This is a genomic window from Burkholderia sp. Bp9012, from assembly GCF_003853825.1.
Classification (GTDB): Bacteria; Pseudomonadota; Gammaproteobacteria; order Burkholderiales; family Burkholderiaceae; genus Burkholderia; species Burkholderia diffusa.
Window position 1 is genome coordinate 1 of record NZ_QTQA01000009.1, and the last position, 57,671, is coordinate 57,671.

Here is a 57,671-nt window from a genome sequence, read left to right on the forward strand (position 1 = left end):
TCAGGTGTGTAAGCGCAGTAATGCGTTCAGCTAACTGATACTAATTGCCCGTAAGGCTTGATCCTATAACAAGTCTGTCTCGCGCTGATGACAGCGCGTCGGACTGGTTGATTCTCGTGTGTGATACACACAACCTAAATTACTGCTTCTTCCAAGATTGGTTGTGCTGCGAAGCAGCGCAACAACCCTCTTTGCCTGATGACCATAGCGAGTCGGTCCCACCCCTTCCCATCCCGAACAGGACCGTGAAACGACTCTACGCCGATGATAGTGCGGATTCCCGTGTGAAAGTAGGTAATCGTCAGGCTCCCTAAGCCAGAAACCCCCGCCCAAAAGGCGGGGGTTTTTGCATTTGGGCGGCGGAAAGCACGAGTGCAGGCAATCGAACCTCTCCGGTTGTTGCTCAAGCGCGTAACCCGACCCCGCCGCTCTCCATCATCCCGGACCGATCACCCGCTTATTGGCTGCAATCTCCGGCCAGGTAGGTGACTCGTGTCCGCTCGGCGAAGCCGCCGTCAAGGTACTTTTCACACCCGCCCCCGCGTCCGTATCGTCGCATCGGCAGTTCGGAGCCGGTCCAGCGTCGACATTTTTCATCCGTTATTCCAGTCTTTTCGCTGAACAGGCGAGAAATTCGTGCGAAATGAGGTCTTAGTCGGTCCGTCCTCGTAAAATTTGCGAACCTCCACCCCAGTCGCATCCAGAATGATGAACGTCGCCACTCAGATAGCTCGGGCCGTTTGCCCGCACGATTGTCCGGACACATGCGCGATGCGCGTGACCGTCGAAAACGGCCGTGCGATCAAGGTCACGGGTGATCCCGACCATCCGCCCACGCAGGGCGTGTTGTGTACGAAAGTCAGCCGATATGCCGACCGCGTCCATCATCCCGACCGGCTCACCGTGCCCCTCAAGCGCATCGGCGCGAAGGGGGAAGGGCGCTTCGTGCCGATCAGCTGGAGTGAAGCACTTGACGAGATCGGTCGTCGTCTCGGGGAAATAGCTGCGCGTGCGCCGGAGGCGATTATGCCGTACAGCTACGCGGGAACGATGGGACTCGTGCAGGGCGAAGGCATTGCGCAGCGGTTCTTCCATAAACTCGGTGCGTCCCGGCTTGAGCGGACCATCTGCGCCGCGGCCGGTGCAGCAGGCCTGCGCTATACGTATGGCGGAAGCATCGGTATGCATCTCGAGCATTTCGAGGAAAGCGAGCTGATCCTGATCTGGGGCGCCAACCCGATCGCATCCAGCCTGCATTTCTGGACCCGAGCGCAGGAAGCCAAGCGTCGAGGCGCCCGTCTGGTCGCAATCGATCCCTACCGTTCGCTGACGGCGGAGAAATGCCATCAGCACTTCGCGCTGAAGCCGGGTACCGACGGCGCGTTCGCGCTCGGCATGATGCATGTGCTGATTACCGAAGATCTGCTCGATCACGACTACATCGCGCGTCATACGCTCGGCTTCGATGCGCTCAAGGCGCGAGCCCTGTCCTATCCGCCGGAGCGTGTCGCCCAGATCTGCGGCATCGAAGTGTCGGAACTGATCGAACTCGCACGTCGTTACGGCGCGACCCGCAAGGCGTCGATTCGCCTCAATTACGGCATGCAGCGTGTGCGCGGTGGCGGCAATGCCGTGCGTGCGATTGCGAGTTTGCCTGCGCTGACAGGCGCGTGGCGCGACCGGGCCGGCGGGCTTCTGCTGTCGTCGTCGGAATTCGCTCCGGTCAATCAGTCGGCGCTGCTGCGTCCGGATCTGATGCCAGGCTGGCCACACAGACTGCCGCGCATCATCAACATGAATGCGATCGGCGATGCACTGCTGCATCCGGGCGACGCCACCTTCGGGCCGAAGGTCGAAGCGGTGATTGTCTACAATTCGAATCCGGTCGCGGTCGCGCCCGACTCGTCGAAAGTCGCCGCCGGGTTCGCGCGCGAAGATCTATTCACGGTCGTTCTCGAGCACTTCAAGACAGATACGGTCGATTTCGCCGACATTGTGTTGCCTGCCACGACGCAACTCGAGCATCTCGACGTCCACAAGTCATACGGCCACACCTATGTGATGGCGAATCTACCGGCGATTCCGCCAGTCGGCGACGCACGGCCGAACACGGAAATCTTTCGCGGCATCGCACGCAGTATGGGGCTCGACGAGCCCGCGCTTTATCACAGCGACGAAGAGGTCGCGCAGACGGCGCTCCGTTGGGACGATTCGACGCTCGACAGCGATTGGGAGACGTTGAAGCGGGCCGGCTGGCTGAAGCTCAAGGTGGCGGACGCGCCTTTCGCGAATGGCGGCTTCCGCACACCGTCCGGCAAATGCGAGTTCTACAGTGCGCGACTCGAGCAGATGGGCATGGACCCGGTGCCCGATTATCTGCCGCCGTTCGAATCGGCGGAGGCCGCCCCTGAACTCGCCGCTCGTTATCCACTGGCGATGATTTCCCCGCCGGCCCGCCACTTCCTGAACAGCACGTTCGTGAACGTGGACAGCCTGCGCAGTACGGAAGGCCAGCCGCACCTCGATATACACCCGGCCGACGCCGACGCGCGCGGCATCGGGGAGGGCGACATCGTGCGCATCTTCAACGACCGCGGATCGATGCAGGCGGTCGCGAGAGTGACCGATCGGGCGCGGGCAGGGCTCGTCGTCGGACTGTCGATCTGGTGGAAGAAATTGTCGGCGGATGGACGGAACGCGAACGAGGTGACGAGCCAGGCGCTGACCGATCTCGGCAACTCGGCGACGTTTTACGATTGTCTGGTGGAAGTTGAGCGGATTTGACCGAACTTCTTGATATGATCAGACGAATATATTCGAAAGTTCGAAGTGGGCATCTAACCCGGTTGTCTCGGCAAGGACGAGCCGCTACGATGCGTTTTAGCACGACCATTCGAAAATCTGTGAGGAGACGCGCAGTATGAACAAAATTTGGCTGAAATCGTACCCACCCGGCGTTCCAGCCGAAATTGACGCGTCCCCGTATCCTTCCATCCCGGATCTCCTCGACGAAAGCTTCAAGCAATATCGTGACCGCAAGGCGTTCGTCTGCATGGGCAAGAGCATCACGTACGGCGAACTCGATGCGCTGTCGCGCCAGTTCGGCGCGTGGCTGCAGTCGCGCGGCCTGAAGCGCGGCGCGCGCGTTGCGCTCATGATGCCGAACGTACTGCAGTACCCGGTAGCGATCGTCGCGGTGCTCCGCGCGGGCTTCACCGTCGTCAACGTCAACCCGCTCTATACGCCGCGCGAGCTCGAACATCAGCTGAAGGACAGCGGGGCGGAGGCGATCGTCATCCTCGAGAATTTCGCGTCGACACTGCAGGCCGTCATCGCCAACACCGCGGTCAAGCATGTGGTGGTCGCGTCGATGGGCGATCTGCTGGGCATCAAGGGCTGGCTCGTCAATTACGTCGTGCGCAACGTGAAGAAGATGGTGCCGGCCTGGCATCTTCCGTCGTACACGCGCTTCAAGGCCGCGCTGTCGGAAGGTGCGCGGCAAACCTTCAAGCCGCAGAAGCTCGGCCCCGACGACGTCGCGTTCCTCCAGTACACGGGCGGTACGACGGGTGTCGCGAAGGGGGCGACGCTGTTGCATCGGAACATCGTGTCGAACGTGCTGCAGGCCGGCGCATGGCACCATCCCGCGCACGAGAAGTACCCCGAGGTGAAGCAGTTCGTGACGGTCGTCGCGCTGCCGCTCTATCACGTGTTCGCGCTGACGGTCTGCGGCTTTCTGACGATGCGCACGGGCGGCATGGGCATCCTGATCCCGAATCCGCGCGACATCGGCGGGATGATCAAGGAGTTGAAGGGTTACCAGATCTCGACGATTCCGGCCGTCAACACGTTGTACAACGCGCTGCTGAACCATCCCGAATTCAACCAGCTTGACCTGTCGAAGCTCGTGATCGCCAACGGCGGCGGCATGGCGATCCAGGAAGGCGTCGCGAAGCGCTGGTATGAGAAGACCCATACGGCGATCGTCGAGGGCTACGGCCTGTCGGAGACCTCGCCGGTCGCGACCTGCAACCCGGTAACCGCGACCGAATATAGCGGGACGATCGGCCTGCCGCTGCCGTCGACAGAAGTGGCCATCCGCGATGACGCAGGCAACGACGTCGCGCTCGGCGAGCCGGGCGAGATCTGCATCCGCGGGCCGCAGGTCATGGCCGGCTACTGGAACCGTCCGGACGAAACCGCGAAGGTCATGTTCCCGGACGGTTTCTTCAAGACCGGCGACGTCGGCGTGATGGACGCGCGCGGTTACGTGAAGATCGTCGACCGGAAGAAGGACATGATCCTGGTATCCGGTTTTAACGTGTATCCGAACGAGGTCGAGGACGTGGTGGCGTCGCACCCGGGCGTGTTCGAGGTGGCGGCGGTCGGCGTGCCGGACGAGCACTCGGGCGAAGCCGTGAAGCTGTTCGTCGTGAAGAAGGACCCGGCGCTTACCGACAAGGACATCCTCGCGTACTGCAAGGAGCGGCTCACTGGCTACAAGCGGCCGAAACTCGTCGAGTTCCGCACGGAACTGCCGAAGACGAATGTCGGCAAGATCCTGCGGCGCGAACTGCGCGACGGACGCGCATAACATCGAAGTCGAACGAACGAGCCCGGCCAATGCCGGGCTTTTTATTCGTGGTGTCGGCACCGAGGTTGCCGCGCCGAGGTCCGACGGTCGCAGGAACGGCACGCGTTCTACCGGGATGCGCCGTGGCTGACGGAGCGGCTCGACCGGATCGCCGGCGGCGGCCGCGATCCGCGATTCGCGACTCGCATGGCGCGATACCACGACGCATGCTGCCCGCCGGCAGCGGTGGCATTCCCGTCGATGAGCCGTAGGGGCCGGTTCGCCGCCGTGAACGGGCCGCCCGGCGATCGTCCTGTTCGCCGCTCACCGCTTCGCAGCCGCAAAAGAAAAAGGCGCCCGAAGGCGCCTTCAATATGCTGCGGCTTGTCAGACAAGCTGATTAGAACTTATGACGGATGCCGACGCGCGCTGCGACCTGGTTGCTGGTGCTCGACGGGTCGAGACCGTTGATCGACGCATGTGCCTGAACGACGTTGCCTGCCGAATCGAGCGTGTTGCCCGACGCATGCTGGTACACACCGATCACGTAGACGTCCGTGCGCTTGGACAGGAAGTAGTCGACGCCCAGCGAGCCTTGGTGGTACTTGGCTGCCGAGTTGCCGTCGATCTTGCTGCCTTGCGTGTAGTCGTACGCCGCGCCGACGATCAGCGCCGGGGTCAGCTGATACTTGAAGTTGATTTCGCCGTTGTTGAACGTCGCGGTCTGGTTCACGAACGGACCGACCGAGAAGCCCTTGAACTTCGTGTTCGAGTACGTCGCGCCGATCGTCGCTGCGCCGAACGTGTACGCACCGCCCGCACCGATGACCTGGTACGTGTTCGCGCTGTTCGCATATGCGCCGTAGACCGGCGACGACACGGCCGTCGCCGCAGCCGACGCGCCGGTATTGAACATGCCGCCGAAGTTCGCCGGCGTGCGTGCGTTCAAGTAGCCGACACCCAATACCAGCGGGCCGTTGTTGTAACCCGCGCCGAGCGACCAGACCTGGTTCTTCGAGAACTGGCCGGCTTGACCGCCGAAGCTGTACAGGCCGCCGAACGAGAAGCCGCCGTAGGTCGGGCTCGTGTACTTGACCGCGTTGTTCACACGGTATGCGTTGTTGAAGTTGTCGAGGTCGCCCGGGTGAGCAGCGATGTAGCCGCCCCACTGGTCGCCTGCCTCGAGCGGGCCGACGAAGTCGACGACGGAGTCGTACTGGCGACCCAGCGTGACCGTACCGTACTGGCTCGACAGGCCGACGTAAGCCTGGCGGCCGAACATCAGGCCGCCCTGGCCCAGCTTGCCGGAGTTGACGTCAAAACCGTTTTCGAGCACGAAGATCGCCTTCAGGCCGCTGCCCAGATCTTCGGTGCCGCGCAGGCCGAAGCGGCTGCCTTGCATCACGCCGCTTGCCAGACCGTACAGGTGGCCGCCCTTGGCGTTGTTGTTGAAGATGAAGCCTTCATCGATGATGCCGTAGAGCGTCACGCTGCTTTGCGCATGAGCTGCGCCAGCAAACGCGCCCAGCGCGACGAGCGCGAGAAGCGACTTTTTCATTAACGGATCTCCAAGAATCACTGAATTTTTTTGGCGGGGCGGATAGTTATGTTGTGTTGACGGGCCCCATCAACTTCGCAAGAAGTCGCACGTAATGTAACAAAGCCGATTTTTCCGACAAAGCGAAATGCCTTGGCGCAAGGCTGCCATGTTTCCTTTATGCAACAATGGTTAAAATCACGGGTTAACCGCAATTTCCGCTGAATAATCAAGTCGGTTACGCAGCGGAGCACGTGCCTTTGCCGCCCGCGGCAGCACACGCAGCCAGGAGAACAGGATGGTGTTGGATGAACTGATCAGCGAATTCGATCGCGGCCTGCGATCGCTGACCGGCATTAGCCGGATGAGCCGCCCGGTGCCTGCGCCGGCGGAGCCGCCGGCCGGCGAACTGACGCCCGCGGAGCGTACGCATGCCGCCGGGCTGATGCGCGTGAACCACGTCGGCGAGGTCTGCGCGCAGGCGCTTTATCAGGCGCAGAAGCTGACCGCGCGCTCGTCGTCGTCGAAGGCGATGTTCGAGGAAGCCGCGCGCGAGGAGGAGGATCATCTCGCGTGGACCGCGCATCGGCTGAAGGAACTCGATTCGCGTCCGAGCCTGCTCAACCCGCTGTGGTACGCTGGCGCGCTCGCGATCGGCGTCGTCGCCGGAACGCTGGGCGACAAGGTCAGCCTCGGCTTCATGGCGGAGACGGAGCGCCAGGTCGAGAGCCATCTCGACGGGCACCTGTCCGAGCTGCCGGCGACCGACACGGCGTCGCGTGCGATCGTCGAGCAGATGCGGCTCGACGAGGTGAAGCACGGCAAGGCCGCGACCGATGCCGGCGGGATCGAGCTGCCGCTGCCCGCGCGGATGCTGATGCGCGCCGCATCGAAAGTCATGACGAGCACTGCATACTATCTCTGACATTCGGGCCGGGGCGGCGTGTGACGTCGCCCTGGTCCGCCGTTCCCGATACCGCCCGTTTTTTCCGCGTTTTCCCGCCCCCGAAAGCCCCGTCCGCACGCCAGTCTGGCCCGCCTTTCTCACGTATCACCTTCACAAGTTGCACTAGCTCATTCATTTATAACGATTTTTAGCATGAAGGGCCGCATGAGCATGCGCGCGTAAGTCCTTGTTCTAACTAACAAAATTCGTCAAAAAACCGGGCCGCTCCCTTGACCGTGCCAAACCCTTCCACTAAAGTGGGAGACAGTGTGAGAAAGTGTATTTTTGTGTGATTTGGCGGGCTATTCCGGCTAAATTCTTGAGCATTGAGCGGGTGCTTCGGTGCCCTGAACGGGAGAGCGGAAAGTGTTCCAAGGGGCGTCGGCGCTGACGCTCGATGCGAAAGGGCGGATGTCGGTGCCGGCTCGCTATCGCGAAGCGCTGCAAGGACAGGCAGAAGGACGGGTGACTGTGACCAAGCACCCGGACGGCTGCCTGTTGCTGTTTCCGCGCCCCGAATGGGAAGTGTTCCGCGCCAAGATCGCCGCGCTGCCGATGGACGCTCATTGGTGGCGGCGAATTTTTCTCGGCAATGCGATGGATGTCGATCTCGACAGCGCAGGCCGGATTCTCGTATCGCCCGAGCTGCGGATGGCGGCCGGACTGGAAAAGGAAGTCATGTTGTTGGGAATGGGTAGTCACTTCGAGCTGTGGGATTCGCAGACCTACATCGCGAAGGAGCAGGCAGCGATGGCGCAGGGCATGCCCGACGCGCTGAAGAACTTCACGTTCTGATTGCGGTGACGGAGACGCCCGCGATGGGAAACGAATTGCAGCATCGGACCGTACTGTTGGACGAAGCGGTCGATTCGCTCGTGACGCGGCCGGACGGCATTTATGTCGACGGCACGTTCGGGCGCGGCGGTCATAGCCGCGCGGTGCTCGCGCGGCTGGCGCCGGCCGGCCGGCTGATCGCGTTCGACAAGGATCCGAGGGCGATCGAGACGGCGCAGCGCATCGAGGATGGGCGCTTCTCGATCGTACATGACAGCTTTGCATCGATGCGCGACGCGCTTGCGGCGCGCGGTGTCGAGAAGGTGTCGGGTGTGTTGCTGGACCTGGGCGTGTCCTCGCCGCAGGTGGACGATCCGGCGCGCGGCTTCAGCTTTCGCGCGGATGGCCCGCTGGACATGCGAATGGATCCGACGCGCGGCGAGTCGGCGGCCGAATGGCTCGCGCGCGCTTCGGTGCAGGAATTGACGGAGGTGATACGGGATTATGGGGAAGAACGGTTTGCTTTTCAGATTGCAAAGGCGCTTGTTGCTCGCCGGGCAGAGTCCGACCGTCTTGGGCCTCTCGACACCACGGGCGAGCTTGCCCAAATCGTGGGTAACGTCGTCAAAACCCGTGAGAAGGGCAAGGATCCGTCAACCCGCACCTTTCAGGCTATACGGATTCACGTCAATCAAGAGCTTGCGGACCTGCAAGTCGTACTAGACGCGGCATTGTCTTTGCTGGAGCAAGGGGGGCGGCTGGTGGTCATCAGCTTTCATTCACTCGAGGACCGGATCGTCAAGCGATTCATGCAGGCGCACGCGAGTGCGCCTGCCGTCGATCGTCGCCTGCCGATCCGTGCCGTCGACCTCCCGAGCCCGCCGCTCAAGATTATCAGCCGTCAATTCCCGAGCGAGGCGGAAGTCGCCGCGAATCCGCGCGCCCGGTCGGCCGTGATGCGCATCGCGGAGCGCGTCACGCCATGAGCCGCTTCAACATCTTCCTGCTGATCATCGTGATGGGCTGTGCGCTGTCGGTCGTCAACTCGACGAACCAGCAGCGCCAGATCTTCATCCAGCTGCAGCGCGCGCAGTCGCAGGAGCGTCAGCTCCAGCAGGACTACGCGCAGCTTCAATATCAGCAGAGCGCGCTGTCCAAGACGTCCCGCATCGAGCAGCTCGCGAACGATTCGCTGAAGATGCAGCCGATCACGACGGGCCGCACCCAGTACCTGACGCTGCCGCCGGGCGCCGCGAAGGCGATCGACGCGCCGATTCCCGCGTCGGCCGATACGGCCAGCAAGGGCAACGGAGGCGCGCGATGAAGCCGTCGCAAAAGCGCCAGGACGTGAAGTTCTCGTCGAGCCCCGTGCTCGGCGTGCACCTGCCGATGTGGCGCTCGAAACTCGTCGTGTTCCTGCTGTTCATGGCGTTCGTCGCGCTCGCTGCGCGGGCGTTCTGGATCCAGGGGCCCGGCAACGCGTTCTACCAGAAGCAGGGCGAGAGCCGCTACCAGCGCACGATCGAGCTGCCGGCAACGCGCGGCAAGATCCTCGACCGTAACGGGCTCGTGCTCGCGACGAGCCTGCCCGTGCGCGCGATCTGGGCGATTCCGGACGCCGTGCCGGACGATCTCGACGCCGGCAAGGTCAACCAGCTCGGCAAGCTCCTCGGCATGACGCCGAAGGAACTGCGCGTGAAGCTGTCGCAAGACAAGGGTTTCGTCTACGTAAAGCGCCAGGTGCCGATCGACGTCGCGGACAAGGTCGCCGCGCTCGACATTCCCGGTATCTATCAGCGCAATGAATACAAGCGCTTCTATCCGGAAGGCGAGATTACCGCTCACCTGATCGGCTTCACGAACGTCGAGGACGAAGGGCAGGAGGGCGTCGAACTCGGCGACCAGAAGATGCTGTCCGGCACGTCCGGCGTGCGCCGCGTGATCAAGGACCGGATGGGGCACATCGTCGAGGACGTCGCCGAACAGATTCCGCCGCACAACGGGACGGACGTCGACCTGTCGATCGACAGCAAGATCCAGTACATCGCGTATGCGAACCTGAAGGCCGCCGTCGAGAAGTTCAAGGCGAAGGCCGGCGCTGCGATGGTCGTCGACGTGCGCACCGGCGAGGTGCTGGCGCTCGTCAACTACCCGACGTACAACCCGAACGACCGCTCGCGCATGACGGGCGAGCAGTTGCGCAACCGGATCATGACCGACGTGTTCGAGCCGGGGTCGATCATGAAGCCGTTTACGGTGTCGCTCGCGCTCGACCTGCACCGCGTGACGCCGAACACGCTCGTCGAGACGGGCAACGGGCATTTCGTGCTCGACGGCGCACCGATCACCGACGACGCGGGTTTCGGCACGCTGACGGTCGGCGGCGTGATCCAGAAGTCGAGCAACATCGGCGCGACGAAGATCGCGATGACGATGCGGCCCGAGGAAATGTGGAATATGTATACGAGCATCGGCCTCGGCCAGGCGCCGAAGGTCGGGTTCCCGGGCGCGGTGGCTGGCCGCCTGCGTCCGTGGAAGAGCTGGCGTCGCATCGAGCAGGCGACGATGTCGTACGGCTACGGCCTGTCGGTGTCGCTGTTCCAGCTCGCGCGCGCATACACGGCGATCGCGCATGACGGCGAGCTGATGCCCGTGACCATTTTCAAGACCGACCCCAACCAGCCGGTCGTGGGTACGCAGGTGTTCAACCCGACCACCGCGCGCGAGGTGCGTGCGATGCTCGAAACGGTGGTGGCGCCGGGCGGCACGTCGCCCGATGCGGCCGTGCCGGGTTATCGCGTCGGCGGCAAGAGCGGTACCGCTTACAAGCACGAAGGCCACGGCTACACGCGCAAGTACCGCGCGTCGTTCGTCGGCATGGCGCCGATGCCGAACCCGCGCATCGTCGTCGCCGTGTCGGTCGACGAACCGACCGCCGGCAGCCACTTCGGCGGCCAGGTGTCCGGCCCCGTATTCTCGGCGATCGCGGGCGATACGATGCGCGCGCTGAACGTGCCGCCGAACATGCCGATCAAGCAGCTCGTCGTGTCCGACGACGCGCCCGGCGCGCCCGCCGCGACGGGCCCGCAAAAGCTCGCCGCGGGCGGCGGTGCGAAGCATATGATCGTATCCAGCACGACACGTAATTCACCAGGAGTTGTTCGATGAGCGCCGCTCGCAGTTCCCATCCGGCGCATCAGCAGATCGCGGCCGCGCTTGCGTGGCTGCGCCAGCATGTGGCCCCCGCGGCGCAACTGCATGCCGACACGCGCAGCCTGCAGGCTGGCGACGTGTTCCTCGGCTATGCGGTCGACGGGGCGGACAATCGCGCCTTCATTTCCGATGCCGTCGCGCGCGGCGCGGCCGCCGTGCTGTATCAGCCGGAAGGTCTCGAAGCCGCACCGGCCGTACCGGTCGCACTCGCGGTGCCGGCGCTCGACCAACTGGCCGGCGAGATCGCCAGCGGCTGGTACGGCGACCCGAGCGACAGCCTGCTCGCCATCGGCGTGACCGGCACCAACGGCAAGACGTCCTGCACCCAATGGATCGCGGCCGCGCTGACGGCGCTGCACCAGCCGTGCGCGCTGATCGGCACGCTCGGCAGCGGCATGCCGGGGCAACTGGTGCCGACCGGCTTCACGACGCCGGACGCGCCGCAGCTGCAGCGGAGCCTCGCGCAACTGCACGACGCGGGCGCGAAAGCCGTCGCGATGGAAGTGTCGTCGCACGCATTGCATCAGGGGCGCGTGAACGGCACGGCATTCGACATCGCCGTCTTCACGAACCTCACGCAGGATCACCTCGACTATCACGTCACGTTCGACGCGTACGAAGCCGCGAAGTCGAAGCTGTTCGCGTGGCGCGGTCTGCGCGCAGCGGTCATCAATCGCGACGACGAAGCCGGCCGCCGCCTGCTTGACAAGCTGGCCGGCCGCGTGCGCACGATCGCATACGGGATCGGCGACGCGCAGGCGGCCGACGCCGATCGCGAACTGGTCGCGCTCGACGTGCGCGCGACCACGACGGGCACGGCCTTCCGTCTGCGCTCGTCGTGGGGCGACGCGGACGTCGAGGTCGGCACGCTCGGCACGTTCAACGTCAGCAACCTGCTCGCGGTGCTCGGCTCGCTGCTTGCGGCCGACCTGCCGTTCGACGCGGCCGTCGCGGAGATTGCGCGGCTCGAGTCCGTCAACGGGCGCATGCAGCGCCTTGGCGGCCGGCTGCAGAACGACGAACCGCTGGTCGTGATCGACTACGCGCATACGCCCGATGCGCTCGACAAGACGCTCGACGCGTTGCGCCCGATCGCGGCGGCGCGCGGTGGGCGGCTCGTCTGCATGTTCGGCTGCGGCGGCGATCGGGATGCGACGAAGCGCCCGCTGATGGGCGCGATCGCCGAGCGGCTCGCCGACGAAGTCGTCGTCACGAGCGACAATCCGCGCAGCGAGGATCCGCAGCGCATCATCGATCAGGTCATCGCGGGGATGACCGCGCCCGATCGCGCTCGCCGCATCGAGGATCGCGCGAGCGCGATCCTGCAGGCCGTGCGCGGCGCGGCCCGCGAGGATGTCGTCGTGCTGGCCGGCAAGGGGCACGAGGCGACGCAGGAAATCATGGGCAAGAAGCGCACGTTCTCCGATCAGGATCACGCGCGGCTCGCGCTTGCGGCACGCGCGACGCACGGCAAGGGAGGCGGCGAATGACGATGCTCAGTCTCGGCGAAGCCGCGCGCCTGATTCCCGGCGCCACCGTCCGCGGCGATTCGGATACCACGTTCGAGCGCGTGTCGACGGACAGCCGCACGGTCGGTCCGGGCGACCTGTTCGTCGCGTTGAAGGGCGAGCGCTTCGACGCGCACGACTTCCTCGGCGACGTGGCCGCGCGCGGCGCAGCCGCGGCGCTCGTCGCGCACGCGCCGGCGGGCCTCGCGATGCCGGTCATCGAGGGCGGTGAAACGCGTGCCGCGCTCGGCGCACTCGCGCACGGCTGGCGCAAGCGCTTCGCGGTGCCGCTCGTCGCGGTGACGGGCAGCAACGGCAAGACGACCGTCAAGGAAATGATCGCGTCGATCTTCGCGGCTGCAGTCGGCACCGACGCGCGGCTGGCGACGGCCGGCAACCTGAACAACGACATCGGCGTGCCGCTGACGCTGCTGCGCCTGTCGGGCGCACATCGCGTCGCGGTGATCGAGCTCGGGATGAATCACCCGGGCGAGACCGAAGTTCTCGCGCGCCTCGCGGCGCCGACCGTTGCGCTCGTCAACAATGCGCAGCGCGAACACCAGGAATTCATGGCGACGGTCGAGGCGGTCGCGCTCGAACACGCGGCCGTGATCCACGCGCTGACGCCGGACGGCGTCGCGGTGTTTCCGGCCGACGATGCGTACGCCGGTATCTGGCGTGTCGCGGCGACCGGCAACCGGATTCTCGATTTCGCGCTGCACGACGCCGAACGACAGGTCGAAGCGCAGGTCACGGGCCGTTTGCACGGCGGCGAGCTTGCAATCGACACGCCGTCCGGCCCGGTGACGGTGCGGCTGCGCGCGCTCGGCGAGCACAACGCACGCAACGCATTGGCGGCAACGGCCGCGGCACTCGCGGCCGGTATCGAGCTGGCCGCGATCAAGCAGGGCCTCGAATCGTTCGAGCCGGTCAAGGGCCGCTTGCAGGTCCGGCGAGCGGTCGTCGGCAGCCTCGCGGGCGCGACGGTCGTCGACGACACCTACAACGCGAACCCCGATTCGATGCGCGCGGCGATCGACGTGCTGGCCGCGCAACCTGAGCCGCGCGTGCTGGTGATCGGCGACATGGGCGAGGTGGGCGACGAAGGCCCGGCATTTCACCGGGAGATCGGCGCGTATGCGCGCGAGCGCGGCATCGACGCGCTGTTCGCACTCGGCGATGCGTCGCGCGATGCATGTACCGCGTACGGCGACACGGCCCGCCATTTCGATGACGTCGGCGCGCTGGTGACGGCACTGCTCGCTGCGGGCTACGGCGCGCAGGCGACGGTGCTCGTGAAGGGCTCGCGGTACATGAAGATGGAGCGCGTGGTCGACGCGCTGACGAAACAACCCGCGGCGGGCACGGTGCCCGCTGCACACTGAGTAGAAGGAAGGAAGCATGCTGCTGGCGCTGGCGCAATGGCTGCAAGGAGACGCAAGCTTTTTGCGCTTGTTCACGTACCTCACGTTCCGTGCGGTGATGGCCACCATCACCGCGCTGGGGATCGGGCTCGTGTGCGGACCGTGGGTGATCCGCAAGCTGACGCAAATGAAGGTTGGTCAGGCCGTGAGAAAGGACGGGCCGCAGACGCACCTGGTCAAGTCCGGCACGCCGACGATGGGCGGCGTGCTGATCCTGATCGGCATCGCGGTCGCGACGCTGCTGTGGGGCGACCTGACGAACCGTTTCATCTGGATCGTGATGCTCGTCACGTTCGGTTTCGGCGTGATCGGCTGGGTCGACGATTACCGCAAGGTCGTCCACAAGGACCCGCGCGGGATGTCGTCGCGCGAGAAGTATTTCTGGCAATCGGTGATCGGGCTGTTCGCAGCCGTCTACCTCGCCTTCAGCGTGTCCGAAGCGAACAACGTGCGCGTGTTCGACCTGTTCATGGCATGGGTGAGGAGCGGCCTGTCGATGGGGCTGCCGGCGCGCGCCGACCTGATGCTGCCGTTCCTGAAGTCGATCAGCTACCCGCTGGGCGTGTGGGGCTTCATCGTGCTGACCTACTTCGTCATCGTCGGTGCGAGCAACGCGGTGAACCTGACCGACGGGCTCGACGGCCTCGTGATCATGCCGGTCGTGCTGGTCGGCGGGGCGCTCGGCGTGTTCGCGTACGTGATGGGCAGCTCGGTCTATTCGAAATATCTGCTGTTCCCGCACATCCCGGGCGCCGGTGAATTGCTGATCTTCTGTTCCGCGATGGGCGGGGCAGGGCTCGCGTTCCTCTGGTACAACACGCACCCCGCGCAGGTGTTCATGGGCGACGTCGGCGCGCTGGCGCTTGGCGGCGCGCTCGGCACGGTCGCGGTGATCGTGCGCCAGGAAATCGTGCTGTTCATCATGGGTGGCATCTTCGTCGCGGAAACACTGTCGGTGATGCTGCAGGTGTCGTGGTTCAAGTACACGAAGAAGCGTTACGGCGAAGGGCGGCGCCTGCTGAAGATGGCACCGCTGCATCACCATTTCGAATTGTCCGGCTGGAAGGAAACGCAGGTGGTGGTGCGTTTCTGGATCATCACGCTGATGCTGTGCCTGTTCGGTCTGTCCACCCTCAAGCTGCGGTAAAGGAAAGGTAACAAGGATGTCTGGCGAGATGTTTGGAGATCGGCAGCGGCCGATGGTGCTCGTACTGGGGTTCGGGGAATCGGGTCTCGCGATCGCGCGATGGTGCGCGAGGCACGGGTGCCGGCTGCGTATTGCCGATACCCGCGAGGCGCCGCCGAACCTTGCCGCGCTGCAGGCCGAAGGCATCGATGCGGAGTTCGTCGGCGGCCCGTTCACGCCTGCGCTGCTCGACGGCGGCGTCGAGATCGTCGGGCTGAGCCCCGGCCTGTCGCCGCTCGAACCGGCACTGGCGGCGCTGATCGCGGCCGCGAACGAGCGCGCGATCGCGGTGTGGGGCGAACTCGAATTCTTCGCGCAGGCGCTGCGCGCGCTCGGCACGAGCGGCTATCAGCCGAAGGTGCTCGCGATCACCGGCACCAACGGCAAGACCACGACGACGAGCCTCACGGGCCTGCTGTGCCAGCGTTCGGGCAAGAAGGTCGCCGTCGCCGGCAACATCAGCCCGGCGATGCTCGACCGGCTCGCGGGTGCGATCGACGATACGGCGCTGCCCGACGTCTGGGTGCTCGAACTGTCGAGCTTCCAACTCGAGACGGCCCGCACGTTCGCGCCGGATGCGGCCGCGATCCTCAACATCACGCAGGATCACCTCGACTGGCACGGCAGCTTCGACGCCTATGCGGCCGCGAAGGGCCGGATCTTCGGCGCGACGACCACGCGCGTGCTCAATCGCGACGATGCGGCCGTGATGAAGTTCGCACCGGCCGCCGGCGCGGCCGATGCGGCGCGCACGGTCACGTTCGGCCTGAACGAACCGACGCAGGACGGCGACTACGGCCTGTCGCGCGACAACGGCATTGCGTGGCTGGTCGAAGCGGTCGACCGCGACGCGCCGGACGAGACGACGAGCCGTCGCCGCAAGCGCGACGCCGCGCATACGCCCGACATCGCGCAGAAGCGCCTGATGCCGGCTGACGCGCTGCGCATCCGCGGGCTGCACAACGCGGCGAACGCGCTGGCCGCGTTCGCGCTTGCACGCGCGATCGACCTGCCGGCCGCGCCGCTGCTGCACGCGCTGCGCGAGTATCGCGGCGAGGCGCATCGCGTCGAAGTGATCGCGACGATCGACGACGTGGACTACGTCGACGACAGCAAGGGAACGAACGTCGGCGCGACGGTGGCCGCGCTCGACGGGCTCGCGCAGAAGATCGTGCTGATCGCCGGTGGCGACGGCAAGGGCCAGGATTTCGCGCCGCTGGTTGCGCCGGTCGCGCGCTGGTGCCGTGCCGTGATGCTGATCGGCCGCGACGCGCCGGCGATTCGCGACACGCTCGCCGAAACCGGTGTGCCGCTCGCCGACCACGCGACGCTCGAAGGCGCGGTGCGTGCCGCCGCCGATCTCGCCGAGCCGGGCGATGCGGTGCTGCTGTCGCCCGCGTGCGCGAGCCTCGACATGTTCAGGAACTACGCCCATCGCGCGGACGTGTTCCGCGCGGCGGTGGATGAAATCGCCATCGACAAAGGAGCGACGCCATGAGCTGGTCCGATCGCCTCGTGTCCCGTTTCAACGACCGGCGCGACGCCGGCGGCAATGCCGCCGGCGGCCGCGTCGCGTCGGCCACGCGCGCCGCGACCGGCGGCCTCGCGAGCGTCGTGAACGGCGTTCGGCCGAGCCGCTCGCGCATGCTCGACTTCGACTACTCGCTGCTGTGGGTCGCGATCGCGCTGCTCGGGCTCGGCGTCGTGATGGTGTATTCGGCGTCGATCGCGATGCCCGATTCGCCGAAATACGCGTCGTATCACGACTACGCGTTCCTGATGCGCCACTGCGTGTCGCTCGTCGTCGCGTTCATCGCGGCGGTGATCGCGTTCCGCGTGCCCGTGTCGACCTGGGACAAATACGCGCCGCATCTCTTCCTGATCGCACTGGTCGGCCTCGTGATCGTGCTGATCCCGCACGTAGGCAAGGGTGTGAACGGTGCGCGCCGCTGGATTCCGCTCGGCATCACGAACATGCAGCCATCGGAAATCATGAAGCTCGCGGTGACGATCTACGCGGCGAACTACACGGTGCGCAAGCAGGAGTACATGCAGAGCTTCGCGAAGGGCTTCCTGCCGATGGCGTTCGCGGTCGGTCTCGTCGGCGCGCTGCTGCTGCTCGAGCCGGACATGGGCGCGTTCATGGTGGTCGCCGCGATCGCGATGGGCGTGCTGTTTCTCGGCGGCGTGAACGGCAAGCTGTTCGGCGGCCTGGTGGCGACGGCGGTCGGCACCTTCACGATGCTCGTATGGCTGTCGCCGTGGCGTCGCGAGCGGATCTTCGCCTACCTCGATCCGTGGGACGAGCGCTATGCGCAGGGCAAGGCATACCAGCTCACGCACTCGCTGATCGCATTCGGCCGCGGCGAGTGGTTCGGCGTCGGCCTCGGCGGCAGCGTCGAGAAGCTGAACTACCTGCCCGAAGCGCATACCGACTTCATCCTCGCGGTGATCGGCGAGGAACTCGGCTTCGTTGGCGTGCTGGTCGTGATCCTGCTGTTTTACTGGATCGTGCGCCGCGCGTTCGAGATCGGCCGTCAGGCGCTCGCGCTCGACCGCACGTTCGCGGGCCTGATGGCGAAGGGCATCGGCATCTGGTTCGGCGCGCAGACGTTCATCAACATGGGCGTGAACCTCGGCCTGCTGCCGACCAAGGGCCTGACGCTGCCGCTCGTGAGCTACGGCGGCTCGGGCATCCTGCTGAATTGTGTCGCGCTTGCGGTGCTGTTGCGGGTCGACTATGAAAATCGCGTACTGATGCGGGGAGGGAAGGTATGACCGCGTCGCGACGCACGCTGATGGTGATGGCAGGCGGCACCGGGGGCCACGTGTTCCCGGGGCTCGCCGTCGCGCACCGGATGGAAGCGGCGGGCTGGCGCGTCGTATGGCTCGGCAATCCGGCCGGGATGGAAGCGACGCTCGTGCCGAAGCACGGCATTCCGATGGAATACGTGCGCTTCGGCGGACTGCGCGGCAAGGGCCTGAAGACCAAGCTGACGCTGCCGTTCAACCTGCTGCGCGCATGCTGGCAGAGTCTCGGCGCGCTGCGCCGCGTGCGGCCGGACGTCGTGCTCGGGATGGGCGGCTACATCACGTTCCCGGCGGGCGTGATGACCGCGCTGTCGGGCCGCCCGCTCGTGCTGCACGAACAGAATTCGATCGCCGGTCTCGCGAACAAGGTGCTCGCGAAATTCGCGAAACGCGTGCTCGTCGCGTTCCCCGGCGCACTGCCGCACGCGGAATGGACCGGCAACCCGATTCGCGCGGAACTTGCGCGCACGGAAACGCCCAAAGCACGCTATGCGTCGCGCAGCGGTCCGCTGAACGTGCTGGTCGTCGGCGGCAGTCTCGGCGCCGCCGCACTGAACGAAGTCGTGCCGCGCGCGCTGGCGCTGCTGGCGCCGGGCGAGCGCCCGCGCATCGTGCACCAGGCCGGCGCGAAGCACATCGAGGCGCTGAAGGCGAATTACGAAGCGGCCGGATTCGCCGGCGGCGACGACGTGCGGCTCGTGCCGTTCATCGACGACATGGCGACCGCGTACGCGGCGGCGGATCTCGTGATCTGCCGCTCCGGCGCGATGACGGTATCGGAAATCGCGGCGGTGGGCGTGGCGGCGCTGTTCGTGCCGTTCCCGTACGCGGTCGACGACCACCAGACGACCAACGCCGCGTTCCTCGCCGATGCGGGCGCGGCGGTGCTGGTGCAACAACGCGACCTGTCGGCGGAACTGCTTGCCGACTGGCTGCGCGGCCAGTCGCGGGCGTCGCTCGCGGACATGGCGGAGCGTTCGCGCTCGCTGGCGAAGCCCGAGGCCACCGACGAAGTCGCGCGCGTCTGCGCGAAGGTGGCCGGCGCGAACCTGGAACAACTGCAATGAAACACATCGTCAAACACATTCATTTCGTCGGGATCGGCGGCGCAGGCATGAGCGGCATCGCCGAAGTGCTCGTCAACCTCGGCTACGAGGTCAGCGGCTCCGACCTGTCGCGCAACGCGGTGACCGACCGTCTCGCGGCGCTCGGCGCGCGGATCGCGATCGGGCACGACGCGGCGAACATCGAGGGCGCGAACGCGGTCGTCGTGTCGACGGCCGTGCGCTCGGACAACCCCGAAGTGCTGGCCGCGCGCCACCAGGGCGTGCCGATCGTGCAGCGCGCGGTGATGCTCGCGGAGCTGATGCGCCTGAAGCAGGGGATCGCGATCGCCGGCACGCACGGCAAGACCACGACGACGAGCCTCGTCGCGAGCGTGCTCGCGGCGGGCGGGCTGGACCCGACTTTCGTGATCGGCGGCCGGCTGATCAGCGCCGGCGCGAACGCGCGGCTCGGCACGGGCGACTTCATCGTCGCCGAGGCTGACGAGTCGGACGCGTCGTTCCTGAACCTGTATCCGGTGATCGAAGTCATCACGAACATCGACGCCGATCACATGGACACCTACGGCCACGATTTCGCGCGGCTCAAGCAGGCGTTCATCGAATTCACGCAGCGCCTGCCGTTCTACGGCAGCGCGGTGGTGTGCGTCGACGATCCGAACGTGCGGCAGATCATCCCGTTCATCTCGAAGCCGGTCGTGCGCTACGGGCTGTCGCCGGACGCGCAGGTGCGCGCGGAAGACATCGATGCGCGCGACGGCCGGATGCATTTCACGGTGATTCGCGAAGGGCGCGCGCCGCTCGCGGTGGTGCTGAACATGCCGGGCCTGCACAACGTGCAGAACGCGCTCGCGGCGATCGCGATCGCGACCGATCTCGGCGTGGCGGACGACGCGATCCAGCTGGCGCTGGAGGAATTCAACGGCGTCGGCCGACGCTTCCAGCGCTACGGCGAGGTGCCGAGCGCGGACGGCGGCCATTACACGCTGATCGACGACTACGGCCACCACCCCGTCGAGATGGCCGCGACGATCGCGGCCGCGCGCGGCGCCTTCCCGGGCCGCCGCCTCGTGCTGGCGTTCCAGCCGCACCGCTACACGCGCACGCGCGACTGTTTCGATGACTTCGTCAATGTGCTGTCGACGGTCGACGCGCTGGTGCTGACGGAAGTCTATGCCGCGGGCGAAGCGGCGATCGCGACGGCCAACGGCGACGCGCTGTCGCGTGCGCTGCGCGCGGTGGGCAAGGTTGACCCGGTGTTCGTCGCGACGGTCGACGACGTGCCGGACGCACTGGCCAGGGTCGCGCAGAACGGCGACGTGGTGATCACGATGGGCGCGGGTTCGATCGGCGGCGTGCCGGCGAAGCTCGTGCAACACACACAACAGAAGGCATGACATGAGCGGGATCGATCCGAAACGTTTCGGCAAGGTGGCGGTGTTGTTCGGTGGCGAATCCGCCGAGCGCGAGGTGTCGCTCACCTCGGGCCGTCTCGTGCTGCAGGGCCTGCGTGACGCGGGCGTCGACGCGCATCCGTTCGACCCGGCCGAGCGGCCGCTGTCGGCGCTGAAGGACGAAGGCTTCGTGCGCGCGTTCAACGCGCTGCATGGTGGCTACGGCGAGAACGGCCAGATCCAGGGCGCGCTCGATTTCTACGGTATCCGCTACACGGGCAGTGGCGTGCTCGGCTCGGCGCTCGGCCTCGACAAGTTTCGCACGAAGCTCGTGTGGCAACAGACGGGCGTGCCGACGCCGCCGTTCGAGACGGTGATGCGCGGCGACGACTACGCGGCCCGTGCGGCGGACATCGTCGCGAAGCTCGGCCTGCCGCTGTTCGTGAAGCCGGCGAGCGAAGGCTCGAGCGTCGCGGTGCTGAAGGTGAAGACGGCCGACGCGTTGCCCGCCGCACTGTCGGAAGCCGCGGCGCACGACAAGATCGTGATCGTCGAGAAGAGCATCGAAGGCGGCGGCGAGTACACCGCGTGCATCGCCGGCGATCTCGACTTGCCGCTGATCAAGATCGTGCCGGCCGGCGAGTTCTACGACTACCACGCGAAGTATGTCGCCGACGATACGCAGTACCTGATTCCGTGCGGGCTGCCGGCGGAACAGGAAGCGGAACTGAAGCGCATCGCGCGCCGCGCGTTCGACGTGCTCGGCTGCACCGACTGGGGGCGGGCTGACTTCATGCTCGATGCCGCCGGCAACGCGTATTTCCTGGAAGTGAACACGGCCCCCGGGATGACCGACCACTCGCTGCCGCCGAAGGCCGCGCGGTCGATCGGCATCAGCTATTCGGAGCTGGTCGTGAAGGTGCTGTCGCTTACGCTCAACGACTGACGCAGGAACGGAACGACGTATGTGGAACAACGTTCGCCAACTCAACCTTGCCGCCAGCGCGCTGTACGCGCTGTTGCTGCTCGTGTTGGCGGCGGCCGGCTGCTACTGGCTGATCCAGCGTCCGACGTTCGCGCTGCGCGAAATCCGGATCGACGGCGACACCGAGCACATCAACACGCCGACGGTGCGTGCGGGCGTGGTCGGCCGGCTGAAGGGCAATTTCTTCACGGTCGATCTCGATACGGCGCGTGCCGCGTTCGAGCAGATGCCGTGGGTGCGCCACGCGAGCGTGCGCCGGGTGTGGCCGAATGCGCTGGCTGTCACGCTCGAGGAGTACAAACCGCTCGGGACCTGGGGCAGCGCGCAGCTCGTGAGCGTCGACGGCGAGCTGTTCACCGCGAACCAGGGCGAACTGGACCAGGAACTGCCGGCGTTCGACGGCCCGGAGGGTAGTGCGAAGGAAGTCGTCACGCGGTATCGCGACTTCACGAACTGGTTTGCGCCGCTGAAGGCGGCGCCGGAAGAAGTGACGCTGTCGGCGCGCTACGCGTGGACGGTGAAGCTGTCGAACGGCATGCAGGTCGAACTGGGCAAGGAGCGCACCAGCGAGACCCTGCGTGACCGGAGCCAGCGCCTCGTCGCCGCGTGGCCGGCCGTCACGGAGCGTTGGGGCAACGACATCGAGTATGCGGACCTGCGTTATCCGAACGGATTCGCGATTCGTGCGGCAGGCATGCGGTTCCTGACCGATACCGACAAGCGCAAGAAGTAACGAGAGATCACACGCAAGAGCACTTTATGAGCAAAGACTACAAGGATCTGCTGGTTTCCCTCGACATCGGCACGTCGAAGGTGGTGGCCATCGTCGCCGAGCTGAAGGGCGAAGGCCATTACGAGGTGATCGGCCTCGGCCAGAGCGAATCGAAGGGTCTGAAGAAGGGCGTGGTGGTCAATATCGAGGCCACCGTGCAGTCGATCCAGCGCGCGCTCGAGGAAGCCGAGCTGATGGCCGATTGCAAGATCACCAACGTGTTCACGGGGATTGCCGGCAGCCACATCCGCAGCTTCAACTCGAGCGGGATGGTCGCGATCAAGGACAAGGAAGTCACGCAGACCGACGTCGCGCGCGTGATCGAGACCGCGAAGGCGATCAACATCCCGACCGACCAGCAGGTGCTGCACATCCTCACGCAGGAATTCATCATCGACGGTCAGGAAGACGTGCGCGAGCCGATCGGGATGAGCGGCATCCGCCTCGAGGTGAAGGTGCACATCGTGACGGGCGCGGTCAGTGCCGCGCAGAACATCGTCAAGTGCGTGCGCCGCTGCGGGCTCGAAGTGAACGACCTGATCCTGCAGCCGCTCGCGTCGTCGCTGGCCGTGCTGACGGAAGACGAGAAGGATCTCGGCGTGGTGCTGGTCGACATCGGCGGCGGCACGACCGACATCGCGATCTTCGCCGAAGGCGCGATCCGCCATACCGCGGTGATTCCGATCGCCGGCGACCAGATCACGAGCGACATCGCGATGGCGCTGCGCACGCCGACGCCGGACGCGGAAGACATCAAGGTCGGCTACGGGATCGCGAAGCAGGCGCTCGCCGATCCGGACGAGATGGTCGAAGTGCCGGGCCTCGGCGAACGCGGCCCGCGCACGCTGTCGCGCCAGGCGCTCGCGGCCGTGATCGAGCCGCGCGTCGAGGAACTGTTCTCGCTCGTGCAGCAGGTCGTGCGCGAGTCGGGTTACGAAGAACTGCTGAGCTCCGGCGTGGTCATTACCGGCGGGGCTTCGATGATGCCGGGCATGGTCGAGCTCGGCGAAGACATTTTCCTGAAACCGGTGCGCATCGGCGCGCCGGAATACGCAGGCGGCCTCGCCGATGTGGTGCGCAATCCGCGCTACTCGACGGCGATGGGCCTGCTCGTCGAAGGCAGCGCACAGCGCATGCGCGGTCGCAAGGTCGCCGTGCAGTCCGGCAACGCGGGGCAGATCTTCTCGCGGATGAAGGAATGGTTCCTGAGCAATTTTTGAGTACACCCACGGCTCGGCATGCCGAGCCTGCCCCCCGAGGGGGCCAGGAAAACCCGGGGCGGCCCGGCGTTTTCTTGGGGACGAACCGAATCGAAATTCGCGCCGGTGCCGGCGGCTGGCGCGCGACAGGGGGTTGCCCGATCTCCTGCCGAATAACGGCCGAGTAGTTTTATTCTCTTGACGGAGGCAACAATGGAATTCGAAATGCTGGAAACCGAAACCAACGGCACCATCATCAAGGTGGTCGGCGTTGGCGGCGCTGGCGGCAATGCCGTTCAGCACATGATCAACCGTGGCGTGCAGGGCGTCGACTTCATCGTGATGAACACCGACGCACAGGCGCTGTCGCGCGCGCGCGCACCGTCCGTGATCCAGCTCGGCAACACCGGCCTCGGCGCCGGCGCGAAGCCGGAAATGGGCAAGGCGGCGGCGGAAGAGGCGCGTGAGCGCATCGCCGACGCGCTGCGTGGCGCGCACATGGTGTTCATCACGGCCGGCATGGGTGGCGGTACGGGCACGGGCGCGGCGCCGGTGGTCGCGCAGATCGCGAAGGAGATGGGCATCCTGACGGTGGGTGTCGTCAGCAAGCCGTTCGAATTCGAAGGCGGCAAGCGCATGCGCGTCGCGGAAGCAGGCTCGCAGCAACTGGAGGATCACGTCGACTCGCTGATCGTCGTCCTGAACGACAAGCTGTTCGACGTGATGGGCGATGACGCCGAGATGGACAAGTGCTTCCAGTGCGCGGACGACGTGTTGAACAACGCGGTCGCAGGCATCGCCGAAATCATCAATGTCGATGGCCTCGTGAACGTCGACTTCGAAGACGTGAAGACGGTGATGGGCGAGCAGGGCAAGGCGATGATGGGCACGGCGACGGTCGCCGGCGTCGATCGCGCACGCCTCGCGGCGGAACAGGCCGTGGCGAGCCCGCTGCTCGAAGGCGTCGATCTGTCGGGCGCGCGCGGCGTGCTGGTCAACATCACGTCGAGCCGTTCGCTGCGCCTGTCGGAAACGCGCGAAGTGATGAACACGATCAAGAGCTACGCGGCGGAAGACGCCACGGTGATCTTCGGTGCGGTGTACGACGACGCAATGGGCGATGCACTGCGCGTGACGGTCGTGGCGACGGGTCTGGGCCGTGCGGCGAAGAAGCAGCAATCGGCTCCGATGACGCTGCTGCGCACGGGTACCGACAACCAGCCGGTCAGCGCGATCTCGCACGGCTATGCGCAGCCGCAACACGTCAGCACGGCCGACTACGGCGCGCTCGATACGCCGGCGGTGTGGCGCAACTCGCGCGAAACCGCGGCATCGCACGTGCAGGCGCTGCAGGAGAAGGGTGTCGATACGTACGACATCCCGGCTTTCCTGCGCAAGCAGGCTGACTGACGACGCACACACAGGCGAAGCCGCGGCACAATCGATGAGATTGCCGCGGTAACGCCGGCGTGACGGATGCCACGGACCACGACAGGCCGCGTCGGATGCGACGCCGGGCCGGGAAACGTGCCCTCTTCGCATGAGCGGAGCGGGATGGGACGTGCTGTCCGCAATACGCCGAAAAACCGTATCGCTATGAGGGACCAGCCATGATTCAAGTGGGCGACGCGCTGCCCGACGCGCAACTGTTCGAATTCATCGACGACGCGCGCGAAGGCTGCACGCTGGGGCCGAATGCCTTCAGCGTGCGCGATCAGGTTGCGGGAAAGCGGGTGGTGATCTTCGGATTGCCGGGCGCGTTCACGCCGACCTGTTCGGCGCAGCATGTGCCGGGCTATGTCGAGCACGCCGAGCAACTGCGCTCGGCCGGCATCGACGAGCTCTGGTGCGTGTCCGTCAACGACGCATTCGTGATGGGCGCATGGGGACGTGATCTGCACACCGCGGGCAAGGTGCGCATGATGGCGGACGGCAGCGCTGCTTTCACTCATGCGCTGGGGCTGACGCAGGATTTGTCCGCGCGTGGCATGGGAATCCGTTCCCTGCGCTACGCGATGGTGGTCGACGACGGTGTGGTCAAGACGCTGGCCGTCGAAGCGCCGGGCAAGTTCGAAGTGAGCGATGCGGCGAGCGTGCTCGCGACGTTGATGTCCTGATCGTGCGGTGCGCCGTTGCCTGCGGGCAACGCTGCGCACCGGCCTCAGGGCAGTTGTAACACGGGCCGATGACCGGAAACGCCTCCGTTCCGGGCATCGGCCCGTCCCGTATCGGCGCGGGTAAACAGTCGAAACAGATTGATACGCAGTTTCAAACAGCGTTGAATAGGGAATTACGCTATAATCCCACCTATCGAATATAACTCCTGATTGATAATCTCAATCAAGATGAAGAACATCATGCTGAAGCAGCGCACCATCAAATCGATCGTGAAGACCGTGGGCATCGGTCTCCACTCGGGCCGCAAGGTCGAACTGACGCTTCGCCCGGCCGCGCCGGGCACGGGGATCGTTTTCTCGCGCGTCGACCTGCCCACGCCTGTCGACATCCCGGCATCCGCGATGTCGATCGGCGACACGCGGCTCGCGTCGGTGCTGCAGAAGGATGGTGCGCGCGTGTCGACCGTCGAGCACCTGATGTCGGCGTGTGCCGGCCTCGGCATCGACAACCTCTATGTCGACGTGACGGCCGAGGAAATCCCGATCATGGACGGCAGCGCCGCGTCCTTCGTGTTCCTGATCCAGTCCGCGGGCATCGAGGAGCAGAACGCGCCGAAGCGCTTCATCAAGGTGAAGAAGCCGGTCGAAATCCGTGACGGCGACAAGTTCGCGCGTCTCGATCCGTATTTCGGGTTCAAGCTGAAGTTCACGATCGACTTCCGTCACCCGGCCGTCGACAAGACCGGCCAGGAACTCGAGGTCGACTTCGCGAACACGTCGTACGTACGCGAGATCGCGCGTGCGCGCACGTTCGGTTTTGCCCATGAAGTCGAAATGATGCGCGAGCTGGGTCTCGCACGCGGCGGCAGCATGGACAACGCGATCGTGCTCGACGAATACCGGATCCTGAACAACGACGGGCTGCGCTACGACGACGAGTTCGTGAAGCACAAGATGCTCGACGCGATCGGCGACCTGTACGTGGTCGGCCATCCGCTGCTGGCGTCGTACACCGCATACAAGTCGGGTCACGGGCTGAACAACGCGCTGCTGCGCGAACTGCTCGCGCACGAGGACGCATACGAGATCGTCACGTTCGACGATCCGCAAGCCGCGCCGAGCGGCTTCGCGTTCGACACGCAGACGGCCTTCGCCTGATCGGCGTTCGGCACCCGCGATAAAAAAAGCGACCTTCGGGTCGCTTTTTCGTTGGGCGGCCGCCTGCGCGGTCGGCGCGGGTTCAGCGCGAAGACTTCGCACCGTGGCGCGCGGCCATCCGCGCGAGTGCAGCCTGCAGCGGCGACGGCTCGAGGTGATCGGCGAGGTCGCGCAGCGCGGTGGCGCCGACGGTCGTCATACGCGCCTGCTTCACGTGCGGTGGTTCCGGCGCGTCCTTCGGACGCACGCGCACGCGCAGCGCCGAGACCGGCCAGCCGCGCTTCTGGAGATCGGCGAGCAGGCGCGGCTCGACCTGCCGCAGCCGGGCGGCGAGCGCATTGTGCGCGGCAAAGAGGGTCAGGGTGCCGTCCTTGATGGAGCCCGGTTCGACGTGATTCGCAAGATAGTCGGGCAGGAGCGCGGCGAGGTCGCGCTGCAGCGACGCGACTTGTTCGACGCCGGCGCGCAGCGCCGCGAACGCGTCGGTGCGGTTGAGCACTTCGGACACGGGTTGCGGGCGATACGCGGCGAGCGGGCCGAAACGCTTGGAAAATCGGTTCATCGAGGCATTCTTCGGGCGCGCACGGGCGCGGACGTTGACGCCGATTGTACCCGCGCCGGCTCGCGCACGGGCGGCTTTCGGGCCACGCGGCCGGTGGCCCGCGCGGGTTTGGCGTGCGGCGTGAGTCCAGCCGGGACACCGGCGCATGCTTCCTCGCGTGCTAAAATTCCTCGTTTGATTCCACTAATTCGCTAAGCCGCCGAGGCTCGGGCGTCGGGGCGCGCAACGCGCGCCGGGCGCCGGTGCTGCGACGCAGGATCCGATCCGATGACAACCGGTTTTCTCCAGAAAATTTTTGGCAGCCGCAACCAACGGCTCGTCAAGCAATACCAAAAGACCGTCGCGACGATCAATGCGCTCGAAACGCAGATCGAGAAGCTGACGGACGACCAGTTGCGCGGCAAGACGGATGAGTTCCGCCAGCGGATCGCGGGCGGCGAGTCGCTCGACAAGCTGCTGCCCGAGGCGTTCGCGGTCTGCCGGGAGGCGAGCCGCCGCGTGCTGAAGATGCGCCACTTCGACGTGCAGATGATCGGCGGCATGGTGCTCCACTACGGCAAGATCGCGGAAATGCGCACCGGCGAGGGCAAGACGCTCGTCGCGACGCTGCCCGTCTACCTGAATGCACTGGCCGGCCGTGGCGTGCACGTCGTGACGGTCAACGACTACCTCGCGCAGCGCGACGCCGAATGGATGGCGCGCCTCTACAACTTCCTTGGTCTGTCGGTCGGCATCAACCTGTCCGGCATGGAGCACGACCAGAAGCAGCAGGCCTACGCGGCGGACATCACCTACGGCACGAACAACGAGTTCGGCTTCGACTACTTGCGCGACAACATGGTCTACGAGACCGACGCGCGCGTGCAGCGGGCACTCAACTTCGCGGTCGTCGACGAAGTGGACTCGATCCTGATCGACGAGGCGCGTACGCCGCTGATTATCTCGGGCCAGGCGGAAGATCACACCGAACTGTACGTCCGGATGAACGCGCTGCCGCCGCTGCTCGAGCGGCAGATCGGCGAGGAGAAGGCCGACGGCACGGGCGTCGAGAAACCGGGCGACTACACGCTCGACGAGAAGGCGCGCCAGGTGTTCCTGACGGAGTCGGGCCACGAGAAGGCCGAGCGGCTGCTCGCCGAGTGGGGCCTGATCGGCGAGGGCGAGAGCCTGTACGCGCCGCAGAACATCACGCTGATGCACCACGTGTACGCGGCGCTGCGCGCGCACACGCTGTTCCACAAGGACCAGCACTACGTCGTGCAGAACGGCGAAGTGGTGATCGTCGACGAATTCACGGGCCGCCTGATGGCGGGCCGCCGCTGGTCCGACGGCCTGCACCAGGCGGTCGAGGCGAAGGAACACGTGAAGATCCAGAGCGAGAACCAGACGCTCGCCTCGATCACGTTCCAGAACTACTTCCGCATGTACGCGAAGCTCGCGGGCATGACCGGTACGGCCGACACCGAAGCGTACGAATTCAACGAGATCTACGGCCTCGAGACGGTCGTGATCCCGACCAACCGCCCGCCGAAGCGGATCGACAAGCAGGACCAGATCTACAAGACGGCCAAGGAGCGTTACGACGCGGTGATCCGCGACATTCGCGACTGCTACGAGCGCGGCCAGCCGGTGCTGGTCGGCACGACGTCGATCGAGAACTCGGAACTGCTGTCGCACCTGCTGAAGCAGGCCGGCCTGCCGCACGAGGTGCTGAACGCGAAGCAGCACGAGCGTGAAGCCGCGATCGTCGCGGAAGCCGGCCGTCCGAACCGCATCACGATCGCGACCAACATGGCGGGCCGCGGTACCGACATCGTGCTCGGCGGCAACGCCGAGAAGCAGGCCGCGTTCATCGACGCCGACGACGCGATCCCGGCCGACGAAAAAGCGCGCCGCATCAAGCAGCTGCACGACGAGTGGGAAACGCTGCACGAGCAGGTGAAGGCCGCGGGCGGCCTGCACATCATCGGCACCGAGCGCCACGAATCGCGCCGGATCGACAACCAGCTGCGCGGCCGTGCGGGCCGCCAGGGCGACCCGGGCTCGTCGCGCTTCTACCTGTCGCTCGACGATCCGCTGCTGCGCATCTTCGCGGGCGACCGCGTGCGCTCGATCATGGACCGACTGAAGATGCCGGAAGGCGAGGCGATCGAGGCCGGCATCGTTACGCGTTCGATCGAATCGGCGCAGCGCAAGGTCGAAGCGCGCAACTTCGACATCCGCAAGCAGCTGCTCGAATACGACGACGTGTCGAACGACCAGCGCAAGGTGATCTACCAGCAGCGCAATGAACTGCTCGAAGCCCACGACATCACCGAGACGATCTCGGCGATGCGTCATGGCGTGATCGCCGAAGTTGTCCACCAGTTCGTGCCGCAAGGCAGCATCGAGGAACAGTGGGACGTGCCCGAGCTCGAGGAAGCGCTGCGCAACGACTGGCAGCTCGACCTCGCGATCCAGGAAATGGTGAACGAGTCGTCGTCGATCACCGCCGAGGAGATTCTCGAAGCGGTGACGACCGCCGCCGACGAGCAGTACGAGGCGAAGGTCGCGATGGTCGGCCGCGAATCGTTCAGCGCGTTCGAGCGCTCGGTGATGCTGCAGACGGTCGATCGCCTGTGGCGCGAGCACCTCGCGGCGCTCGACCACCTGCGCCAGGGCATCCACCTGCGCGGCTATGCGCAGAAGAACCCGAAGCAGGAGTACAAGCGCGAGGCGTTCGAACTGTTCGCCGCGATGCTCGAGGCGATCAAGCAGGAAGTCACGCGCATCGTGATGAACGTGCAGATCCAGTCGCCGGAGCAGCTCGAGGAAGCCGCCGAGCAGATCGAGGAGCGCGGCGGTCAGCTCGAGAACGTCGAGTATCAGCATGCCGACTACGCGGAATCCGGTGCCCCGGTCGCGAACGTCGCGGCCGCCACCGCGGCGACCGCGACGGCCGACATGGTCGGCAGCGCGATGACCCACGGCGGCCCCGGCGGCGAGATGCCGAAGGTCGGCCGCAATGACCCGTGCCCGTGCGGCAGCGGCAAGAAGTACAAGCAATGTCACGGGAAGCTGTCATGATCGATGGCGGCGCGCATCCGCGTGCCGCTTCGTTTGCAGCTTCGAGTCAGTGATGTGAGTTGCGGCGGCCCGCGTGCGGCCCGCCGGTTCTTCCAATCGATGCCGGCGGATGCCGGCATTTTCCATCCGGCAGGTGTGCCCCATGGCTGTCAATTTTCCGTCGATCGATCCCGCCCAACTCCATCCCGTCGCCGGCGTCACGCTCGGCTGGGCGGAAGCGAACATCCGCAAGCCGAATCGCAAGGACGTGCTGGTCATTTCCGTCGACGAAGGGGCGACGGTCGCCGGCGTATTCACCGAGAACCGCTTCTGCGCCGCGCCGGTGACGGTGTGTCGCGAGCACCTGGCAACGGTGCGTGCCGGCGGCGCGGGCATCCGCGCGCTCGTCGTGAACACGGGCAATGCGAATGCGGGCACCGGCGAGCCGGGCCTCGTGAACACGCGCGAGACCTGCTCGGAACTCGCGCGCCTCGCGGGCATCGACGCCGCGCAGGTGTTGCCGTTCTCGACCGGCGTGATCCTCGAGCCGCTGCCGATCGACCGCCTGAAGGCCGGGCTGCCGGCCGCGCTCGCAAACCGCAAGGCCGCGAACTGGTATGACGCCGCGCAGGCGATCATGACGACCGACACGCTGCCGAAGGCCACGTCTCGCCAGGTGACGATCGACGGCCACACGGTCACGCTGACAGGCATCAGCAAGGGTGCGGGCATGATCAAGCCGAACATGGCGACGATGCTGGGCTTCCTCGCGTTCGATGCGACCGTGGCGCAGCCGGTCCTCGACACGCTCGTGAAGGAAGTGGCCGACCGCTCGTTCAACTGCATCACGATCGACGGCGACACGTCGACGAACGACTCGTTCATCCTGATCGCGTCCGGCAAGAGCACGCTGCCCGCGATCACGTCGACCGATTCACCGGCCTATGCAGCGCTGCGCGATGCGGTCACGCAGGTCGCTCAGGTGCTGTCGCAGCTGATCGTGCGCGATGGCGAAGGCGCGACGAAATTCATGACGGTGCAGGTCGAAGGCGGCAAGAGCGTTGCCGAGTGCCGCCAGATCGCTTATGCGATCGGGCACTCGCCGCTCGTGAAGACGGCCTTCTACGCATCCGACCCCAACCTGGGCCGGATCCTCGCGGCGATCGGCTACGCGGGCGTCACGGATCTCGACGTCGGCAAGATCGATCTCTATCTCGACGACGTGCTCGTCGCGAAGGCTGGTGGCCGCAACCCGGCTTACCAGGAGGAGGACGGCCAGCGCGTGATGAAGCAGAGCGAAATCACGATCCGCGTGCTGCTCGGCCGCGGTGACGCGCAGGCAACGATCTGGACGTGCGATCTTTCGCACGATTACGTGAGCATCAACGCGGATTATCGCTCCTGATCCGGAGCGATCGAACGACATGGACAAGCTCGAACAGTTTCTGACGCGCGCGGAAGCGCTGCTCGGCCGCCTCGAGGGGATGCTGCCGCCCGCGCCGGCGGCCATCGACTGGAACGCCGCCACCGCGTTCCGCTGGCGCAAGCGCCAGGGGCGCGGCTATTTGCAGCCGGTGCCGGCAGCGTCGTCGATCACGCTGGGCGACCTGCACAACATCGATCGACAGAAAGGGCTGATCGAGCAGAACACGCGACAGTTCGTCCAGCGCAAGCCGGCGAACAACGTGCTGCTGACTGGTGCGCGCGGCACTGGCAAGTCGTCCCTGATCAAGGCCTGCCTGAACGCGTATGCGAAGGACGGGCTGCGCCTGATCGAAGTCGACAAGGACGACCTGCACGATCTCGGCGACATCGTTGATCTGATCTCTGAGCGTGCGGAGCGTTTCATCGTGTTCTGCGACGACCTGTCGTTCGAGGAGGGCGAATCGGGCTACAAGGCGCTGAAGGTCGCACTCGACGGCTCGATCGCCGCGCAGTCCGACAACGTGCTGATCTACGCGACGTCGAACCGCCGCCATCTGCTGCCCGAGTACATGAGCGACAACGAGTCGTACAAGCATCTGCCGGACGGCGAGATCCACCCCGGTGAAGTCGTCGAGGAAAAGATCTCGCTGTCGGAGCGCTTCGGCCTGTGGGTCAGCTTCTACCCGTTCAAGCAGGACGACTACCTCGACATCGTCGCGCACTGGCTGCGGCATTTCGGCTGCGCGGACGCGGAGATCGAGACGGCGCGCGGCGACGCGCTCGTCTGGGCGCTCGAGCGCGGTTCGCGTTCGGGGCGCGTCGCATGGCAGTTCGCGCGCGACTGGTCGGGTCGCAAGGAGCAGGCATGAGTACGGATTTCGCAGCGGGCAGCGTGCGCGCGCCCGATGGACGCAAGGTAACAGAGGTCGCGGTCGGCGTGATGGTGCAGGCGGACGGTCGTTACCTGCTCGCACAGCGGCTGCAGGGCAAGCCGTACGAGGGCTACTGGGAGTTTCCCGGCGGCAAGCTGGAGGCCGGGGAGAGCGTGGAGGACGCGCTGGCGCGCGAATTGCACGAGGAACTCGGCATCGAAGTCACGGCCAGCCACCGCTGGCATACGCTCGAGCACGATTATCCGCACGCGTACGTGCGGCTCTATTTCTGCAAGGTGACGGGCTGGACGGGCGAGCCGCACAGCAAGGAAGGGCAGGCGTTCGTGTGGCAGCAACTGCCGGTCGAGGTCGCGCCGCTGTTGCCGGCGGCGCTGCCGGTGCTGGCGCTGCTCGAGAAGGAGGCGGCGTCGCAATGACGCCGTGGCGGCTCGCCTGAAAGGCGGGCCATATCCCGCAGGGCGGGCGGTGTCGCGCGCCGCTCAGCTGTCGCGGCGGCCGTCGGCGCCATCTTCCTCCGACGACGGACCCTCGTCGGCAGCGCCGCCGATCCGGTACTTTTCTGCGGCCCACGCGCCGAGGTCGAGCTGCTTGCAGCGGGCCGAACAGAAGGGACGGAACTTGTTTTCAGGCGTCCAGCGCACTTCTGCGCCGCACGAAGGACATTTCACAACGGTAGTCATACGAAAGCGTCGAACCGGCACGCGGCCGTTACAGATTGCACAGTGTCAAATGGAACGGCACGTCGATGTCCACCGCGCGCGGCCGCACGTCGCCGTCCTGCATGGTGAACCGTACCCACAGCATGTATTTGTTGGCGCTCGCTTCGGGAATCACGCGCAGCTCCGGAGGTACGCGGACCTGCATCAGCTGGTACGAGCGCCCCGACAGCATCTGCTGATAGCTGCCCTGCATCGCCATCACTTTCGAAGCCTGCCCCGATTCACGTGCGAGCCGCAGCACAATCGCAGCGGCATCGCGCAGCGGCAGCAGCGGCAGGATCCATTTCGTGATGTCCTGGCGCCGCTGTTCCGCGGGCCATTGCTGCCACGCATAGTACGACGGCAGGTCGAACTTGCACGTGCCGCCGGGAATCACCGCGCGGCTGCGGATGCTGGCGAGCCACTCGTTGTCGACCAGATGCTGCCCGGTCTTGCCCTGCATCTGCGCAAGATTGGCGAGCGTCTGCTCGATTTCACCGAGCACGGCCTCGAGCGCATTCTGTTCGATGCCCGGATTGCCGCGAAAGGGGGCGAGCGTCTGGCGTTGACGTTCGAGCTCCTTCATCAGATCCGATTTCAGGTCCGCGCGGCCTGTGACCTCAGCGATTTCGAACAGCGTCGTCAGCGCGACGTGATGTTCACGCGGGTCCTCCTGAGCCAAAAAGAACGCGAAGCGCTCGAACAGGTCTTCGAGGCGCAATAGCGTGCGAATTCGCTCGTTGAACGGATACTCGTAAAGAATCAAGCGCGCTCGCCTCTAGGGTAGGGATTGAAACAATGCAGGACATTCTAATGCTCACTGTCTACCCTAGCAACGCACCAATTTCGTACACCATCACGATCGCGCGCGGCGGTCAGTGTGCGGCAGCCGCGAACGCAAGATAGCGTTGGTGCAGTGCATCGACCTGGGCGGCGAGAGCAGCGGGTGTCGTCGCGTCGTTGACGATCACGTCGTCGGCCGCGGCGAGACGCGCTTCGCGCGTCGCTTGTCTTGCGATGATCGCTTCGACTTGTTCGCGCGTGAAATCATTGCGCCGCATCACACGTGCGATCTGCGTTTCGACCGGACAGTCGACGACCAGCACGCGATCGCTGCGCGCCTTCCAGTTACCTGACTCCACGAGCAGCGGCACGACGAAGATCACGTATGGGCCCTGCGCTTCGCGGGCCTCGCGCTCGGTCTCGGCGCGGATCAGCGGATGCGTGATAGCTTCGAGGCGCCGACGTGCGTCGTCGTCGCTGAAAATGAGTGCGCGCATCTTCGCGCGGTCGAGCGAGCCGTCAGCTGCGACGAAATCCGGTCCGAATGCCTGTTCGATCGCTGGCATCGCGAGGCCGGCCGGTGCGGTGATGCGGTGCGCGATCAGGTCGGTATCGACGAGCGATGCACCGCGTGCGGCGAACATGTCGGCGACGGTCGTCTTGCCGCTGCCGATGCCGCCGGTGAGTCCTATTGAAAACATGTGAGCCTCCGCCGGGCCGTCGCGAGGCAGCGAAGCGCCTCCCCGCGACGCAGCGAACATGGCGGCCGCCGGCGGTGCGTCATGTCAGCCGCCGAGTGCCGAGTAGAAAGGGGTGCCGAAAAACAGCGTCGCGACGCCGCCTGCCGCGAGAAACGGGCCGAACGGAATCGGCTCCTCGAAGCGCATGCGTCCGCGCCAGGTCGCGACGAGCCCGACGAGCGCGCCCGTCACCGCGGCGAACAGCACGACCTGCGGCAGCGCGGCCCAGCCCATCCATGCGCCGAGCGCGGCGAGCAGCTTCAGGTCGCCGAAGCCGATGCCCTCGATGCCGCGCAACCATTTGAACATCCAGTAGACCGACCACAGGAACAGGTAGCCGGCCATCGCGCCGACCACGGCCGAACGCAGCGACGTGAACGTGCCGCCGAGGTTCAGTGCGAGCCCGGCCCACAGCAACGGCAGCGTCATCGAATCGGGCAGGTACCCGGTCTGGATATCGATCGCGCTCATTGCCAGCAGTGCCGCGCACAGTCCGAACGCGGCGAGTGCGGCGACGGTGGGGCCGAACGCGGCGAGCGAACCGGCGGCGAGCAGCGCACCGGCGAGCTCGACGAGCGGATAGCGCATGCCGATCGCATGGCCGCACTGACGGCAGCGCCCGAGCAACAGCAAGTAGCTCACGAGCGGGATGTTCTCCCACGCACGCAGCACGTGACCGCAATGTGGACAGGCGCTGCGCGGGCGCCACAGATCGTAATGCTGCGGATAACCGTCGTCCGGCGGCGTGCTTGCGCTGCCGGTCGCTTCGGCGATCTCGGCCTGCCAGGCGCGCTGCATCATCACCGGGACCCGGTGCACGACGACGTTCACGAAGCTGCCGACGCACAGGCCGAGCACGACGGCGAACGCATACTGCACCGCATGCGGCAGCATCGCCAGCGCGAGCAACATGCTGTCGGGCGAGTCGAAAACGGTGATCAGGGGCGCGGGCGTCATGGGGCTCGGGTTCGGGCATGAAAGGCGACAGAATCGGTTGCGATGCTACACCACGTTGCCCAGCTGAAGGATGGGCAGATACATCGCGATCACGAGGCCGCCGACGAGTGCGCCCAGCACGATCACGATCAGCGGCTCGCCGAGCGCGGCGAGCGCATCGAGACGCGCGTCGAGCTGGCGCTCGCATAGCGCGGCGATATCGGTGAGCATCGTGTCGAGCGCGCCGGTTTCCTCGGCGACGGCGATCGGCTGCACGACGTCGTCCGGAAAGCATCCCGTCGCGTGCATCGCATCGGCCAGACGCGCGCCGCGCAGCACGCGCGTCGCAATCTGTGCGGTGGCCTGTTCGAACACAGGATGGCCGGCGGTGCGCTGGAGCGTGGCGAACGCATCGGCGAGCGGGACGCCGGCACCGAGCAGCGTTGCAAGCGAGCGGCACCAGCGCGCGGTCGCGAAGCGCGTGAGCGCGCTGCCGACGAACGGCAGATTCAGCAGATGCCGTGCCACCGTATAGCGCAGCGAAGGCGAGCGCCGCAGCGCGTGGCGCGCGGTGAATACTGCGACGGCTGCGCCGGCAACCAACGTGCCACCCCAGGCCGATGTCGCGGACGAGAGGGCGAGCAGGGCGCGGGTCGGTGCAGGCAGTGCCGCGCCGAAACCGTCGAAGATCTGTCGGAACGTCGGCACGACCCACACCATCAGCGCGGCCGAGATAGCGAGCGCGAACACGATGACGGCGACCGGGTACGCAAGTGCGGCACGCAGCTTGCGCCATTGCGCGTCGGCGCGTTCCCGGTGCTCCGCGACGCGGGTCAGTACGGTACCGAGCGCACCCGATGCCTCGCCCACCTCGATCAACTGGCGATACAGCATGCCGAACTGGGACGGATAGCGTGCGAGCGCGGCGGCGAAGCGTTGCCCGCCGACGATCTCGCGCGCGAGACCGGCGGCGATGCGCGGCAGCCCGTCGCGCGTGCGGGTGCGGGCGAGCATCTCGAGCGACGGTGCGAGTGGTAGTCCGGCTTGCAGCAGGCTCGCGAGCTGACGCGTGAAGCGCGTGACCTCCCTTGCGCCGGCCGCTGGTGGTCGGGCCGCGCCGCGGACGTCGAGCGACAGCACCGCGACGCCGTCGCGCGCGAGCGCTGCTCGTGCGGCGGCGGCATCGAAGGCGATGACGTTCCCGCGGCATGGCGTGCCGTCGCGACGACGGCCGCGCCACGCGAAGCAGGTTTCGTTTGGCGGTGCACGCATGGCGGTCACGCGTCAGGCGTCGCGGCCAGCGCTTCCGCGATGCTCGTCGTGCCGTCGCGGACGTGCGCAAGTGCCGCGTCGCGCAGACTGCATACGCCCTCGGACGCCGCGCATTGTGCGAGCGTGCCGACGCTAGCGCGCGCGACGATGCGCTCCGCCATTGCCGGTGAAACCGGCATTGTCTGATGCAGGCCGATCCGGCCGCGATAACCGATGCCGTGACAGGCAGCACAGCCGCGCGCGACGAACGGACGCCATCCGGATTCCAGCGCTGCCGAATCGCAGCCAGCTTCGCGCAGCGCGCGTGCCGACGCGTCCGAACGCACGCGGCAGATGGTGCACAGGCGCCGAACGAGGCGTTGCGCGGTGACGAGGCGCAATGCGGCCGCCAGGTTGTACGGCGCGACGCCGATGTCGAGCAGTCGCGCGACGGCTGTCGGCGCGTCGTTCGTGTGCAGCGTCGACAGCACGAGGTGCCCGGTCTGCGCGGCCTTGATCGCGACGTCGGCCGTCTCCGCATCGCGAATCTCGCCGACCATGATGACATCCGGGTCCTGCCGCAGCAGCGCGCGCAGCGCAGTGGCGAAAGTGAGCCCGGCTTTTTCCGCCACGCCGACCTGGTTGATGCCGTCGAGCTGAATCTCGGCCGGATCCTCGACCGTGCACACGTTGTGGGCATCGCGGTCGAGCATCTGCAGCGCGCAGTAGAGCGACAGCGTCTTGCCGCTTCCGGTCGGCCCGGTGACGAGCACGAGGCCGTGTGGCGCGAGAATCGCGGCCTCCATCGCCGCCGCCTGCCGCGCGTCGAAGCCGAGGCGCGCAAGCGTGAGGTCGGGCGGTAATGTTTCGAGGCGACGCAACACGAGTTTCTCGCCGAACAGCGTGGGCAGCGAGCTGACCCGGTAGTCGCCTCGCATGCCGCCGTCGACCGCGATGCGCAGCCGGCCGTCCTGCGGAAGCCGGCGCTCGGCGATGTCCATGCGGGAGAGCACCTTGATCCGTGTGACGAGTGCGTCGCGCAGATGAGCAGGCGGCCGCGCGTGTTCGTGCAGGACGCCGTCGATGCGCAGGCGGATGCGCCAGCCTGCTTCGAACGGTTCGACGTGGACGTCGGACGCGTCGCGCACGCGGGCGGCGTGCAGCGTGTCGGTCAGCAGCCGCACGGCGGGCGAATCGTCGAGCTGCGCCGCATCGAGCGACCGGGGCGTTTCAGCGGGCGATGCGTCGATGGAGGCAGGCGGCCGCTGCGTGTGCAGCGGCGCCCCAGGAGGTGGGAGGTGCATGTGAGCCGGCGCTCGGCCGCCTGTTGATCGTGACCTGCAAATGGTCGCGTATCGCGAGCGGTGCTGACAGTCGGCCGTTCGGCTAGCGCGTGGCGCGTGCGCGCGTGCTGCGCGGCTTGAAGAGCTTGACGGTGCGAACGGCCTGGTCGTCGCTGCGCATGACCTCGAGCATCACGTCACGGATTTTCAGGCACACGTCGCCTTCGGGAATTTCCTCGAGGATTTCGAGGATCAGGCCGTTCAACGTTTTTGGTCCGTCGGTTGGCAGTTGCAGGTGCAGCCAGCGGTTCAGTTCGCGCAGCGGCATGCTGGCGGCGACGATGCATTCGCCGTTCTGGTTCCAGCCGCCCGCGCGTTCGCCGCGCGGCATCGACGTCGTGAATTCGCCGATCAGTTCCTCGATGATGTCCTCGGGCGTGACGAGCCCCTCGAGTTCGCCGTACTCGTTGACGACAAGCGCGGTTCGCTGGCGGCTTTCCTGGAAATACTGGAGCTGCTGGACGACTGGCGTGCCCGACGGCACGTAGTACGGCTCGGCGAGCAGCGTGCTTAACGTTTCGCGGTCGAAATCCTGGTTGTGCAGTGCCGTGAGTGTCTTCCGGACGTGCAACACGCCGAGCACCTTGTCGATGTCGCCTTCGTAGACGACCAGGCGGTTGTGATAGCAGGTCTCGAGCTGATGCAGGATGTCGTCGAGCGGCGCGTGGAAGTTGAGCGATTCGATTTGCCGGCGCGGCACCATCACGTCGTCGACGGTGATGTTCTCGAGGTCGAACAGGTTGAGCAGGATGCTGCGGTGCTTGGTCGGCATGAAGCTGCTCGATTCGAGCACGATCGCGCGCAGCTCGTCGGCCGACATCCGCTGGTCGCGGCCCTTCTTCGTGTTGATGCGCAGCACCCAGAGCACGCCGTTCGCGAGCGCGTTGACGAACCACACGATCGGCTTGAACACGCGCATCAGCGGCGCGATCACGAGACTGGCGGGCAGCGCGATGCGCTCGGGGAAGGTCGCGCCGACGATCTTCGGCGCGATTTCCGCGAACACTATGATCAGGAACGCGACGATGCCGGTCGCGATCGACAGCGCGAGGTTGTTGCGGCCGAACGTGTGTAGCGCGAGCGAGGTCGTCAGAACCGGGATGATCGTGTTGAACAGATTATTGCCGATCAGGATCACGCTGAGCAGCAGGTCGGTGCGTGTGAGAAGACCCTGCGTGGTTTTCGCGCCGAGCACGCCCTGGCCGGCGAGATGCTTCAGCCGATGGCGGTTGAGCGCCATCATCGCGGTCTCGGAAATGGAAAAGAAGCTGGAGCAGAGGAGAAGCAGGAAGACGGCGCCGATTTGCGCCCATAAGGGAATTTGGTCCACGCGTCAGAAGGGCAGTGAAGGACAGGGATGGAGGGAATATAGCAGAGGCCGGCGGCCGGGATGTATCGCACGCGGCATCGGGCTCGCGTGACCGGGCAAAAGGAAGGCAAAAAAAAACCGTGCACGTGGTGCACGGTTTTTTCAAATCTGGTCGGGGTGAGAGGATTCGAACCTCCGGCCTCTACGTCCCGAACGTAGCGCTCTACCAGGCTAAGCTACACCCCGATTTTTTGCTCTTCCGACTCTAGCGTCTTCGTGAAGATCGCTGCGTCGTCTCAAGCAAGAACGTAACTATAACGATGTTTTTTCCAAAAGGGAATACCTTGTTGAAGAAATTTTTCGAGACAAGGTATCGCGTCCCCTTCGCGGCGCGTTTACGACTGTCGCGACGTCGAGTACGAGCACAGCGCGAGCAGGCTTTCCTTGTAGATCGAATCCGGGAACGCGGCGATCGCGGCCGCAGCGGCCTGTGCTTCCTTGCGCGCACATTCAAGCGTATGGTCGAGCGCGCCCGAGCGGGTGATTGCATCGAAAATCGTATCGAAGCGATCGGTGCCGCCTTGTTCGATCACTTCGCGCGCGAGCGCCGACTGTTCTGGCGTGCCGCGTTCGATCAGGTAGATGAGCGGGAGCGTCGGTTTGCCTTCGCGCAGATCGTCGCCGGCATTCTTGCCCATCGCTTCGGCCGTGCCAGCGTAGTCGAGCCAGTCGTCCATGATCTGGAATGCGGTGCCGATCCGCCGGCCGTATTCGGCAGCGGCGGCTTCGGTCGGCGCATCGGCGCCGGCGAGCACCGCGCCCAGGCGGGCCGATGCCTCGAACAGCTTCGCCGTCTTGTAGCGGATCACCTGCATGTAGCGCGACTCGTCGACGTCCGCGTCGTGCATGTTCAGAAGCTGCAGCACTTCGCCTTCGGAGATGATCGTCGTCGCTTCCGACAGGATTTCCATCACGCGCATCTTGCCGACGCCGACCATCATCTCGAACGAGCGCGAATAGAGGTAGTCGCCGACCAGCACGCTCGCCGCATTGCCGAACAGCGCGTTGGCCGTCTGGCGGCCGCGCCGCAGTTCGGATTCGTCGACGACGTCGTCATGCAGCAGCGTGGCGGTGTGGATGAACTCGACGACGGCAGCCAGCACGTGCCGCTGGTGCGACGTCTCGCCGAGCGCACCGGCGACGAGCAACAGCAGGGCCGGACGCAGCCGCTTGCCGCCCGCGCCGATGATGTACTCGGCGATCTGGTTGATCAGCAGCACGTCGGACGCGAGGCTCTGCCGGATAACGCGATTCACCTGCTCCATGTCGCTGGCGATCGGGGCGAGCAGGTGGGCGGCGCTGAGGGTGGGGGAGGCGGTGGACGACGACATGATGATCGAAATGGGTGATGCCGCGGATTATAAGTCGAATCCACGATATCCCGGTCTGTCGGACGTGCCGGCACGGTGATTTTGGCCGTCCGGCCAGGTCTTGCGCGCGGCAATCGCGGATCGGCTTTGACTTGGGTGCTAACCCCATGTATAATCACGTGTTTTCCGCGCGTGGTGTGCGGAAAAATTGGATCCAGAGTGAGGTTCTCAATGTACGCGGTCATAAAAACCGGCGGCAAGCAGTACAAGGTTGCCGTTGGCGAAAAACTCAAAGTAGAACAGATACCGGCTGACATTGACGCTGAAATCACGCTCGACCAGGTTCTCGCAGTGGGCGAAGGCGAATCGATTAAGTTCGGTACGCCGCTGGTCAGTGGGGCTTCCGTCAAGGCCACCGTTGTGTCGCACGGTCGTCATGCCAAGGTCACCATCTTCAAGATGCGTCGCCGGAAGCACTACCAAAAGCACGGCGGCCACCGCCAGAACTACACTGAGCTGCGCATCGACGCGATCAACGCGTAAGCGCCTCGGTAAAGGAGCAATCAGATGGCACACAAAAAGGCAGGCGGCTCTTCCCGGAACGGCCGCGACTCCGAGTCGAAACGTCTCGGCGTGAAAGTGTATGGCGGCCAGGCAATCAATGCCGGCGGCATCATCGTGCGTCAGCGCGGTACGCGCATGCACGCTGGCGAGAACGTCGGCATGGGCAAGGATCACACCCTGTTCGCGCTGGTCGACGGTCACGTCAAGTTCGCGACCAAGGGCGCGGACAAGAAGCATCTGGTCATCGTTGTCCCGGCGGCTGCCTAATTTTAGGCACCCACGGGCTTCGTAGCCGAAAGGCCCCGCAGTCTTCGCGGGGCCTTTTTTTATTTGGCCGCCGGGCGCATGTGCGCACCGGCGGCTGTCGCGAAACGGCGGGCAATTGGCCGAACGGCAGATTGTTCAAGCGCGCCGGCGCGCGGCACAATAGCGGAAATACTGGTCGGAGTGACGAATGAAGTTCATTGACGAAGCACGAATCGAAGTCATCGCCGGCGACGGAGGCGATGGCAGCGCGTCGATGCGCCGCGAGAAATTCGTTCCGTTCGGCGGGCCGGACGGCGGCGACGGCGGCCGGGGCGGGAACGTCTACGCGATCGCTGACCGTAACATCAACACGCTGATCGACTATCGCTACGCGAAGAAGCACCTGGCGCGCAACGGCGAAAACGGTCGCGGATCGGATTGCTATGGCAAGGGCGGTGACGACGTCACGCTGCGCATGCCGGTCGGCACGGTCGTGACCGACATGGACACGGGCGAACTGATCGCCGACCTGACCGAACACGATCAGCAGGTGATGCTCGCGAAGGGTGGCGCAGGCGGTCTCGGCAACCTGCATTTCAAGTCGAGCACGAACCGCGCGCCGCGCCAGAAGACCGACGGCAAGCCGGGCGAACGGCGCATGCTGAGGCTCGAACTGAAGGTGCTCGCCGACGTCGGTCTGCTCGGCATGCCGAACGCTGGCAAGTCGACCTTCATCTCGTCGGTGTCGAACGCGAAGCCGAAGATCGCCGACTATCCGTTCACAACGCTCGCGCCGAACCTCGGCGTCGTGCGGGTCGGCCCGAGCAAGAGCTTCGTGATCGCCGACATCCCGGGGCTGATCGAGGGCGCAGCTGAAGGTGCGGGCCTCGGCCACCAGTTCCTGCGACACCTGCAGCGCACCGGCGTGCTGTTGCATCTCGTCGATTTGGCTCCGTTTGACGAAAGCGTCGATCCGGTCGCGGAAGCAACCGCGATCGTTGGCGAACTGCGCAAGTACGACGAGGCGCTCTATGAGAAGCCGCGCTGGCTCGTCCTCAACAAGCTCGACATGGTGCCGGAAGACGAGCGCGAGGCGCGCGTCGCCGATTTCCTCGACCGTTTCGGCTGGGACGGCCCGGTGTTCGAGATTTCGGCGCTCACGGGCCAGGGCTGCGAAGCGCTGTGCTACGCGATCTACGACTACCTCGCCCAGCATTCGGACGCGCATCGCGCGGCGGAAGAGGAAGATCTGGCCGCGGACGTGCGATTCCGCGATGCGCCGCCCGCCGCTGGCGGCGCGACGCCCGGCGACGACGCCTGAGCGTGGCCGGAACGCACCGGGCGTCGCGCCCGGTGCCGGAATTTAAGCGCGCCCGGTCGGGCAGGCATCAGATACAGGAGACGGCGCACGATGCGTTCGATCATCGCGGATTCGAAGCGATTGGTGGTGAAGGTGGGCTCGAGCCTCGTAACCAACGACGGCAAGGGGCTCGATCATGCTGCGATCGGCCGCTGGGCGGCCCAGATCGCCGCGCTGCGCGCGCAGGGCAAGGAAGTGGTGCTCGTCAGTTCGGGCGCGATCGCTGAAGGGATGCAGCGGCTCGGCTGGAGCAAGCGTCCGCGCGAGATCGACGAGTTGCAGGCTGCCGCCGCGGTTGGCCAGATGGGGCTCGCGCAAGTCTATGAAAGCCGCTTCACCGAGCACGATATCCGCACCGCGCAGATCCTGCTGACGCATGCCGACCTTGCCGATCGCGAGCGCTACCTGAATGCGCGCTCGACGCTGCTCACGCTGCTGCGGCTCGGCGTCGTGCCGATCATCAACGAGAACGACACGGTCGTCACCGACGAAATCAAGTTCGGCGACAACGACACGCTCGGCGCGCTGGTCGCGAACCTGATCGAAGGCGATGCGCTCATCATCCTGACCGATCAGTCGGGGCTGTTCACCGCCGATCCGCGTAAGGATCCGAACGCGACGCTGGTCGCGGAAGCCAGCGCGGGCGCACCGGAACTCGAGGCGATGGCGGGCGGGGCCGGCTCGAGCCTCGGCCGCGGCGGAATGCTGACGAAGATCCTCGCGGCGAAGCGCGCAGCGCACAGCGGCGCGAACACCGTGATCGCGAGCGGCCGCGAAGCCGACGTGCTGGTGCGGCTGGCGGCGGGCGAGGCGATCGGCACGCAGCTGATCGCGCGCACCGCGCGGATGGCCGCGCGCAAGCAATGGATGGCCGACCATCTGCAGGTACGCGGGCACGTCGTGATCGATGCCGGTGCGGTCGAGAAGCTGACGGCCGGCGGCAAGAGCCTGCTGCCGATCGGCGTGATTGGCGTGCAGGGAGCGTTCGCGCGCGGCGAGGTGATCGCATGTGTCGGCCCCGACGGACGCGAAGTGGCGCGCGGTCTCACGAACTACAGCAGTGCGGAAACGAAGCTGATTCACCGCAAGCCGAGCGGCGAGATCGAGACGGTGCTTGGCTACATGCTGGAACCGGAGCTGATTCACCGCGACAACCTCGTGCTCGTGTAACCATTCGGCCAGACGTCCCGAGATACTAAAAAAGCCCGCGTTGTGCGGGCTTTTTGTTGGGATTGGCGGGGCAGGGCCGGTGGCCTGCGTCGCGCAGTCAGCGCAGCTGGCTCATCGCGGTGCGGTGGAACCGGATGTTCTCGAGAATCTGCTGGGTCGTGCCCTGTGGCATCTTGTTCGAGCAGAAGTAGTCCTGGTACAGCGCCGAGTGGTACGCGTTCAACTCGCCGTTCTCGATGCGACGCCAGTCGTTCTCGACCGTGCGGTCCCAGCCGTCGTGATCCGAATTCAGGCCGGCATACTGACGCCATTCGTAGGTGTCGCAGCGGATGCCTTCGTAGTTCACGTTGCGTGCGCCGGCCGGGCTCGTGATGACGACCGCATAGCGCACGACGCCGTCGGTGCCGACCGCGAGCGACTTCGCATCGACGGAGAACTTGAGCGGCGTGTTCTGCGACACGTTGAACGGTAGCAGGTCGCCCGCTTGCGGAAGCGGCGGCAGCGTGTCGACCGGGTTTTCCTTCCAGTTGCCCTGGCGGTCCAGCAGGTACACGAACTCGCTGTCATCCTTGTTGGTCGGCGTCTTCGAATTTGCGCAACCGGCCAGCGTGGCCGCCGCGACAATCGATGCGAGCGCGAGAGCAATCGCTTTCAATATGCATTCCTCGTAAAAAAAGGGCGCGACACAAGGTCGCGCCCGGTCATGCAGTCCGACTCGTCATTTGCCGACGATCTCGCGGGGCGGCATCTCGTCGAGCGTGCTCGCCTCCACTTCGATCTCCGAACAGACTAACGATGTGTCGACAATCGTCAGCGTCTGCTGGACCTGCGCACCGATGACGCGCGGATAGCGCGACGGACGCGGCCCACGCGGCTTTTCGGCTCGCTGCGCCGGGCGGCGCAGGAAGCGCGACAGTTCCGTCAGCGCCAACTGATAGACATCCCGCTTGAACTCGATCACCGCATCGAGCGGCACCCAGTACTCGTTCCAGCGCCACGCATCGAACTCCGGGTGATCGGTCGCGCGCAAGCAAATGTCGCAATCGCGTCCGACCATCCGCAGCAGGAACCAGATCTGCTTCTGGCCGCGGTAATGGCCGCGTACTTCGCGTTTGATGAACTTGTCAGGCACCTCGTAACGCAACCAGTCGCGGGTGCGGCCGATTATCTTGACGTGTTCCGGGTGCAGGCCGGTCTCTTCGTGCAGTTCCCGGTACATCGCCTGCATGGGGGTCTCGCCGTACTTGATCCCACCTTGAGGAAACTGCCAGGAATGCTCGCGGAGCCGCTTGCCCCAAAACACCTCGTTGCGCGCGTTCAAGAGGATGATGCCGACGTTCGGGCGAAAGCCTTCACGATCCAGCATACAACCACCTTCGAATCCTTTAAAATTGCTTTGATTATAAACAGATAACGGGCGCTGCGCACCGTGACGGAGCGAATCCGCGCGGGGTGCACCGGCTGAATTGTCCCTGATTAGTCTGCTACGTCATCTGCGCCATCGTCGTCCCTCGTTGTTCGCCGCGCGCAGCTTTTTCACCTTGAAACTTTTTCGGGCGCCCCGCCTTGGGGCGCCGTATTTGGAACCGTCCGCATGAAAGCTTCCCGTTTCTTTATCGGCACCCTCAAAGAAGCACCGGCCGACGCAGAGATCGTCAGCCACAAGCTGATGGTGCGCGCCGGCATGATCCGTCGCGTCGCCGGCGGCATCTACAACTACCTGCCGGTCGGCCTGCGTTCGATTCGCAAGGTCGAGGCGATCGTGCGCGAGGAAATGAACCGGGCAGGCGCCATCGAGCTGCTGATGCCGGCCGTGCAACCGGCCGAGCTGTGGCAGGAATCGGGGCGCTGGGAACAGTACGGCCCCGAGCTGCTGCGCTTCAAGGACCGCAAGGACAACGACTTCGTGATCGGGCCGACGCACGAGGAAGTCATCACCGACATCGCGCGCAACCAGATCAAGAGCTACCGGCAGATGCCGGTGAACTTCTACCAGATCCAGACGAAGTTCCGCGATGAGATTCGTCCGCGCTTCGGCGTGATGCGCGGCCGCGAATTCATCATGAAGGACGCGTATTCGTTCGACAAGGACGCGGCCGGTCTGAACGAGTCGTATCGCAAGATGTATGACGCATACGTGCGCATCTTCACGCGCCTCGGCCTCGAGTTCCGCGCGGTCGCTGCCGACAGCGGCTCGATCGGCGGCAACTTCTCCCACGAGTTCCACGTGATCGCCGACACCGGCGAGGACGCGATCGCCTACTGCCCGACGTCCGACTTCGCGGCGAACATCGAGGCGGCCGAAGCGTTGCCGCTGATTGCCGAGCGCGCGGCGCCGGCCGAAGCGATGGAGAAGGTCGCGACGCCGGGCAAGGCGAAGTGCGAAGCCGTCGCCGAACTGCTGGCGATCCCGCTCGAGCGCACGATCAAATCGATCGTGCTCGCGACCGACAACGAAGGCGCCGAGCCGACCATCTGGCTCGTGATGCTGCGTGGCGATCACGACCTGAACGAGATCAAGGTGTCGAAGCTGCCGGGGCTGAAGAACCACCGCTTCGCGACCGAGCAGGAAATCGTCGAGTGGTTCGGCACGCCGCCGGGCTATCTCGGCCCGGTCGGCACGAAGAAGCCCGTGAAGGTGATCGCGGACCGCACGGTCGCGAACATGAGCGACTTCGTCGTCGGCGCAAACGAGGTGGACTATCACATCGCTGGCGTGAACTGGGGCCGCGACCTGCCCGAGCCGGACGTCGCCGACGTGCGCAACGTGCAGAAGGGCGATCCGTCGCCGGACGGCAAGGGCGTGATCGACATCTGCCGCGGCATTGAAGTCGGCCACGTGTTCCAGCTCGGCACCAAGTACTCGGAAGCGATGGGCGCGACGTTCCTCGACGAATCGGGCAAGCCGCAGCCGATGCTGATGGGCTGCTACGGCGTCGGCGTCACGCGTATTCTCGGCGCGGCGATCGAACAGAACTTCGACGACCGCGGCATCATCTGGCCCGAGTCGATCGCCCCCTTCGAGGTCGTGCTGTGCCCGATGGGCTACGATCGCAGCGACATGGTTCGCGAGGCGGCCGACAAGCTGTACGCGGAACTGACCGCCGCCGGCATCGACGTGATCCTCGACGATCGCGGCGAGCGCCCGGGTGTGATGTTCGCCGACTGGGAACTGATCGGCGTGCCGCATCGCCTGGTGATCGGCGAGCGCGGCTTGAAGGAAGGCAAGATCGAGTACCAGGGCCGCCGCGACGCCGAAGCGACGCTGCTGCCGGCCGACGCCGCCGCGGCGACGGTGACGGAGAAGATCCGCGCCGCGCTCGCGCGCTAAGCGCTACAACAGGGGAACACGGTGGAATACACCTTCCTGTCGGCCACCGTGCTCCTCGTGCTGATCACGGATCCGCTCGGCAACATCCCGCTGTTCATCACGGCGATGCGGGACGTGCCGCGCGAGCGGCGCGTGAAGCTGATCCTGCGTGAAGTGGGGATCGCGTTCGTGATCCTGCTGTTCTTCATGGTGGTCGGCGACCGCTTCCTGCGGATGATGAGCTTGACCGACCTGTCGCTGCGGCTCGGCGGCGGGATCGTGCTGTTCCTGATCGCGCTGCGGATGATCTTCCCGCATCCGGACGGCGCGCTCGGCAGCGATCCGCGCGCCGGGGGCGAGCCGTTCATCGTGCCGCTCGCGATTCCGGCGCTTGCCGGGCCGTCCGCGCTCGCGACGGTGATGCTGCTGACGTCGCAGGCGCCGGGCAAGATGTTCGAGTGGGTTGGCGCGCTGACGGTCACGATGATCGTCTGCGCGATCACGCTGGTGCTGGCCGAACGGATCCAGCAGTGGCTCGGCGAGCGGACCGTCGCGGCGTTCGAGCGGCTGATGGGTTTGGTGCTCGTCGCGATCTCGGTCGAGATGCTGCTGGCCGGCATCCGGGCGTTCGTGCACCAGTTGTAGCGCGGGCGGCGCGGCGCGTGCCGACGAAAAAAAAGCGGCGCCCCGGGAAACCGGGGCGCCGCTTTTCTTTGTGGCGGGCAGGGCGGTCAGACGTTCGCGGTCAGTGCGCGGATCGTCGGCAGATTGCGCCAGTAGCCCTTTGCGTCCATCCCGCAGCCGAACACGTAGCGGTCCGGCACCGAGAAGCCGCAGAAGTCGGGATGCAGCGGTTTCGCCTTCGAGAGCGTCTTCTCGCACAGCACGGCGGACATGAAGCGTTTTGCACCCATGTCGAGGATGCGGTCGCGGATCGCGGCCATCGTCTCGCCTTCGTCGAGGATGTCGTCGAGCACGAGCACGATCCGGTCCTTCACCGATTCGCGCGGCGCGACGCGCCAGTGCATCTCCGGGCTGCCCTGCGTGGTGTTGCGGTAGCGGGTCAGGTGGATGTAGTCGAACTCCAGCGGGAAATCGAGATGCGGCAGCAGCATCCCGGTAAACACCGCGGCGCCACCCATCACCGAGAGCACGAGGGGAAACGCGTCGCCGATGTCGGCGCGGATCGCGTCGGCCATCCGGGCGATCGATGCGTTGACGGCATCGGCCGAGACGATCTCTTCGGAGTGGTCGAAAATGTGGAGGGCTTCTTCGCGGTTCATGTGTTCTGGCGGGCAGTCGGTATACAAATAAGGATGAAGCAGAACGGCCGGCGCGCGCTACGGCAAAAACCCGCGCGCCGACCGGCGGGCGGAATCAGCGCATGCCGGGCATCATGCCCTTCAGGCCGCGCATCATCTTCTGCATGTTGCCGCCCTTCAGCTTCTTCATCATCGTACGCATCTGGTCGTACTGATTCAGCATCCGGTTGACTTCCTGCACCGGCACGCCCGCGCCGGCTGCAATGCGGCGCTTGCGCGTCGCCTTGATGATTTCGGGTTTTGCGCGCTCGGCCGGCGTCATCGAGCTGATGATCCCTTCCATCCGGCGGATCGACTTCTCGGCCTGGCCCATGTCGGCGCCGGCCGCCGCCTGCTGGAATTGCGCGGGCAGCTTGTCCATCAGCGAGGACAGCCCGCCCATGTTCTTCATCTGCGAGATCTGCGCGCGGAAATCGTTCAGGTCGAAGTCGCCGCCTTTCTTGACCTTGTCGGCGAGCTTCTGCGCGGCCTGCACGTCGACGCCGCGCTGCGCCTCCTCGACGAGCGCGAGGATGTCGCCCATGCCGAGGATCCGGTTCGCCATCCGGTCCGGGTAGAACACCTCGAGGCCGTCGAGCTTCTCGGCGACGCCGACGAACTTGATCGGCTTGCCCGTGATGTGGCGCACCGACAGCGCGGCACCGCCGCGCGAATCGCCGTCGAGCTTGGTCAGCACGACGCCGGTGAGCGGCAGCGTGTCGTTGAACGCCTTCGCGGTGTTGACCGCGTCCTGGCCGAGCATCGCGTCGACGACGAACAGCGTTTCGGCCGGCTTCAGCGTGCCGTGCAGCGCGGCGATTTCCTGCATCATCGCCTCGTCGATACCGAGGCGGCCGGCCGTGTCGACGATCAGCACGTCATGGTAGTGGCGCTTCGCCCAGTCGACGGCCGCGAGTGCGATGTCGACGGGCTTCTGGTCCGGGGTCGACGGGAAGAAGTCGGCGCCGACCTGTTCGCTCACCGTTTTCAGCTGCATGATGGCGGCCGGGCGATACACGTCGCACGACACCGTCAGCACTTTCTTCTTGTACTTCTCGCGCAGCAGCTTCGCGAGCTTGCCGGCGGTCGTCGTCTTGCCGGCGCCCTGCAGGCCGGCCATCAGGATCACTGCGGGTGGCGTGACCGCGAGGTTCAGCTCGGCGGCCTTGCCTTCGTAGTCGCCGCCGATCACGGCGGTCAGTTCCTTCTGGACCACGCCGACGAGCGCCTGACCCGGCGACAGGCTGCTGATCACTTCCTCGCCGAGCGCCTTTTCCTTGACCTTGGCAATGAATTCGCGGACGACGGGCAGCGCGACGTCGGCTTCCAGCAGCGCGAGACGCACCTCGCGGAGCATCTCCTGGGTGTTCGCCTCGGTGAGCCGGGCCTCGCCGCGCAGCGTCTTGACGACGCGCGCCATCCGTTGAGTGAGATTGTCGAGCATGGGGAGCGATGGACAGTGGGGCCCGAAGGCGCAACGGAACCGAACAAAGGGAGCCGTCGCGGGAAGGGGGCCTAGTGTAAACTTCGAACATGGATATTGTACTGTATGCCCTCACCGCATTCCTGTACGGCGGCCTCGCCGTCGCAGGCTGGCGCACCCACCGCCAGGGCGCGACCTCGCTCGTCGCGAGCGTGCCGGCCGTGCCGGTTCCGGCGTCCGCCGCGTCGGGGATGAGCGGGGCCGGCCGCGCGCTGCTGTTCGCGGCGCTCGTCGCGCACGGCGTGCTGCTGCACATGACCATTTTTCCGAACGACGCGATGATCTTCGGCTTCGCGTTCGCGTTGTCCGCGATGTTCTGGCTCGGCGCCGGCATCTACTGGATCGAGAGCTTCTTCTTCCCGCTCGACAGCCTGCGCTTGCTGGTGCTGCCGCTCGCGTGCGGCGCGTCGCTGCTGCCGCTCGTGTTTGGCGGCGTGCGGGTGCTGCCTTATGCCGCAGCGCCGCTGTTCAAGATGCACTTCCTGATCGCGAACATCGCGTACGGCCTTTTCGCGATCGCCGCGCTGCACGCGGTCCTGATGCTGATGGTCGAGCGGCGCCTGCAGTCGCTGAGGAGCGGCGGGCGCGACGGCTCGACCGGCTGGATCGCGAGCTGGCTCGAGACACTGCCGCCGCTGCTCACGCTCGAGAAACTGCTGTTCCGCCTGATCGGCGCAGGCTTCGTGCTGCTCACGCTGACGCTCGCGTCGGGGATCCTGTTCAGCGAGCAGATCGATGCGCGCGCGCTGCGGCTCGATCACAAGACCGTGTTCGCGGTGCTGTCGTGGCTGATGTTCGGCGGCCTGCTGGTCGCCCACAAGACGTCGGGCTGGCGTGGGCGCGGCGCCGCGCGCTGGGTGCTCGTGTCGTTTGCCGCGCTGCTGCTCGCGTATGTCGGCAGCCGGTTCGTTTTCGAGGTGCTGCTGCACCGCTCCGTGGTTTGAACGCAGGTCTCCGATGCGACAGATTCTTCTCCTGATTCTTCTCTTCTTCGCGGGTTCGTGGCTTACGCGCAAGCTGCGCCAGGCCCAGGAGCACGCACAGGCGCGCACCGGCCGCGGCGGCGGCTTTGATGGCGCACCCGGTTCCGGCGGCGCCGGGACGGCACGCCCGAACGGCGATGCGCGCTCGCTGCCCGAACCGATGGTGCGCTGCGCCGAATGCGGCGTGCATACGCCGAAGGGCGACGCCGTCGCCGCGGGTGGCGAATATTTCTGCAGCACCGAGCACGCGCAGCGCCACGGCGCGCACGCGAGCGGCCACGACGCCCGATGAGCGACGCAGCGCTGCTGTCGGTCGACGCGCACGGCTGGGTGCGCGAAGCGCGCCACGCGCCGTCGCCGAATTTCGAGGCGCGGCCCGCAGGCGCGGTGCCGACGCTCGTCGTCGTCCACAACATCAGCCTGCCGCCCGGCGAGTTCGGCGGCGACGCGATCGAGGCGCTGTTCCTGAATCGCCTCGATTGCGATGCGCACCCCTATTACCAGAGCCATCTGCGCGGCGTGCGCGTGTCCGCGCACTTCCTGATTCGTCGCGACGGTGAGCTCGTGCAGTTCGTGTCGTGCGACGAGCGCGCCTGGCATGCGGGCGCGTCCGAGTTCTTCGGCCGGCCGCGCTGCAACGACTTCTCGATCGGCATCGAGCTCGAAGGCGCGGACGACGTGCCGTTCGACGCGGCGCAGTACGCGACGCTCGGCGTGCTCGCGCGCACGCTCGCCGCGCGCTACCCGATCGATGCAGTGGCCGGGCATTCCGACGTCGCGCCGGGCCGCAAGACCGACCCGGGTCCGCACTTCGATTGGCAACGCTTCGCGGGCGATGCCGGCTTTTCCGCCGAATACTTTCCTTTCCGTCAGCACTGAGCGCAGGTTTTTTTGACCGGGGAAAGTTTTTTCTCCGACCAATGCCTTGTCGTGTCTGCGCGCGAGCGATGTCAAGACCTCCATCGCAAATTATCCGTTTTGACCTCGTCCGAATGTCCACTATACTTGGTGCCAGTTGAGCGGTTCTGTACTAGATATAGTGTGTGTCGCAGGGGAAACCCGAGCGGCACCGGCCGGCGGGCAACGCCGGCGGACAGGGTTCTCAGGGCGGCGCGCCAGGCCGGGCGGTCCGGGCGTCGCGATCAAGCGCAGCGAACTTCGACGGGGCAGGGTACACATGACGAAGCACACGACCGGAACGGTTGTCGCGCATCGACCGAACCGGCTTCCCCGACGCATCGCTCGCCTCTTACCGCTCGCGCACTCCATTGCGCAGCGTTCGTTTTAATCCGCGGTTCTCTCCGCACCATCCAACACCAGGAGCTTTGCACATGCAAACCACCGACAACGCGACGTCCCAGTACGAGAGCGCCTCGAGCCGTCCGCTCGGCGGGACCGAACAGGGCGCGCAGGCGCTCGCGCCGCAGGCCACGTTCGCCGACTACAAGGTGATCCGCCGCAACGGCAGCGTGGTGTCGTTCGAGCCTTCGAAGATCGCGATTGCGGTGACCAAGGCTTTCCTGGCCGTCAACGGCGGGCAGGGCGCGGCATCGGCGCGCGTACGCGAACTCGTCGAGCAACTGACGCACAACGTCGTGCGCGCGCTCGTGCGCAGCCGTCCGAACGGCGGTACGTTCCATATCGAAGACATCCAGGATCAGGTCGAACTCGCGCTGATGCGCGGCGGCGAGCACAACGTCGCGCGTGCGTACGTGCTGTATCGCGAAAAGCGTCACCTGGAGCGTCAGCATGCGGGCGAGGAAGCAGCAGCCGCGGGCGGCGAGTCGAGCACCGGCATCAACGTCGTCGACAACGGCGTCACGCGTCCGCTCGACCTGAACGCGCTGCGTGCGCTGATCGTGTCGTCGTGCGACGGCCTCGGCGCTGCGGTTAACCCTGACCCGATCGTCGCGGAAACGGTGAAGAACCTCTACGACGGCGTGCCGATGAGCCAGGTCTACGACTCGGCGATCCTTGCTGCGCGCACGATGATCGAAAAGGATCCGGCATACAGCCAGGTCACGGCCCGCATCCTGCTGCACACGATCCGTCGCGAGATCCTCGGCGAGGAAGTGCTCCAGGCCGAGATGTCGACCCGCTACGCCGAGTACTTCCCGCAGTTCCTGAAGCGCGGCGTCGACGCCGGCCTGCTCGACGACAAGCTGCTGCAGTTCGACCTGAAGCGCCTCGGCGAGGCGCTCGACGCGAACCGCGATCTGCAATTCGGCTACCTCGGCCTGCAGACGCTGTACGACCGCTATTTCCTGCACGTCGACGGCTCCCGCATCGAAATGCCGCAGGCATTCTTCATGCGCGTCGCGATGGGCCTGTCGCTGAACGAGATCGACCGCGAAACGCGCGCGATCGAGTTCTACAACGTGCTGTCGAGCTTCGACTTCATGAGCTCGACGCCGACGCTGTTCAACTCGGGCACGCACCGCTCGCAGCTGTCGTCGTGCTACCTGACGACGGTCGCGGACGACCTCGACGGCATCTATGAAGCGCTGAAGGAAAACGCGCTGCTGTCGAAGTTCGCCGGCGGTCTCGGCAACGACTGGACGCGCGTGCGCGCACTCGGCTCGCATATCAAGGGTACGAACGGCAAGTCGCAAGGCGTGGTCCCGTTCCTGAAGGTCGTGAACGACACGGCCGTCGCGGTCAACCAGGGCGGCAAGCGCAAGGGCGCGGTCTGCGCGTACCTCGAATCCTGGCACCTCGACATCGAGGAGTTCCTCGAGCTGCGCAAGAACACGGGCGACGATCGCCGCCGTACGCATGACATGAACACGGCGAACTGGATTCCCGACCTGTTCATGAAGCGCGTGATGGAAGGCGCCGACTGGACGTTGTTCTCGCCGTCGACCTGCCCGGACCTGCACGACAAGTTCGGCGCCGATTTCGAGAAGGCTTACACGGCTTACGAAGAGAAGGTCGCGCGCGGCGAGATCAAGCTGTTCAAGAAGATCCCGGCGGCGCAGCTCTGGCGCAAGATGCTCGGCATGCTGTTCGAGACGGGCCACCCGTGGATCACGTTCAAGGATCCGTGCAACGTGCGCTCGCCGCAGCAGCACGTCGGCGTCGTCCACTCGTCGAACCTGTGCACGGAAATCACGCTGAACACGAGCGACACCGAAATCGCGGTGTGCAACCTCGGCTCGGTGAACCTGGTCGCTCACCTGGTGAAGCAGGCAGACGGCAGCTACGCGCTCGACCACGACAAGCTGAAGCGCACGATCAGCGTCGCGATGCGTATGCTCGACAACGTGATCGACATCAACTACTACGCGGTGCCGAAGGCGCGTAACTCGAACCTGAAGCACCGCCCGGTCGGCATGGGCATCATGGGCTTCCAGGACTGCCTGCACCTGCTGCGCACGCCGTACGCGTCGGAAGCGGCGGTCGAGTTCGCCGACCGTTCGATGGAAGCCGTCTGCTACTACGCGTACCACGCGTCAACCGAACTGGCCGAGGAACGCGGCCGCTACTCGAGCTACCGCGGCTCGCTGTGGGATCGCGGCATCCTCCCGCAGGACACGCTGAAGCTGCTGGCCGAAGCGCGCGGCGGCTACGTCGAGGTCGACACGTCCGAGTCGCTCGACTGGACGACGCTGCGTTCGCGGATCGCCGCCCACGGCATGCGCAACTCGAACTGCGTCGCGATCGCGCCGACGGCGACGATCTCGAACATCATCGGCGTGTCGGCCTGTATCGAGCCGACCTTCCAGAACCTGTACGTGAAGTCGAACCTGTCGGGCGAATTCACGGTGGTAAACGAGTACCTCGTTCGCGACCTGAAGGAACGCGGCCTGTGGGACGAAGTGATGGTCGCCGACCTGAAGTACTTCGACGGCATGCTGTCGCGCATCGACCGCATCCCGGCCGACCTGCGCGCGATCTACGCGACCGCGTTCGAAGTCGACCCGACGTGGCTGGTCGAGGCGGCGTCGCGTCGCCAGAAGTGGATCGACCAGGCGCAGTCGCTGAACATCTACATGGGCGGCGCGTCGGGCAAGAAGCTCGACGAGGTCTACAAGCTCGCATGGCTGCGCGGCCTGAAGACGACCTACTACCTCCGCACGATGGCGGCGACGCACGTCGAGAAGTCGACGGTCGCACACGGCGCGCTGAACGCAGTGCCGACGAGCGGCGGCTCGAGCAGCGGCGGCGCGCAAGGCGCGGCAGGCGGCTTCGGTGCGGCGGGCGGCGATGCATCGTCGGGCGCGGTCAATGCGGCACCGGCGCTGGCGCCTGTCGAAGCAGATGGTCCGGTGTGCACGATGCGTCCGGGCGATCCGGGCTTCGACGAGTGCGAAGCCTGCCAGTAACACTGGCGCGCATGACCTGAAGAAGGTTCGGGCGGCGCGCACGGCAACCGATCGAGGTTGAAGTGTGCGCCGCTCTCAACTAAAAAAATGATAAGGAATCTGTAACGCGACACTTGCGTTGCAGGCAGTGACAAGCGATCGAAACATCCCCGACGACGTCGCGTTTCGATCAGCGTTCGATGCGTCGAGCGCACCTCGCGATACATGCGTGACACGCGTCGCGCTCTGCATGAACGACGATGCGTTGCTCAAAGTGTTGTATCGAGGTCGCAACGCGAATCGAAAAAAGGATTTTTCGTGAGCGAACCCTTTTATCGCTCAGGAAAAGATGGTACAAACCGTTCTAAATTGATGGTGAGAATTTATGCTCAACTGGGATGACGAGAAGACTGCCGTAACCCCCGCGAGCGGAGCGCAGCAGAACGCGATGCGCACCTCCGCAGGGATGGCTGTCGGACTGCAGGCTGCAACGCCTGCCGCCCATCAGGTCCGCGACATTTTCGAAGGCGATCTTGCGGTGCCGCCGCAAGCATCGGCTGTTCCCGCTGGCGGTTCGGAAGCGCGGGTCAATGTCGCCGACAAGCGCATCATCAACGGCCAGACTGACGTCAATCAGCTGGTGCCGTTCAAGTACAAGTGGGCGTGGGAAAAGTATCTGGCGGGTTGCGCGAACCACTGGATGCCGCAGGAAATCAACATGTCCCGCGACATCGCTCTGTGGAAGGACCCGAACGGTCTGACCGAGGACGAGCGCCGCATCGTCAAGCGCAACCTCGGTTTCTTCGTGACGGCCGATTCGCTCGCCGCAAACAACATCGTGCTCGGCACGTACCGCCACATCACGGCGCCCGAATGCCGGCAGTTTCTGCTGCGCCAGGCGTTCGAGGAAGCGATCCACACGCACGCGTATCAATACATTGTCGAATCGCTCGGTCTCGACGAAGGCGAGATCTTCAACGCGTACCACGAGGTCACGTCGATCCGCGCGAAGGACGAATTCCTGATCCCGTTCATCCACACGCTGACGGACCCGGCCTTCAAGACCGGCACGCTCGAAGCGGATCAGAAGCTGCTGAAGTCGCTGATCGTGTTCGCCTGCATCATGGAAGGCCTGTTCTTCTATGTCGGCTTCACGCAGATCCTCGCACTCGGCCGCCAGAACAAGATGACGGGTGCTGCAGAGCAATATCAGTACATCCTGCGTGACGAGTCGATGCACTGCAATTTCGGCATCGACCTGATCAACCAGATCAAGCTCGAGAACCCGCATCTCTGGACCGCGGAATTCCGCGCCGAGATCCGCGAGCTGTTCAAGCAGGCTGTCGAACTCGAATACCGCTACGCCGAGGACACGATGCCGCGCGGCGTGCTGGGTCTGAACGCGTCGATGTTCAAGAGCTATCTGCGCTTCATCAGCAACCGTCGTTGCCAGCAGATCGGCCTCGATCCGCTGTTCCCGAACGAGGAAAACCCGTTCCCGTGGATGAGCGAGATGATCGACCTGAAGAAGGAACGCAACTTCTTCGAGACGCGTGTGATCGAGTATCAGACGGGCGGTGCGCTGTCCTGGGAATAACCCGCAGCAGCGAACCCGTCACATGATGGAGCAGCCGGCGGCCTCTCGGCCCCGGCCCAAGGTTTAGGAGCAAGAACGCCTGATGCAAAGCATGCCCGGTGCCTTAACGGCCCAACGACATGATCGGCACTTTGCGAACCCTTCAGTGGGATGGGCAAACTTCCCTCCGGAAAAAGCGGGCAGCCGTGTGGCGGTCCGCTTGATCAAGCGATTAGGGGTAGCGGCGCGAGGTGCGCCGGCTACCGACTTGATTTGGCGCGCGAGGCCATGGGGTCACGCGCGCCATACCGTATTCATTAGCGTAAGCGCGTGGTATCCGCGTACGCCGATGAATAGC

At 65.5% G+C, this 57,671-nt stretch carries 50 protein-coding genes, 1 tRNA gene and 1 rRNA gene (1 of these 52 running past the window's edge); 37 read left to right on the forward strand and 15 right to left on the reverse strand.

What is annotated here, in order from left to right:
* The first annotated feature begins 194 nt into the window (after positions 1-194).
* The 3 genes from rrf to DIE11_RS13825 all read left to right on the forward strand — a co-directional run bounded on the left by rrf (position 195) and on the right by DIE11_RS13825 (position 4,594).
* Positions 195-307, forward strand: a 5S ribosomal RNA gene (gene rrf, locus DIE11_RS13815).
* Positions 308-708: 401 nt separating this feature from the next.
* Positions 709-2,784, forward strand: a complete 2,076-nt coding sequence (locus DIE11_RS13820) for a molybdopterin-dependent oxidoreductase (protein WP_124624673.1) — start codon at positions 709-711, stop codon at positions 2,782-2,784.
* A gap of 136 nt (positions 2,785-2,920) precedes the next feature.
* A complete protein-coding gene (locus DIE11_RS13825) occupies positions 2,921-4,594 on the forward strand; it encodes a long-chain fatty acid--CoA ligase (RefSeq protein ID WP_124624676.1) in 1,674 nt (557 codons plus the stop codon).
* 379 nt (positions 4,595-4,973) lie between these two features.
* Here the strand turns inward: DIE11_RS13825 and DIE11_RS13830 are convergent, their stop codons facing one another.
* Positions 4,974-6,131 carry a porin gene (locus tag DIE11_RS13830; RefSeq protein WP_124624679.1) on the reverse strand — a complete coding sequence of 386 codons (1,158 nt, stop codon included), beginning with the start codon at positions 6,129-6,131 and terminating at the stop codon, positions 4,974-4,976.
* A gap of 277 nt (positions 6,132-6,408) precedes the next feature.
* Here DIE11_RS13830 and coq7 point away from each other — a divergent pair, with 277 nt between their 5' ends.
* From coq7 to lpxC, 18 genes are all read left to right on the forward strand, one after another.
* The gene (gene coq7 / locus DIE11_RS13835; protein ID WP_059608158.1) at positions 6,409-7,035 is read left to right on the forward strand and encodes a 2-polyprenyl-3-methyl-6-methoxy-1,4-benzoquinone monooxygenase; all 627 of its coding nucleotides are present in this window, start codon (positions 6,409-6,411) and stop codon (positions 7,033-7,035) included.
* A 387-nt stretch (positions 7,036-7,422) separates the two neighbouring features.
* Positions 7,423-7,851, forward strand: coding sequence for a division/cell wall cluster transcriptional repressor MraZ (gene mraZ, locus DIE11_RS13840; protein WP_006400450.1), 429 nt, complete (start codon positions 7,423-7,425; stop codon positions 7,849-7,851).
* A 23-nt stretch (positions 7,852-7,874) separates the two neighbouring features.
* The gene (gene rsmH / locus DIE11_RS13845) at positions 7,875-8,816 is read left to right on the forward strand and encodes a 16S rRNA (cytosine(1402)-N(4))-methyltransferase RsmH (protein ID WP_124624683.1); all 942 of its coding nucleotides are present in this window, start codon (positions 7,875-7,877) and stop codon (positions 8,814-8,816) included.
* Positions 8,813-9,154 (forward strand): cell division protein FtsL, encoded by a 342-nt coding sequence (ftsL, locus tag DIE11_RS13850; RefSeq protein WP_124624687.1) that lies wholly within the window; start codon positions 8,813-8,815, stop codon positions 9,152-9,154. Before rsmH ends, ftsL begins: the two co-directional genes overlap by 4 nt.
* Positions 9,151-10,998 carry a penicillin-binding protein 2 gene (locus DIE11_RS13855; RefSeq protein ID WP_124624691.1) on the forward strand — a complete coding sequence of 616 codons (1,848 nt, stop codon included), beginning with the start codon at positions 9,151-9,153 and terminating at the stop codon, positions 10,996-10,998. Before ftsL ends, DIE11_RS13855 begins: the two co-directional genes overlap by 4 nt.
* Positions 10,995-12,533, forward strand: coding sequence for a UDP-N-acetylmuramoyl-L-alanyl-D-glutamate--2,6-diaminopimelate ligase (locus DIE11_RS13860; protein WP_124624694.1), 1,539 nt, complete (start codon positions 10,995-10,997; stop codon positions 12,531-12,533). Before DIE11_RS13855 ends, DIE11_RS13860 begins: the two co-directional genes overlap by 4 nt.
* The gene (murF, locus tag DIE11_RS13865) at positions 12,530-13,936 is read left to right on the forward strand and encodes a UDP-N-acetylmuramoyl-tripeptide--D-alanyl-D-alanine ligase (protein ID WP_124624697.1); all 1,407 of its coding nucleotides are present in this window, start codon (positions 12,530-12,532) and stop codon (positions 13,934-13,936) included. The genes DIE11_RS13860 and murF overlap by 4 nt, the downstream gene beginning before the upstream one ends.
* Before the next feature lie 16 nt (positions 13,937-13,952).
* Entirely contained in the window at positions 13,953-15,122 is a 1,170-nt protein-coding gene (gene mraY, locus DIE11_RS13870) for a phospho-N-acetylmuramoyl-pentapeptide-transferase (protein WP_124624700.1), read from the forward strand.
* A gap of 28 nt (positions 15,123-15,150) precedes the next feature.
* A complete protein-coding gene (gene murD, locus DIE11_RS13875) occupies positions 15,151-16,659 on the forward strand; it encodes a UDP-N-acetylmuramoyl-L-alanine--D-glutamate ligase (RefSeq protein WP_124624702.1) in 1,509 nt (502 codons plus the stop codon).
* Complete coding sequence (gene ftsW, locus DIE11_RS13880; protein WP_059528582.1) at positions 16,656-17,939, forward strand: putative lipid II flippase FtsW; 1,284 nt, start codon at positions 16,656-16,658, stop codon at positions 17,937-17,939. Before murD ends, ftsW begins: the two co-directional genes overlap by 4 nt.
* A complete protein-coding gene (gene murG / locus DIE11_RS13885) occupies positions 17,936-19,039 on the forward strand; it encodes an undecaprenyldiphospho-muramoylpentapeptide beta-N-acetylglucosaminyltransferase (RefSeq protein ID WP_059608166.1) in 1,104 nt (367 codons plus the stop codon). Before ftsW ends, murG begins: the two co-directional genes overlap by 4 nt.
* A complete protein-coding gene (murC, locus tag DIE11_RS13890; RefSeq protein WP_059608167.1) occupies positions 19,036-20,433 on the forward strand; it encodes a UDP-N-acetylmuramate--L-alanine ligase in 1,398 nt (465 codons plus the stop codon). The genes murG and murC overlap by 4 nt, the downstream gene beginning before the upstream one ends.
* A 1-nt stretch (position 20,434) precedes the next feature.
* Positions 20,435-21,376 (forward strand): D-alanine--D-alanine ligase, encoded by a 942-nt coding sequence (locus tag DIE11_RS13895; protein ID WP_059608168.1) that lies wholly within the window; start codon positions 20,435-20,437, stop codon positions 21,374-21,376.
* 19 nt (positions 21,377-21,395) lie between these two features.
* Positions 21,396-22,148 carry a cell division protein FtsQ/DivIB gene (locus DIE11_RS13900; protein WP_124624704.1) on the forward strand — a complete coding sequence of 251 codons (753 nt, stop codon included), beginning with the start codon at positions 21,396-21,398 and terminating at the stop codon, positions 22,146-22,148.
* Between the two features lie 26 nt (positions 22,149-22,174).
* The gene (gene ftsA, locus DIE11_RS13905; RefSeq protein WP_006752447.1) at positions 22,175-23,407 is read left to right on the forward strand and encodes a cell division protein FtsA; all 1,233 of its coding nucleotides are present in this window, start codon (positions 22,175-22,177) and stop codon (positions 23,405-23,407) included.
* A gap of 192 nt (positions 23,408-23,599) precedes the next feature.
* Positions 23,600-24,796, forward strand: a complete 1,197-nt coding sequence (ftsZ, locus tag DIE11_RS13915) for a cell division protein FtsZ (RefSeq protein WP_059608169.1) — start codon at positions 23,600-23,602, stop codon at positions 24,794-24,796.
* Positions 24,797-24,996: 200 nt separating this feature from the next.
* Entirely contained in the window at positions 24,997-25,503 is a 507-nt protein-coding gene (locus DIE11_RS13920; protein ID WP_124624707.1) for a peroxiredoxin, read from the forward strand.
* Positions 25,504-25,743: 240 nt separating this feature from the next.
* Positions 25,744-26,661, forward strand: coding sequence for a UDP-3-O-acyl-N-acetylglucosamine deacetylase (gene lpxC, locus DIE11_RS13925; protein WP_059506998.1), 918 nt, complete (start codon positions 25,744-25,746; stop codon positions 26,659-26,661).
* Between the two features lie 82 nt (positions 26,662-26,743).
* Here the strand turns inward: lpxC and DIE11_RS13930 are convergent, their stop codons facing one another.
* Positions 26,744-27,223, reverse strand: coding sequence for a DUF721 domain-containing protein (locus DIE11_RS13930; RefSeq protein WP_059535175.1), 480 nt, complete (start codon positions 27,221-27,223; stop codon positions 26,744-26,746).
* Between the two features lie 267 nt (positions 27,224-27,490).
* Between DIE11_RS13930 and secA the strand changes: the two genes are divergently transcribed.
* From secA to DIE11_RS13955, 4 genes are all read left to right on the forward strand, one after another.
* On the forward strand, positions 27,491-30,289 hold the full coding sequence (gene secA, locus DIE11_RS13935; RefSeq protein ID WP_124624710.1) for a preprotein translocase subunit SecA: 2,799 nt from the start codon (positions 27,491-27,493) through the stop codon (positions 30,287-30,289).
* Between the two features lie 142 nt (positions 30,290-30,431).
* Complete coding sequence (gene argJ / locus DIE11_RS13945) at positions 30,432-31,673, forward strand: bifunctional glutamate N-acetyltransferase/amino-acid acetyltransferase ArgJ (RefSeq protein WP_059608172.1); 1,242 nt, start codon at positions 30,432-30,434, stop codon at positions 31,671-31,673.
* 19 nt (positions 31,674-31,692) lie between these two features.
* A complete protein-coding gene (locus DIE11_RS13950) occupies positions 31,693-32,562 on the forward strand; it encodes an ATP-binding protein (protein ID WP_124624713.1) in 870 nt (289 codons plus the stop codon).
* Positions 32,559-33,002, forward strand: coding sequence for an NUDIX domain-containing protein (locus DIE11_RS13955; RefSeq protein WP_124624715.1), 444 nt, complete (start codon positions 32,559-32,561; stop codon positions 33,000-33,002). The genes DIE11_RS13950 and DIE11_RS13955 overlap by 4 nt, the downstream gene beginning before the upstream one ends.
* A 63-nt stretch (positions 33,003-33,065) precedes the next feature.
* On the opposite strand, the gene DIE11_RS13960 is transcribed toward DIE11_RS13955, so the two are convergent.
* The 9 genes from DIE11_RS13960 to DIE11_RS14000 all read right to left on the reverse strand — a co-directional run bounded on the left by DIE11_RS13960 (position 33,066) and on the right by DIE11_RS14000 (position 41,037).
* On the reverse strand, positions 33,066-33,266 hold the full coding sequence (locus tag DIE11_RS13960; RefSeq protein ID WP_059608175.1) for a DNA gyrase inhibitor YacG: 201 nt from the start codon (positions 33,264-33,266) through the stop codon (positions 33,066-33,068).
* Positions 33,267-33,294: 28 nt separating this feature from the next.
* Positions 33,295-34,050 carry a cell division protein ZapD gene (gene zapD / locus DIE11_RS13965; RefSeq protein ID WP_124624718.1) on the reverse strand — a complete coding sequence of 252 codons (756 nt, stop codon included), beginning with the start codon at positions 34,048-34,050 and terminating at the stop codon, positions 33,295-33,297.
* A 109-nt stretch (positions 34,051-34,159) separates the two neighbouring features.
* Positions 34,160-34,768, reverse strand: a complete 609-nt coding sequence (coaE, locus tag DIE11_RS13970) for a dephospho-CoA kinase (RefSeq protein WP_124624721.1) — start codon at positions 34,766-34,768, stop codon at positions 34,160-34,162.
* An 84-nt stretch (positions 34,769-34,852) separates the two neighbouring features.
* Positions 34,853-35,764 (reverse strand): A24 family peptidase, encoded by a 912-nt coding sequence (locus DIE11_RS13975; protein WP_124624723.1) that lies wholly within the window; start codon positions 35,762-35,764, stop codon positions 34,853-34,855.
* Between the two features lie 45 nt (positions 35,765-35,809).
* Positions 35,810-37,015 carry a type II secretion system F family protein gene (locus DIE11_RS13980; RefSeq protein WP_124624726.1) on the reverse strand — a complete coding sequence of 402 codons (1,206 nt, stop codon included), beginning with the start codon at positions 37,013-37,015 and terminating at the stop codon, positions 35,810-35,812.
* Positions 37,016-37,020: 5 nt separating this feature from the next.
* Positions 37,021-38,298, reverse strand: a complete 1,278-nt coding sequence (locus DIE11_RS13985; protein WP_124624729.1) for a GspE/PulE family protein — start codon at positions 38,296-38,298, stop codon at positions 37,021-37,023.
* An 82-nt stretch (positions 38,299-38,380) separates the two neighbouring features.
* Positions 38,381-39,667 (reverse strand): HlyC/CorC family transporter, encoded by a 1,287-nt coding sequence (locus DIE11_RS13990; RefSeq protein WP_124624732.1) that lies wholly within the window; start codon positions 39,665-39,667, stop codon positions 38,381-38,383.
* A gap of 148 nt (positions 39,668-39,815) precedes the next feature.
* Positions 39,816-39,892: transfer RNA gene (locus tag DIE11_RS13995), tRNA-Pro, on the reverse strand.
* 149 nt (positions 39,893-40,041) lie between these two features.
* The gene (locus DIE11_RS14000) at positions 40,042-41,037 is read right to left on the reverse strand and encodes a polyprenyl synthetase family protein (RefSeq protein ID WP_059608181.1); all 996 of its coding nucleotides are present in this window, start codon (positions 41,035-41,037) and stop codon (positions 40,042-40,044) included.
* Between the two features lie 210 nt (positions 41,038-41,247).
* Between DIE11_RS14000 and rplU the strand changes: the two genes are divergently transcribed.
* The 4 genes from rplU to proB all read left to right on the forward strand — a co-directional run bounded on the left by rplU (position 41,248) and on the right by proB (position 44,356).
* Complete coding sequence (rplU, locus tag DIE11_RS14005) at positions 41,248-41,559, forward strand: 50S ribosomal protein L21 (RefSeq protein ID WP_006025184.1); 312 nt, start codon at positions 41,248-41,250, stop codon at positions 41,557-41,559.
* Positions 41,560-41,583: 24 nt separating this feature from the next.
* Positions 41,584-41,847 (forward strand): 50S ribosomal protein L27, encoded by a 264-nt coding sequence (gene rpmA, locus DIE11_RS14010; RefSeq protein WP_006476999.1) that lies wholly within the window; start codon positions 41,584-41,586, stop codon positions 41,845-41,847.
* 187 nt (positions 41,848-42,034) lie between these two features.
* Positions 42,035-43,147: an Obg family GTPase CgtA gene (gene cgtA / locus DIE11_RS14015; protein ID WP_059608182.1), complete on the forward strand. Its 1,113-nt coding sequence runs from the start codon at positions 42,035-42,037 to the stop codon at positions 43,145-43,147.
* A 90-nt stretch (positions 43,148-43,237) separates the two neighbouring features.
* A complete protein-coding gene (proB, locus tag DIE11_RS14020) occupies positions 43,238-44,356 on the forward strand; it encodes a glutamate 5-kinase (protein ID WP_059465328.1) in 1,119 nt (372 codons plus the stop codon).
* 97 nt (positions 44,357-44,453) lie between these two features.
* Here the strand turns inward: proB and DIE11_RS14025 are convergent, their stop codons facing one another.
* Together DIE11_RS14025 and DIE11_RS14030 are read right to left on the reverse strand one after the other, a co-directional pair.
* Positions 44,454-45,011 (reverse strand): CNP1-like family protein, encoded by a 558-nt coding sequence (locus tag DIE11_RS14025; protein WP_059465329.1) that lies wholly within the window; start codon positions 45,009-45,011, stop codon positions 44,454-44,456.
* Between the two features lie 63 nt (positions 45,012-45,074).
* Complete coding sequence (locus tag DIE11_RS14030) at positions 45,075-45,722, reverse strand: RNA pyrophosphohydrolase (protein ID WP_059608184.1); 648 nt, start codon at positions 45,720-45,722, stop codon at positions 45,075-45,077.
* A 228-nt stretch (positions 45,723-45,950) separates the two neighbouring features.
* Between DIE11_RS14030 and DIE11_RS14040 the strand changes: the two genes are divergently transcribed.
* On the forward strand, positions 45,951-47,687 hold the full coding sequence (locus DIE11_RS14040) for a proline--tRNA ligase (RefSeq protein WP_124624734.1): 1,737 nt from the start codon (positions 45,951-45,953) through the stop codon (positions 47,685-47,687).
* A gap of 21 nt (positions 47,688-47,708) precedes the next feature.
* Positions 47,709-48,311 carry a MarC family protein gene (locus DIE11_RS14045; protein WP_012363042.1) on the forward strand — a complete coding sequence of 201 codons (603 nt, stop codon included), beginning with the start codon at positions 47,709-47,711 and terminating at the stop codon, positions 48,309-48,311.
* Positions 48,312-48,397: 86 nt separating this feature from the next.
* Here DIE11_RS14045 and DIE11_RS14050 read toward each other — a convergent pair whose 3' ends face one another.
* Positions 48,398-48,949 (reverse strand): hypoxanthine-guanine phosphoribosyltransferase, encoded by a 552-nt coding sequence (locus DIE11_RS14050; protein ID WP_124624737.1) that lies wholly within the window; start codon positions 48,947-48,949, stop codon positions 48,398-48,400.
* 94 nt (positions 48,950-49,043) lie between these two features.
* Positions 49,044-50,411 (reverse strand): signal recognition particle protein, encoded by a 1,368-nt coding sequence (gene ffh / locus DIE11_RS14055; protein WP_059608187.1) that lies wholly within the window; start codon positions 50,409-50,411, stop codon positions 49,044-49,046.
* A gap of 89 nt (positions 50,412-50,500) precedes the next feature.
* On the opposite strand from ffh, the gene DIE11_RS14060 reads away from it, so the two are divergent.
* The 6 genes from DIE11_RS14060 to DIE11_RS14090 all read left to right on the forward strand — a co-directional run.
* Positions 50,501-51,394: an inner membrane protein YpjD gene (locus DIE11_RS14060; RefSeq protein ID WP_059608188.1), complete on the forward strand. Its 894-nt coding sequence runs from the start codon at positions 50,501-50,503 to the stop codon at positions 51,392-51,394.
* 13 nt (positions 51,395-51,407) lie between these two features.
* Positions 51,408-51,725 (forward strand): PP0621 family protein, encoded by a 318-nt coding sequence (locus DIE11_RS14065; RefSeq protein WP_124624740.1) that lies wholly within the window; start codon positions 51,408-51,410, stop codon positions 51,723-51,725.
* Positions 51,722-52,312 (forward strand): 1,6-anhydro-N-acetylmuramyl-L-alanine amidase AmpD, encoded by a 591-nt coding sequence (gene ampD / locus DIE11_RS14070; RefSeq protein WP_059608190.1) that lies wholly within the window; start codon positions 51,722-51,724, stop codon positions 52,310-52,312. Before DIE11_RS14065 ends, ampD begins: the two co-directional genes overlap by 4 nt.
* Positions 52,313-52,764: 452 nt before the next feature.
* Positions 52,765-55,758, forward strand: coding sequence for a ribonucleoside-diphosphate reductase subunit alpha (locus DIE11_RS14075; protein WP_124624742.1), 2,994 nt, complete (start codon positions 52,765-52,767; stop codon positions 55,756-55,758).
* Between the two features lie 364 nt (positions 55,759-56,122).
* Positions 56,123-57,334, forward strand: a complete 1,212-nt coding sequence (locus DIE11_RS14085; RefSeq protein WP_059535212.1) for a ribonucleotide-diphosphate reductase subunit beta — start codon at positions 56,123-56,125, stop codon at positions 57,332-57,334.
* Positions 57,335-57,416: 82 nt separating this feature from the next.
* Positions 57,417-57,671, forward strand: the 5' portion of a protein-coding gene (locus tag DIE11_RS14090; protein ID WP_081334211.1) for a hypothetical protein. The gene runs 72 nt beyond the window's last position; only the first 255 of its 327 coding nucleotides appear in the window; its start codon is at positions 57,417-57,419; the stop codon falls past the right edge of the window.

Coding starts and splice junctions, on each gene's coding strand:
- DIE11_RS13820 (WP_124624673.1), top strand. CDS start 709: ATGAACGTCGCCACTCAGATAGCTCGGGCCGTTTGCCCGCACGATTGT.
- DIE11_RS13825 (WP_124624676.1), top strand. CDS start 2,921: ATGAACAAAATTTGGCTGAAATCGTACCCACCCGGCGTTCCAGCCGAA.
- DIE11_RS13830 (WP_124624679.1), bottom strand. CDS start 6,131: ATGAAAAAGTCGCTTCTCGCGCTCGTCGCGCTGGGCGCGTTTGCTGGC.
- coq7 (WP_059608158.1), top strand. CDS start 6,409: ATGGTGTTGGATGAACTGATCAGCGAATTCGATCGCGGCCTGCGATCG.
- rsmH (WP_124624683.1), top strand. CDS start 7,875: ATGGGAAACGAATTGCAGCATCGGACCGTACTGTTGGACGAAGCGGTC.
- ftsL (WP_124624687.1), top strand. CDS start 8,813: ATGAGCCGCTTCAACATCTTCCTGCTGATCATCGTGATGGGCTGTGCG.
- DIE11_RS13855 (WP_124624691.1), top strand. CDS start 9,151: ATGAAGCCGTCGCAAAAGCGCCAGGACGTGAAGTTCTCGTCGAGCCCC.
- DIE11_RS13860 (WP_124624694.1), top strand. CDS start 10,995: ATGAGCGCCGCTCGCAGTTCCCATCCGGCGCATCAGCAGATCGCGGCC.
- murF (WP_124624697.1), top strand. CDS start 12,530: ATGACGATGCTCAGTCTCGGCGAAGCCGCGCGCCTGATTCCCGGCGCC.
- mraY (WP_124624700.1), top strand. CDS start 13,953: ATGCTGCTGGCGCTGGCGCAATGGCTGCAAGGAGACGCAAGCTTTTTG.
- murD (WP_124624702.1), top strand. CDS start 15,151: ATGTTTGGAGATCGGCAGCGGCCGATGGTGCTCGTACTGGGGTTCGGG.
- ftsW (WP_059528582.1), top strand. CDS start 16,656: ATGAGCTGGTCCGATCGCCTCGTGTCCCGTTTCAACGACCGGCGCGAC.
- murG (WP_059608166.1), top strand. CDS start 17,936: ATGACCGCGTCGCGACGCACGCTGATGGTGATGGCAGGCGGCACCGGG.
- murC (WP_059608167.1), top strand. CDS start 19,036: ATGAAACACATCGTCAAACACATTCATTTCGTCGGGATCGGCGGCGCA.
- DIE11_RS13895 (WP_059608168.1), top strand. CDS start 20,435: ATGAGCGGGATCGATCCGAAACGTTTCGGCAAGGTGGCGGTGTTGTTC.
- DIE11_RS13900 (WP_124624704.1), top strand. CDS start 21,396: ATGTGGAACAACGTTCGCCAACTCAACCTTGCCGCCAGCGCGCTGTAC.
- ftsA (WP_006752447.1), top strand. CDS start 22,175: ATGAGCAAAGACTACAAGGATCTGCTGGTTTCCCTCGACATCGGCACG.
- ftsZ (WP_059608169.1), top strand. CDS start 23,600: ATGGAATTCGAAATGCTGGAAACCGAAACCAACGGCACCATCATCAAG.
- DIE11_RS13920 (WP_124624707.1), top strand. CDS start 24,997: ATGATTCAAGTGGGCGACGCGCTGCCCGACGCGCAACTGTTCGAATTC.
- lpxC (WP_059506998.1), top strand. CDS start 25,744: ATGCTGAAGCAGCGCACCATCAAATCGATCGTGAAGACCGTGGGCATC.
- DIE11_RS13930 (WP_059535175.1), bottom strand. CDS start 27,223: ATGAACCGATTTTCCAAGCGTTTCGGCCCGCTCGCCGCGTATCGCCCG.
- secA (WP_124624710.1), top strand. CDS start 27,491: ATGACAACCGGTTTTCTCCAGAAAATTTTTGGCAGCCGCAACCAACGG.
- argJ (WP_059608172.1), top strand. CDS start 30,432: ATGGCTGTCAATTTTCCGTCGATCGATCCCGCCCAACTCCATCCCGTC.
- DIE11_RS13950 (WP_124624713.1), top strand. CDS start 31,693: ATGGACAAGCTCGAACAGTTTCTGACGCGCGCGGAAGCGCTGCTCGGC.
- DIE11_RS13955 (WP_124624715.1), top strand. CDS start 32,559: ATGAGTACGGATTTCGCAGCGGGCAGCGTGCGCGCGCCCGATGGACGC.
- DIE11_RS13960 (WP_059608175.1), bottom strand. CDS start 33,266: ATGACTACCGTTGTGAAATGTCCTTCGTGCGGCGCAGAAGTGCGCTGG.
- coaE (WP_124624721.1), bottom strand. CDS start 34,768: ATGTTTTCAATAGGACTCACCGGCGGCATCGGCAGCGGCAAGACGACC.
- DIE11_RS13975 (WP_124624723.1), bottom strand. CDS start 35,764: ATGACGCCCGCGCCCCTGATCACCGTTTTCGACTCGCCCGACAGCATG.
- DIE11_RS13980 (WP_124624726.1), bottom strand. CDS start 37,015: ATGCGTGCACCGCCAAACGAAACCTGCTTCGCGTGGCGCGGCCGTCGT.
- DIE11_RS13985 (WP_124624729.1), bottom strand. CDS start 38,298: ATGCACCTCCCACCTCCTGGGGCGCCGCTGCACACGCAGCGGCCGCCT.
- DIE11_RS14000 (WP_059608181.1), bottom strand. CDS start 41,037: ATGTCGTCGTCCACCGCCTCCCCCACCCTCAGCGCCGCCCACCTGCTC.
- rplU (WP_006025184.1), top strand. CDS start 41,248: ATGTACGCGGTCATAAAAACCGGCGGCAAGCAGTACAAGGTTGCCGTT.
- rpmA (WP_006476999.1), top strand. CDS start 41,584: ATGGCACACAAAAAGGCAGGCGGCTCTTCCCGGAACGGCCGCGACTCC.
- cgtA (WP_059608182.1), top strand. CDS start 42,035: ATGAAGTTCATTGACGAAGCACGAATCGAAGTCATCGCCGGCGACGGA.
- proB (WP_059465328.1), top strand. CDS start 43,238: ATGCGTTCGATCATCGCGGATTCGAAGCGATTGGTGGTGAAGGTGGGC.
- DIE11_RS14030 (WP_059608184.1), bottom strand. CDS start 45,722: ATGCTGGATCGTGAAGGCTTTCGCCCGAACGTCGGCATCATCCTCTTG.
- DIE11_RS14040 (WP_124624734.1), top strand. CDS start 45,951: ATGAAAGCTTCCCGTTTCTTTATCGGCACCCTCAAAGAAGCACCGGCC.
- DIE11_RS14050 (WP_124624737.1), bottom strand. CDS start 48,949: ATGAACCGCGAAGAAGCCCTCCACATTTTCGACCACTCCGAAGAGATC.
- ffh (WP_059608187.1), bottom strand. CDS start 50,411: ATGCTCGACAATCTCACTCAACGGATGGCGCGCGTCGTCAAGACGCTG.
- DIE11_RS14060 (WP_059608188.1), top strand. CDS start 50,501: ATGGATATTGTACTGTATGCCCTCACCGCATTCCTGTACGGCGGCCTC.
- DIE11_RS14065 (WP_124624740.1), top strand. CDS start 51,408: ATGCGACAGATTCTTCTCCTGATTCTTCTCTTCTTCGCGGGTTCGTGG.
- ampD (WP_059608190.1), top strand. CDS start 51,722: ATGAGCGACGCAGCGCTGCTGTCGGTCGACGCGCACGGCTGGGTGCGC.
- DIE11_RS14075 (WP_124624742.1), top strand. CDS start 52,765: ATGCAAACCACCGACAACGCGACGTCCCAGTACGAGAGCGCCTCGAGC.
- DIE11_RS14085 (WP_059535212.1), top strand. CDS start 56,123: ATGCTCAACTGGGATGACGAGAAGACTGCCGTAACCCCCGCGAGCGGA.